This window comes from uncultured Paracoccus sp., from assembly GCF_945915435.1.
GTDB lineage: Bacteria > Pseudomonadota > Alphaproteobacteria > Rhodobacterales > Rhodobacteraceae > Paracoccus.
Map to the genome: position 1 here is coordinate 1 of NZ_CAMEFG010000010.1, position 56,154 is coordinate 56,154.

At 66.7% G+C, this 56,154-nt stretch carries 53 protein-coding genes and 1 pseudogene (1 of these 54 only partly in view); 31 read left to right on the forward strand and 23 right to left on the reverse strand.

Going from position 1 to position 56,154, the window contains the following annotated elements; all coding sequences use genetic code 11:
* Window positions 1–264: 264 nt before the first annotated feature.
* The 6 genes from Q0O97_RS05115 to tssI all read right to left on the reverse strand — a co-directional run bounded on the left by Q0O97_RS05115 (window position 265) and on the right by tssI (window position 9,306).
* A complete protein-coding gene (locus tag Q0O97_RS05115) occupies window positions 265–807 on the reverse strand; it encodes a hypothetical protein (RefSeq protein WP_294925883.1) in 543 nt (180 codons plus the stop codon).
* The gene (locus Q0O97_RS05120) at window positions 807–1,484 is read right to left on the reverse strand and encodes an RHS repeat-associated core domain-containing protein (protein ID WP_294925885.1); all 678 of its coding nucleotides are present in this window, start codon (window positions 1,482–1,484) and stop codon (window positions 807–809) included. Before Q0O97_RS05120 ends, Q0O97_RS05115 begins: the two co-directional genes overlap by 1 nt.
* Before the next feature lie 61 nt (window positions 1,485–1,545).
* A complete protein-coding gene (locus Q0O97_RS05125; RefSeq protein WP_294925887.1) occupies window positions 1,546–1,884 on the reverse strand; it encodes a hypothetical protein in 339 nt (112 codons plus the stop codon).
* The gene (locus Q0O97_RS05130; protein ID WP_294925889.1) at window positions 1,885–6,855 is read right to left on the reverse strand and encodes an RHS repeat-associated core domain-containing protein; all 4,971 of its coding nucleotides are present in this window, start codon (window positions 6,853–6,855) and stop codon (window positions 1,885–1,887) included. It lies immediately after the preceding gene.
* A gap of 4 nt (window positions 6,856–6,859) precedes the next feature.
* Window positions 6,860–7,291, reverse strand: coding sequence for a DUF1795 domain-containing protein (locus Q0O97_RS05135; protein ID WP_294925891.1), 432 nt, complete (start codon window positions 7,289–7,291; stop codon window positions 6,860–6,862).
* Complete coding sequence (tssI, locus tag Q0O97_RS05140) at window positions 7,291–9,306, reverse strand: type VI secretion system tip protein TssI/VgrG (RefSeq protein ID WP_294925893.1); 2,016 nt, start codon at window positions 9,304–9,306, stop codon at window positions 7,291–7,293. Before tssI ends, Q0O97_RS05135 begins: the two co-directional genes overlap by 1 nt.
* A 546-nt stretch (window positions 9,307–9,852) precedes the next feature.
* Between tssI and Q0O97_RS05145 the strand changes: the two genes are divergently transcribed.
* Window positions 9,853–10,845, forward strand: a complete 993-nt coding sequence (locus tag Q0O97_RS05145) for a TerC family protein (protein ID WP_294925896.1) — start codon at window positions 9,853–9,855, stop codon at window positions 10,843–10,845.
* Window positions 10,846–11,006: 161 nt separating this feature from the next.
* On the opposite strand, the gene Q0O97_RS05150 is transcribed toward Q0O97_RS05145, so the two are convergent.
* The 3 genes from Q0O97_RS05150 to Q0O97_RS05160 form a co-directional block, all read right to left on the reverse strand.
* Window positions 11,007–11,597 (reverse strand): biliverdin-producing heme oxygenase, encoded by a 591-nt coding sequence (locus Q0O97_RS05150; protein WP_294925898.1) that lies wholly within the window; start codon window positions 11,595–11,597, stop codon window positions 11,007–11,009.
* A 71-nt stretch (window positions 11,598–11,668) separates the two neighbouring features.
* Entirely contained in the window at window positions 11,669–12,757 is a 1,089-nt protein-coding gene (dinB, locus tag Q0O97_RS05155; protein WP_294925900.1) for a DNA polymerase IV, read from the reverse strand.
* A 54-nt stretch (window positions 12,758–12,811) separates the two neighbouring features.
* Window positions 12,812–13,735, reverse strand: coding sequence for a LysR family transcriptional regulator (locus Q0O97_RS05160; protein WP_294925902.1), 924 nt, complete (start codon window positions 13,733–13,735; stop codon window positions 12,812–12,814).
* Between the two features lie 70 nt (window positions 13,736–13,805).
* Between Q0O97_RS05160 and Q0O97_RS05165 the strand changes: the two genes are divergently transcribed.
* Window positions 13,806–16,631, forward strand: a complete 2,826-nt coding sequence (locus Q0O97_RS05165; protein WP_294925904.1) for an FAD-binding and (Fe-S)-binding domain-containing protein — start codon at window positions 13,806–13,808, stop codon at window positions 16,629–16,631.
* A gap of 84 nt (window positions 16,632–16,715) precedes the next feature.
* On the forward strand, window positions 16,716–17,594 hold the full coding sequence (locus Q0O97_RS05170) for a hypothetical protein (protein ID WP_294925906.1): 879 nt from the start codon (window positions 16,716–16,718) through the stop codon (window positions 17,592–17,594).
* 401 nt (window positions 17,595–17,995) lie between these two features.
* On the opposite strand, the gene leuB is transcribed toward Q0O97_RS05170, so the two are convergent.
* Both leuB and Q0O97_RS05180 read right to left on the reverse strand, forming a co-directional pair.
* The gene (leuB, locus tag Q0O97_RS05175) at window positions 17,996–19,120 is read right to left on the reverse strand and encodes a 3-isopropylmalate dehydrogenase (protein WP_294925908.1); all 1,125 of its coding nucleotides are present in this window, start codon (window positions 19,118–19,120) and stop codon (window positions 17,996–17,998) included.
* A gap of 98 nt (window positions 19,121–19,218) precedes the next feature.
* On the reverse strand, window positions 19,219–19,479 hold the full coding sequence (locus Q0O97_RS05180; RefSeq protein ID WP_294925910.1) for a hypothetical protein: 261 nt from the start codon (window positions 19,477–19,479) through the stop codon (window positions 19,219–19,221).
* Between the two features lie 167 nt (window positions 19,480–19,646).
* Here Q0O97_RS05180 and Q0O97_RS05185 point away from each other — a divergent pair, with 167 nt between their 5' ends.
* Both Q0O97_RS05185 and Q0O97_RS05190 read left to right on the forward strand, forming a co-directional pair.
* Window positions 19,647–20,048 (forward strand): hypothetical protein, encoded by a 402-nt coding sequence (locus tag Q0O97_RS05185; protein ID WP_294925912.1) that lies wholly within the window; start codon window positions 19,647–19,649, stop codon window positions 20,046–20,048.
* A gap of 36 nt (window positions 20,049–20,084) precedes the next feature.
* On the forward strand, window positions 20,085–20,876 hold the full coding sequence (locus tag Q0O97_RS05190) for a uracil-DNA glycosylase (protein WP_294925915.1): 792 nt from the start codon (window positions 20,085–20,087) through the stop codon (window positions 20,874–20,876).
* Between the two features lie 8 nt (window positions 20,877–20,884).
* Here the strand turns inward: Q0O97_RS05190 and Q0O97_RS05195 are convergent, their stop codons facing one another.
* Window positions 20,885–21,658, reverse strand: a complete 774-nt coding sequence (locus tag Q0O97_RS05195) for a protein-disulfide reductase DsbD domain-containing protein (RefSeq protein ID WP_294925917.1) — start codon at window positions 21,656–21,658, stop codon at window positions 20,885–20,887.
* Between the two features lie 110 nt (window positions 21,659–21,768).
* On the opposite strand from Q0O97_RS05195, the gene Q0O97_RS05200 reads away from it, so the two are divergent.
* Window positions 21,769–22,341 carry a YqgE/AlgH family protein gene (locus Q0O97_RS05200; protein WP_294925919.1) on the forward strand — a complete coding sequence of 191 codons (573 nt, stop codon included), beginning with the start codon at window positions 21,769–21,771 and terminating at the stop codon, window positions 22,339–22,341.
* Window positions 22,342–22,357: 16 nt separating this feature from the next.
* Here the strand turns inward: Q0O97_RS05200 and Q0O97_RS05205 are convergent, their stop codons facing one another.
* Window positions 22,358–23,323, reverse strand: a complete 966-nt coding sequence (locus tag Q0O97_RS05205) for an L-threonylcarbamoyladenylate synthase (RefSeq protein WP_294925921.1) — start codon at window positions 23,321–23,323, stop codon at window positions 22,358–22,360.
* Window positions 23,324–23,440: 117 nt separating this feature from the next.
* On the opposite strand from Q0O97_RS05205, the gene Q0O97_RS05210 reads away from it, so the two are divergent.
* The 4 genes and pseudogenes from Q0O97_RS05210 (at window position 23,441) to Q0O97_RS05225 (ending at window position 27,050) form a co-directional block, all read left to right on the forward strand.
* Entirely contained in the window at window positions 23,441–25,135 is a 1,695-nt protein-coding gene (locus Q0O97_RS05210) for an acyl-CoA dehydrogenase (RefSeq protein ID WP_294925923.1), read from the forward strand.
* Between the two features lie 5 nt (window positions 25,136–25,140).
* Window positions 25,141–26,112: pseudogene (locus Q0O97_RS05215) on the forward strand (MBL fold metallo-hydrolase); the annotation flags it as partial.
* A 151-nt stretch (window positions 26,113–26,263) separates the two neighbouring features.
* The gene (locus Q0O97_RS05220; RefSeq protein ID WP_294926001.1) at window positions 26,264–26,374 is read left to right on the forward strand and encodes an aa3-type cytochrome c oxidase subunit IV; all 111 of its coding nucleotides are present in this window, start codon (window positions 26,264–26,266) and stop codon (window positions 26,372–26,374) included.
* Window positions 26,375–26,402: 28 nt separating this feature from the next.
* Window positions 26,403–27,050 carry a hypothetical protein gene (locus Q0O97_RS05225; protein ID WP_294925925.1) on the forward strand — a complete coding sequence of 216 codons (648 nt, stop codon included), beginning with the start codon at window positions 26,403–26,405 and terminating at the stop codon, window positions 27,048–27,050.
* Here the strand turns inward: Q0O97_RS05225 and Q0O97_RS05230 are convergent, their stop codons facing one another.
* Both Q0O97_RS05230 and Q0O97_RS05235 read right to left on the reverse strand, forming a co-directional pair.
* Entirely contained in the window at window positions 27,051–27,377 is a 327-nt protein-coding gene (locus tag Q0O97_RS05230) for an AzlD domain-containing protein (RefSeq protein ID WP_294926003.1), read from the reverse strand.
* The gene (locus Q0O97_RS05235; protein WP_294925927.1) at window positions 27,374–28,093 is read right to left on the reverse strand and encodes an AzlC family ABC transporter permease; all 720 of its coding nucleotides are present in this window, start codon (window positions 28,091–28,093) and stop codon (window positions 27,374–27,376) included. Before Q0O97_RS05235 ends, Q0O97_RS05230 begins: the two co-directional genes overlap by 4 nt.
* Window positions 28,094–28,211: 118 nt before the next feature.
* Here Q0O97_RS05235 and Q0O97_RS05240 point away from each other — a divergent pair, with 118 nt between their 5' ends.
* A complete protein-coding gene (locus Q0O97_RS05240) occupies window positions 28,212–28,826 on the forward strand; it encodes a GNAT family N-acetyltransferase (protein WP_294925929.1) in 615 nt (204 codons plus the stop codon).
* 18 nt (window positions 28,827–28,844) lie between these two features.
* On the opposite strand, the gene Q0O97_RS05245 is transcribed toward Q0O97_RS05240, so the two are convergent.
* Both Q0O97_RS05245 and greA read right to left on the reverse strand, forming a co-directional pair.
* Window positions 28,845–29,828, reverse strand: a complete 984-nt coding sequence (locus Q0O97_RS05245; protein ID WP_294925931.1) for a hypothetical protein — start codon at window positions 29,826–29,828, stop codon at window positions 28,845–28,847.
* A 15-nt stretch (window positions 29,829–29,843) separates the two neighbouring features.
* Window positions 29,844–30,314, reverse strand: a complete 471-nt coding sequence (greA, locus tag Q0O97_RS05250; protein ID WP_294925933.1) for a transcription elongation factor GreA — start codon at window positions 30,312–30,314, stop codon at window positions 29,844–29,846.
* Between the two features lie 242 nt (window positions 30,315–30,556).
* Here greA and Q0O97_RS05255 point away from each other — a divergent pair, with 242 nt between their 5' ends.
* The 8 genes from Q0O97_RS05255 to Q0O97_RS05290 all read left to right on the forward strand — a co-directional run bounded on the left by Q0O97_RS05255 (window position 30,557) and on the right by Q0O97_RS05290 (window position 39,780).
* The gene (locus Q0O97_RS05255) at window positions 30,557–32,218 is read left to right on the forward strand and encodes an electron transfer flavoprotein-ubiquinone oxidoreductase (RefSeq protein WP_294925935.1); all 1,662 of its coding nucleotides are present in this window, start codon (window positions 30,557–30,559) and stop codon (window positions 32,216–32,218) included.
* A gap of 98 nt (window positions 32,219–32,316) precedes the next feature.
* Window positions 32,317–34,110, forward strand: a complete 1,794-nt coding sequence (locus Q0O97_RS05260) for a tetratricopeptide repeat protein (RefSeq protein ID WP_294925937.1) — start codon at window positions 32,317–32,319, stop codon at window positions 34,108–34,110.
* Window positions 34,107–34,946, forward strand: a complete 840-nt coding sequence (locus Q0O97_RS05265; protein ID WP_294925939.1) for a 4-(cytidine 5'-diphospho)-2-C-methyl-D-erythritol kinase — start codon at window positions 34,107–34,109, stop codon at window positions 34,944–34,946. Before Q0O97_RS05260 ends, Q0O97_RS05265 begins: the two co-directional genes overlap by 4 nt.
* 25 nt (window positions 34,947–34,971) lie before the next feature.
* Window positions 34,972–35,706 carry a pyridoxine 5'-phosphate synthase gene (locus tag Q0O97_RS05270; RefSeq protein ID WP_294925941.1) on the forward strand — a complete coding sequence of 245 codons (735 nt, stop codon included), beginning with the start codon at window positions 34,972–34,974 and terminating at the stop codon, window positions 35,704–35,706.
* A gap of 150 nt (window positions 35,707–35,856) precedes the next feature.
* The gene (locus tag Q0O97_RS05275; protein WP_294925943.1) at window positions 35,857–37,173 is read left to right on the forward strand and encodes a hypothetical protein; all 1,317 of its coding nucleotides are present in this window, start codon (window positions 35,857–35,859) and stop codon (window positions 37,171–37,173) included.
* Entirely contained in the window at window positions 37,170–38,345 is a 1,176-nt protein-coding gene (locus Q0O97_RS05280) for a glycosyltransferase (RefSeq protein ID WP_294925944.1), read from the forward strand. Before Q0O97_RS05275 ends, Q0O97_RS05280 begins: the two co-directional genes overlap by 4 nt.
* A gap of 12 nt (window positions 38,346–38,357) precedes the next feature.
* A complete protein-coding gene (locus Q0O97_RS05285) occupies window positions 38,358–39,209 on the forward strand; it encodes a sulfotransferase (RefSeq protein ID WP_294925945.1) in 852 nt (283 codons plus the stop codon).
* A gap of 67 nt (window positions 39,210–39,276) precedes the next feature.
* Window positions 39,277–39,780, forward strand: coding sequence for a hypothetical protein (locus tag Q0O97_RS05290; RefSeq protein ID WP_294925946.1), 504 nt, complete (start codon window positions 39,277–39,279; stop codon window positions 39,778–39,780).
* 60 nt (window positions 39,781–39,840) lie between these two features.
* Here the strand turns inward: Q0O97_RS05290 and metK are convergent, their stop codons facing one another.
* Window positions 39,841–41,019, reverse strand: coding sequence for a methionine adenosyltransferase (metK, locus tag Q0O97_RS05295; RefSeq protein WP_294925947.1), 1,179 nt, complete (start codon window positions 41,017–41,019; stop codon window positions 39,841–39,843).
* 184 nt (window positions 41,020–41,203) lie between these two features.
* Here metK and acpS point away from each other — a divergent pair, with 184 nt between their 5' ends.
* The 8 genes from acpS (at window position 41,204) to mscL (ending at window position 48,474) form a co-directional block, all read left to right on the forward strand.
* Window positions 41,204–41,605: a holo-ACP synthase gene (acpS, locus tag Q0O97_RS05300; RefSeq protein WP_294925948.1), complete on the forward strand. Its 402-nt coding sequence runs from the start codon at window positions 41,204–41,206 to the stop codon at window positions 41,603–41,605.
* A 76-nt stretch (window positions 41,606–41,681) separates the two neighbouring features.
* Window positions 41,682–42,461, forward strand: a complete 780-nt coding sequence (gene lepB, locus Q0O97_RS05305; protein WP_294925950.1) for a signal peptidase I — start codon at window positions 41,682–41,684, stop codon at window positions 42,459–42,461.
* Window positions 42,458–43,147, forward strand: coding sequence for a ribonuclease III (gene rnc, locus Q0O97_RS05310; protein ID WP_294925952.1), 690 nt, complete (start codon window positions 42,458–42,460; stop codon window positions 43,145–43,147). The genes lepB and rnc overlap by 4 nt, the downstream gene beginning before the upstream one ends.
* Window positions 43,144–44,070, forward strand: coding sequence for a GTPase Era (gene era, locus Q0O97_RS05315; protein ID WP_294925953.1), 927 nt, complete (start codon window positions 43,144–43,146; stop codon window positions 44,068–44,070). Before rnc ends, era begins: the two co-directional genes overlap by 4 nt.
* An 8-nt stretch (window positions 44,071–44,078) precedes the next feature.
* Window positions 44,079–44,414 (forward strand): DUF1491 family protein, encoded by a 336-nt coding sequence (locus tag Q0O97_RS05320; protein ID WP_294925954.1) that lies wholly within the window; start codon window positions 44,079–44,081, stop codon window positions 44,412–44,414.
* Between the two features lie 115 nt (window positions 44,415–44,529).
* Complete coding sequence (gyrB, locus tag Q0O97_RS05325; RefSeq protein ID WP_294925955.1) at window positions 44,530–46,968, forward strand: DNA topoisomerase (ATP-hydrolyzing) subunit B; 2,439 nt, start codon at window positions 44,530–44,532, stop codon at window positions 46,966–46,968.
* 155 nt (window positions 46,969–47,123) lie between these two features.
* Complete coding sequence (locus Q0O97_RS05330; protein ID WP_294925956.1) at window positions 47,124–47,852, forward strand: outer membrane beta-barrel protein; 729 nt, start codon at window positions 47,124–47,126, stop codon at window positions 47,850–47,852.
* Between the two features lie 223 nt (window positions 47,853–48,075).
* Window positions 48,076–48,474, forward strand: coding sequence for a large-conductance mechanosensitive channel protein MscL (gene mscL / locus Q0O97_RS05335; RefSeq protein ID WP_294925957.1), 399 nt, complete (start codon window positions 48,076–48,078; stop codon window positions 48,472–48,474).
* Between the two features lie 40 nt (window positions 48,475–48,514).
* Here the strand turns inward: mscL and ald are convergent, their stop codons facing one another.
* Entirely contained in the window at window positions 48,515–49,633 is a 1,119-nt protein-coding gene (gene ald, locus Q0O97_RS05340; protein ID WP_294925958.1) for an alanine dehydrogenase, read from the reverse strand.
* Window positions 49,634–49,772: 139 nt separating this feature from the next.
* On the opposite strand from ald, the gene Q0O97_RS05345 reads away from it, so the two are divergent.
* The gene (locus Q0O97_RS05345; RefSeq protein ID WP_294925959.1) at window positions 49,773–50,243 is read left to right on the forward strand and encodes an Lrp/AsnC family transcriptional regulator; all 471 of its coding nucleotides are present in this window, start codon (window positions 49,773–49,775) and stop codon (window positions 50,241–50,243) included.
* Between the two features lie 73 nt (window positions 50,244–50,316).
* On the opposite strand, the gene rpsU is transcribed toward Q0O97_RS05345, so the two are convergent.
* Window positions 50,317–50,523 (reverse strand): 30S ribosomal protein S21, encoded by a 207-nt coding sequence (gene rpsU, locus Q0O97_RS05350; RefSeq protein ID WP_255330390.1) that lies wholly within the window; start codon window positions 50,521–50,523, stop codon window positions 50,317–50,319.
* 108 nt (window positions 50,524–50,631) lie between these two features.
* Between rpsU and Q0O97_RS05355 the strand changes: the two genes are divergently transcribed.
* Window positions 50,632–51,378 (forward strand): COQ9 family protein, encoded by a 747-nt coding sequence (locus Q0O97_RS05355; RefSeq protein WP_294925961.1) that lies wholly within the window; start codon window positions 50,632–50,634, stop codon window positions 51,376–51,378.
* Window positions 51,375–52,370: an NAD(P)H-quinone oxidoreductase gene (locus tag Q0O97_RS05360; protein WP_294925963.1), complete on the forward strand. Its 996-nt coding sequence runs from the start codon at window positions 51,375–51,377 to the stop codon at window positions 52,368–52,370. The genes Q0O97_RS05355 and Q0O97_RS05360 overlap by 4 nt, the downstream gene beginning before the upstream one ends.
* Window positions 52,371–52,373: 3 nt before the next feature.
* Here Q0O97_RS05360 and Q0O97_RS05365 read toward each other — a convergent pair whose 3' ends face one another.
* Window positions 52,374–53,006, reverse strand: a complete 633-nt coding sequence (locus Q0O97_RS05365; RefSeq protein WP_294925964.1) for a ribonuclease T2 — start codon at window positions 53,004–53,006, stop codon at window positions 52,374–52,376.
* 159 nt (window positions 53,007–53,165) lie between these two features.
* Between Q0O97_RS05365 and Q0O97_RS05370 the strand changes: the two genes are divergently transcribed.
* Complete coding sequence (locus Q0O97_RS05370; protein ID WP_294925966.1) at window positions 53,166–53,906, forward strand: DUF1013 domain-containing protein; 741 nt, start codon at window positions 53,166–53,168, stop codon at window positions 53,904–53,906.
* Window positions 53,907–53,981: 75 nt separating this feature from the next.
* Here Q0O97_RS05370 and Q0O97_RS05375 read toward each other — a convergent pair whose 3' ends face one another.
* Window positions 53,982–55,451, reverse strand: coding sequence for an NAD-dependent succinate-semialdehyde dehydrogenase (locus tag Q0O97_RS05375; protein WP_294925968.1), 1,470 nt, complete (start codon window positions 55,449–55,451; stop codon window positions 53,982–53,984).
* Window positions 55,452–55,535: 84 nt separating this feature from the next.
* A protein-coding gene (locus Q0O97_RS05380; RefSeq protein WP_294926005.1) for a P1 family peptidase crosses the window boundary here: on the reverse strand, window positions 55,536–56,154 show its 3' portion. The gene runs 359 nt beyond the window's last position; only the last 619 of its 978 coding nucleotides appear in the window; its start codon lies off the right edge, out of view; the stop codon is at window positions 55,536–55,538.

The following is a 56,154-nucleotide window of genomic DNA, read 5'->3' on the forward strand; positions in this document are numbered from 1 at the left end:
TCTTCGATACCGAAGCGGGCACGGCATGAAAGCCGTCGAAGGGGCCGACATAGGGAACCAGGCTCGCACGCTCTTCCTCGAACACTTCCCGGATCGTGCGCTTGCGCAGCTCGGGGTGCGTCTTTGCAGGAGAGTTGATATGCTTATTAAGCTGGATCATTAAAACAATTTAGAAAACTTTAGACTTGCCTGAGAGGAAGAAGGTAGTATGGCGCCAAGAAATGAAGAGCTTATGCAGACTCAGAAGATTGATTGCGCACATTTCTAACTTTGCAAAAGTGCGATGGCATGGTCTATGTAGTCTTCGGTGATGTAGGGCGCAAAGCCTGCATTTCCACCCGCTGCAAAGGATTTCTTATAATCCTTCAATTTATCGCGCTTGTCTGGAATTGCTAATGCTGCAATGTGCCGTAACGGAAGAGCGCCTGCGGAAGTGGGTGGAAGTTTGGCATACTTTTCTAGACCTGAATTCAGGTCCTGCTCTTCTGCCCAGTTGATTATGGATTTTGATATGTTCAAGATATCTTCTCCAGAAAATTCCTGAGAATATATGACTTGATTGATCTTAAAATCAACGATCAAGGGTGTGGTTTTGTTATTTGCACCCGAGATGATATCTACATAACTTGAAAATTTCTCGGTTGGGACAGAAAGAGCAAGATCAAGTTTCTGCTGATCGGGCAAAATTTTCAACCGAGGCTGTATTTGTACAAAACGATCAGAAAGGTCCATCCGACAGGATGTGCCGCCTCGCTTGGTTTTCCAGCCAAGTTGCTTGAAAATATCGACTATCTCTTTTTGGTTCATTAACCCGCAAGTCTCGGAAAGCTAATAATGGTCACGGGTATTCCATCAGGATGACCCTGTTCTGACAAGGGCCTTCCAGGGTCTAGCCCCAAGTTGGCTGCTCTCTGCCCCACAGGTATCGCATCGCCAGTTCCTAACAAGGGGTAGATTTCAGTCTGTCTTTGCGTAAGATCGGCATTTCCTGTCTTGATCTCAATCAGATGAGCCATGCCATCGTCCCCGCGGTAGCCGATGTCAGGTACTGTGCGCCCTCGGTTGACAGGGCCATTGAATGACGGACCTTCGACAACTTCATAACCCTCGGCTTCAAGATGTCTCCTGACATCGTCAACGCGTGCGTTGTGATGGGCGCGCTTTTCCTGAATGGTGGGTGGTTTCTTATCAGAATTGCGTGGTCTCTTTCCTCCACACCCGCTCAACCCCATCGGATCGACCCAGTTGTTCGGGTCGGCGACGTAGGCCTGGGGCCGCAGGCCGCCCATCAATCCGATGGGGTCGGGCGAAAGATATTGCGTCGCGTCGGGGTCGTAGTAGCGTTGGTTGTTGTAGTAAAGGCCGCTTTCCTCGTCCTCCCACTGCCCCTGGAAGCGGATGGGGCAGGTGGGGGCGTGGTCGAGGTTGGCGGCGTATTTGCGGGACGGCAGGTCCAGGGCCTCGGGCTGGCCCCACAGCGACAAGTCTTGCGCCAGGCGACGGCGGTGCCGTCTTAGGTAAACATCTCGCGTGATGAGGATACTATTAATAACTCTGCTGTCGTCGTTCCCATTCCAATAGAATGTTTTCGAGGGTTTCGCTATCGATCTCGGTTTCGTCGTGCGGAGCAAAGGAAAAGTTTTCGTCTTCCTCCAGTTCAAATATCCGAAAAGGAATCTCGACTTGCTCAAGCAAGGTTACGAGTGATCTCAGGCGGGTGGAAACCTCCTGATGGTTATTCATAAAAAGAAGGCCTTCATATAATGGTTTGCCTTCTGCAATGCGTGATCTTGCCTCCCCCAAGGAAAGTGAAAGGATCTTAGCCAGGTTTGCCACAGCAGGAAGATTTTTCTCTTGTTGAACCAGTATTGCAACTTTGCTCATCTAAAAATCCTCTGGGTAATTCGGGTTATTCGGTACGCCATAAGTGTCGTTCTGCCAGTTCCCGCCGTGCCAACGATGCTGATGCTCGTTGCGAGTGGCCGGATAGATGTTAGAGGGGTCATCAGCGAGCTGCGGATGATCCAAAGCGTTGTATTTATGGTGTCCTTCGATAGGTTGACCATCGAATGTCGGGGTTCGTCCGGCAATAATATCGTTACGCTGTTGTGGTGACCAGTCTCGGGTGCCTGGGCCACCGGCACGCAGTGCGCGCCGCTCCTGCGCCCAAAAACGGCTTACACCACGGTTACGGCGATTACTGAAACGTCGGTCCCAATTCAGATGTTGATATTCTGCACGAGTCGCCGTGCGTGCGTCAATCCTCGCTTGGATCGCACTGCGTTGCGATGGTGTGAGGGGTTGGAAAGGTGTAGAATACTGTGGCACTGTCGAGCCACACCCCTCCAACCCCATCGGATCGACCCAACTGTTCGGGTCGGCGACATAGGCCTGGGGCCGCAGGCCGCCCATCAGGCCGATGGGGTCGGGCGAAAGATATTGCGTCGCGTCGGGATCGTAGTAGCGCTGGTTGTTGTAGTAAAGGCCGCTTTCCTCGTCCTCCCACTGCCCCTGGAAGCGGATGGGGCAGGTGGGGGCGTGGTCGAGGTTGGCGGCGTATTTGCGGGACGGCAGGTCCAGGGCCTCGGGCTGGCCCCACAGCGACAGGTCTTGCCGCCAGGCGACGGCGGTGCCGTCCTGGGTGAACATCTCGCGCGGGGTGCCGATGTGGTCGGTGACGAGATAGTGCAATTCGTCGCCCGCCGCCCGCGCGAGGGGGCGATAGGATCCCGGATCGTAGATCCAATGCGCGGCCTGTTCCCAGTCCGGGGCGCCGTCGGGACCCAGCGGGGCCTCGGCAACGATGCGGGTGCCTTCCCACTGGTAGGCGCGGCCCTGGCCTGCCGGGATGAAGCCGGGGGAATCGGCGTCCTCGCGCCCGCCCGAGACCACCTTGAGCCGCTGGATACGCCGCCCGAGCGCGTCGTAGACATAGCGCCAGACCGCGCCCTGCGGGGTTTCCAGCCGGACCAGATGGCCCTGCGCGTTCCAGCCCATGCGCCAGATGCGGGGGCGAAAGCCGGGTTCCTCGATGCGTTTTTCGATGACGCGGCCGGCGTCGTCGTGGGTGTAGTGGACGTGGCCGCGCTGGCGGACCCGGCCCGCGTCCTGGCTGACCTTTTCGCGTGCCATGCCGGTCGCGATCTCGGTCAGGTTCTGGCTGGGATCGTAGCCGAAGCGGCTGACCAGGGTCGTGTCGCCGTGGCGGCTGGTCTTGGTGACGCCGACCACCTGGCCGCGCGGGTCGTAGTCGAAACGCTTCTCGCCCGTGATCCGGTCGTTGACCGAGACGGGCCGATGGGCGCGGTCCCACTGGTAGGTGCGGTGGGCCAGCGCGCCGGCGCGGGTGATGTGGTCGTTGCGGTGATCGCCGGTCAGCGCGCCGTAGCGGACCTCTTCGGGCAGGGCAGAGAGGGGGCCTGCGATCTGTTCGACCAGCAGGCCGAGGTTGCTGTAGCCCTGCGTCAGCGCGAATCCGGCCTGGCTGCTGCGCATGGTTTCCAGCCCGCGCGGATCGTAGGCAAAGCGCAGCGCGTCATGGTTGCCGATGCGCAACTCCTCGACCTGGCCCGCCGCGTTGTAGCTGGAGGCCAGCGGCAGCACGTCGCCCGTGCGCGCGATGCGCCCAGAGCCGTCGGGCGCGTATTCCGAGCGGATCTCGCGCCCGTTCAGCCTTTCGCTGGTGATGCGGCCCATGATGTCATAGCCGTATTCGACCACGCTTTCGGCGGTCTCGGCACGGATCAGGCGGCCCGCGACGTCATAGGCAAAGCGCGAACGCGACAGTTCCGCGCCGCGGATGAATTGCAGTTCGGTCAGCTGGCCCGCCTTGTTGCGCAGATAGGCCCGGCGCGAGCCGTCTGGCATCAGCGCGCCGGTCAGGCGGCCCGCCGCGTCGTAGTCGTAGCGCGTGACCAGCCCGGCATAATCGCGTTCCGCCCGGATGCGGCCAGCGGTGTCGTAAGAGATCTCATACCGCTCGCCCTTCTGGTTGACGATGGCGGTCAGCCGGGTCATCGCGTCATGTTCAAAGCGCAGGCGGTGGCCCTGTTCGTCGGTCATGCCCAGAAGCAGGTCGAACGCGCCGTATTCCATGCGCCGGGTCGCGCCCTCGCCGTTGGTGACGGTGGTCAGCAGCCCCTCGCCGTCATAGGCGGCATGGGTGGTGGAGCCGTCGGGCAGGGTGACGCTGCGCATGTTGCCGCGCGGGTTTTCCGGGCCGCGGCTGTGGTCCCAGGTGGTCTCAGTCCCGATCTCGTCCGAAAAGCGGACCAGCCGCCCCTCGGCGTCATGCTTCATCTGCTGCTCGAATCCGGCGATGGTGCGCAGCATGCGCGGGCGTTGCAGCATGTCGTAATAGAAACGTTCCTGCTTGCCGCCGGGATAGTCGATGCGCAGCACCTGCCCGTTGGGCGCGCGGCGATAGCGCAGGATGTTGCCGTCCGGCTGCTGGACCGAGGCCAGGTTGCCCCGGTCGTCATAGCGGAACAGATGCGTCGCGCCGCTGCTGTCGGTATGGGACCGGACGCGGCCGGACAGGTAATAGCTCCAGCTTTCGCTGGTGCCGTCGGGATAGGCCAACCCGACCAGATCGCCTTGCGAATCATAGCTGTAGCGGGTGACGTTGCCCAAGGGATCGGTGCGCGACAGCACGTTGAAGCTGCGGCCCCATTCGGTCAGCCACTCGGCCCCCAGCGGGTCGATCTCGCGCCAGACAAGGCCGCGCTCGTTCCAGTCGAAGATCGTCACCGCGCCGACGGCGTCGGTCGAGATGGTGCGCCGGGCGTCGAGGTCGTATTCCAGCGTGCAGCCCATATGCCCCGAATCCGACCAGTTGCGGATGACGCGGCCGTGGGGTCCGTATTCGTAATGCGCGCGGGTCAGGCGGGTGTCGGCCCAGCCGGTCAGGCGTTCCTGTTCGTCATAGGTATAGCGCAGGGTGCCGGTCTGGGACGAGATCGACTCGGACAGGATATTGGCGCTGGTATAGTTCCAGACGAATCCGCAATCGGTGCTGCCGGGCGCATTCAGCACCGCGCGGCGGATCACCATGTCGCGGCTTTCGACCGACAGGCTGAAGCCGTCCGAATGGAGGACTTCCTTCAGCCCGCTGTCGTCATAGACGAAGCGGATACGGTTGCCGTTGCGGTCTTGCAGGCGGCTCAGCAGGACGCGGTTGCGGATGCGATGCTCGAAGATGGTGAAGGTCTGGCTGCGCCTGTCAAAGACATAGAGCATCCCCGACCGCTCGCCCGCAAGGGTCAGGTGGGGAAAGCGGATGTTGGTGGCGTTGACCTGTTCGTTGGGTGCGTGGAAGGTGATCAGGACGCCTTCATCGTCCTGATAGATGATTTCGGGGCCGTTGACGACCAGATGTTGTGCCCATGTGCCGGCCCAGTGGCGGCCCTGGATGCCTTCGCATCCCGGCGCATAGCTGCGCGTCAGCACCAGCGGAATGGTGCCGGGAATGGCGATGTCGGTGCGCGTCTCGCTGACCTGCCCCGAGGCGACATCGACCGGGTCGCCGGCCTTGGTTTCGGTGGCCTTGGGCTTGCTCTTTACCGGCTCGGATTGCGTATTCTCGGGCTGCCGGTCCCTGGGCTTTGGCTGGGCAGGGGCGCCGTCGTCAGGGCGGGGCTTCGGCGTGGTCGAGCCGGCATTGTCCGCATCGGGCTTGTTGTTCGGCTTGTTGTTCGGGCCACCGTCCCCGTCGGGCCTGCTGGCCGGCGGCTTGTTGCTGGGTCCCGGATCCGGCTTGGGGGCCGGATTGTTCGGGCCGCCGTCACCATCGGGCCTGGTGTTCGACACCGGGTCCGGCTTGGGGGCGGTCGGCGCATCGCCATCGGGTGCCCTGACCGGCATGGAAGCGTCGGGCTTGGGCGTGGGCGTGCCGCCGGGGGTATCGCCCTTGTTGCCCTTGGGTCCGGGCAGGAAGTCCAGCAGCACGATCCCGGTGCGCACGATCCGCTGCAACATGCCGGGGTCGATGTCCAGCGCATAGGGGCTGGTGTCCATGTCGATCGCGATCGAGGGAACCCCGTCGTTGATCGTGCCGTCGCAATTCGTCTTGTGGCCGATCCGGGCGATGGGCTTGTTGTTGGCGAAGACCGTCTCGGCCCCTTCCGCGACCTGCTTGGTCGGGCCGTGGTTTTCGCAATTCACCAGGTCCTCGACGCGGGCGACGGGCTTGCCCTGGAAATGGACGTTGGGCGAGCCGGTCGCGATCTCGCCCTTGTTCTTGCCGTATTGCCCGGCGGCCGAGGCGAAGCCCGCGCCAAGCCCGCCGACCAGACCGCCCGCCGCAGCCGCCAGCAGGACGACGCCCAATCCCATGCCGCCCGTGCCGATGATGAAGGCGCCCACTGCCACCGCCGCCAATGCGCCAAGCGCCATCGCCCCGATCGTCGCCCATGTGCTGACATGCGCGATGGGGTGGCCGACGGTCGCGGGCATTTCGCCCTGTTCGGGCAGCGGTTCATAGCCCAGCCAACTGCCGACCGTGCTCATGGCGGCATGGCCGAGGAACTCACCGCCGAAGGAACCCAGCTTGGCGGCCCCCAGCCCGACCAGCCCCGCCAGCGCCGCAGGCCCTGCCGCCGCCAGCGCTGCCGAGCCTGCCGCGCCGATGCCTGCCCCGCCGATCAGGGTGGCTCCGCCCGCGATGGCCGTGGGCACGGCGACCCCCACCCCGGCCATGACATACCCACCCGCCTCCGAGTCGATGAAGTCCAGCGTGTTGTCCCAGCCCCGCACGAAATCGGACCTTGCGGAGTTGTCGATGATCTCGGGGCTTGCGCCCAGGTTCTGATTGGCCAGATCGGCCCCGGTCGTCGCGCCAGCAGCCATCCCGCCCATGTCGTCAGCTCCGCTTGGGTTGTTGCAGGTTCAGCGTCGAGACGATGCGCCGCACTTCGTTGGCCTGGCCGGGCGTCATCATCCCCGGCATCGAGCCGGTGACGACCATCGCGCGCCCCTCGGGCAGTTGGACCGTGGTGATGATCTGATGCATCGGGCCTTGCTTGGACATCCAGGTGATTTCGACCTCGAAGGCGGCGGCGCGGGCGATGGTGACGGGCTTGCGGGCCAGCAGCTTGAAATCCGTCAGCGCGTCCGAGACCTGGTTCAACTGATCCTCGACATATTCGTTGAAGGCCATGCCCCAGGGAATGTCGTCGCGGGTGATCGAAAGGGTCAGCCCCGGCTCAAGCGGGCCGCTGCTGGATACGACATTGATCGTCTGGTCGCGCCAGCCGTGGGGAACGTCCATCGTTCCCTCGTTGAAGACAAACATCACGAATCCTTGTTGAGGTGGATCATGGCACCGATCTGGTTCAGGCCCTCGGCGGTGAAGGCGATCGAGGCGCCGTTCGAATGGATCACGATATGATCGGCGGTGATCTCGATCCCGGAATTTTCGCCGACGCCCAGGAAGATGCGCTGGTCGGCGGTGATGTGGGTTTCCTCTACCGCGTGGGTGGTGACGTTGATGTCGGCCTCGACGGTGAAATTGTTCTCGGTCTTGTTCGAGATGTCCTGCATGGCTTCCAGCGCGATCTTGCCGTCCTTGGCCTTCATCGCGATGTCGTCGTCGGCGTGATAGGTGATGTTGCCCGGACCCGCCTCGCCCGCAAGGGCGGTTTCGTTGATCGTGTTGGCGGTGCTCGAACGGTTCAGCGCCACGGTCTCGGTCAGGTTGCCCGATTCGATGGCCTTGGTCTCGTCGCCCGTCGCCACGGTGATCGAGCGGTCGCCCCGGTTCACGCGCGTCGTCTCGTTGTCCTCGATGACGCGGTTCATGTCCTTTTCGGCGTGCAGGAAGATTTCCTCCATGCCCAGCTCGTCCTCAAACATCAATTCGTTGTTGCCGCCGCCGTTGTGGGACTTGGTCTTGAAACCGGAACGGGTCTTGCTGGCCGGCAGGTCGTAGATATTGGCGTTCGAGGCGTTGACGACGCAGCCCGTCACCAGCGGCTTGTCGGGGTCGCCGTCGATGAAATCGACGATCACCTCCATCCCGATGCGGGGGATGACGACCTGTCCCAGGCCCGCGCCCGCCCATTGCTGGCTGACCCGGCAACGCATGGAAATCGCGCCTTCCAGGTCCCAGTGGAACCGCACGAGGACGCGGCCGTATTCGTCGCAGTCGATCTCGCCCTCGCCCACGACCATCGCGGTCTGCGGGCCTTGCACGATGGGGGCGGGGGTCTTGCGCGGCGGCGCCAGCGGGGCCGAGGCGGGCATCAGCACGAAGCTGCCGCTGTAGGAATAGCCGTCGCTGATCGTCGCCCCCGAACCATAGCTTTCGGACACGAAGGTATGATGCGCGGCAAGGCAAAGCTGGCGCGGATCGCCGATGTTCTCGACCCCGTTCGCATCCAGTTCGACCACCATGCCCGCGCCAAGCGACACGCAATCGCCCACCGCCCGGTTGCGCCGGTCGCCGCCCTGGAACTGGTCGTTTCGGATGCGCGCGATGCGGCGGCCTTCCTCGCGGTCCAGGTAGGTGCCGGGGTATTCGTAGCTTTCAAGCTGGCCAAAGGCATATTTCGCATCCGCCACCTGTTCAGCCATCATGTCGGCGCGCGGGGTCTTGAAGTTGTAGTCGATCAGCCGGACCGCGCCCGTCTTGATCTTGCGCTCGGGTTCGAGGTCCCAGAAATGTTCGTCCTCGGGCTGGTGGTGGCCATCGACGGGCTTGAAGGCGCGCCGGGTGCCGGGGACGGTCTTGTGGTTGGTGTCGCTGTCGGTCAGAACCATCGTGTGGTTCCCCTCGGTATGCTCGAAATGATACGAGATCCCGAAGCGTTCCATCAGGCGGCTGGCGAATGCAAAGTCGCTTTCGCGGTATTGCACCGTATATTCCAGCACCGGATAGTCGCTGGCCAGCCGCAATTCCAGCGCGGGCGAACCGGCGCCGGAATAGGGGGCCAGCACCTCGCGGATGATCTGGTCCACGGTCTTGCCGTGAAAGATCTTCTGGTTGAAGCGCTGGTCGGCCAGCCAGAACCACGGACGCAGCGCAAGGTTGAAGCGATAGCCGTTCTCGCCCGCCCCCGCGTAGCGCACCCGCGTCACGATCCCGTCGAAATGCCGCGCGCCGTGGCGGGTCTGGACGATCACGGTCGCATGGGTGCCCAGAAGCTGGTCGAAATCGACCGAAGGGACGGGTGAGAGCGCCTCGACATCGTATTCAAAGGGCGCGTTCATGTAGTCGCTGCCGTAAAACCGCAGCAAGGCCAGGTTCTGGGGGCCAAGGACGGTGCTGAGCCGGCCAAGGCGCGCATCCTGCTTGAAAGGCATGTTCATGGTGGGGCGACCTTCCTGCGCGTGATCGGAGACCTGGAACGATTATCGCATTTTTACGGACTATTGGCACAAAATGGCAAGCCATGCGGAAAGGGTGGGCGATCCGCGAAAAGGCGGGCGACACCGCCCGCAGGTTGTCCGGGCGCGGCGGCTGTCGTGAAAAAGGCAGGACTGCGCAACCGGGAATTGAATGCGCGGACGTGGGTGATGCCGAGGCGCGACGGGGCAGGGGCGGTGATCACGAAAATTTTTGCGCAGCGTTGCCCGCCTGCCACAGATTTGGCAGGATGCCGGAAATCCAGGGTCCGGCGCGCGTCCTGCGGGTCGCGGGGTGCGGTTTTTTCAGGCCGGGTGCTTGAAACCGGATCGCCCTTCGCTAAGTTCTGATCTCGCGGGCCGGGCCCCTCTGGCGACAGGCGATCCACGCTTTTCGTGATGTCGGACCGCATCGGGTAACAGCGCCCGATGGCATGCCCGGTGTTTTTCGTTTCCGCGAAGCCTGCCCGGCCATGCCCTCTGGCGCCCATCGAAAGGACGACAGGGGAAATGGACTTTCTCTTCTTGCTGTTTCTGGGCAAGCCGCTCTGGCTGTGGCTGACTTTCCTTGCGATCGTGCTGGTGCTGCTGGTGCTGGACCTTGGCGTGCTGAACAAGGGCGACCAGGAAATCGGGGTCGCGAAAAGCCTCAAGCTTTCGGCGTTCTACATCACCCTGGGCGTGCTGTTCGGCGGCTTCGTCTGGTGGCAGTTGGGCCTTGAGGCGGCGGGGCTATACCTGACCGCCTTCGTGGTCGAGAAATCGCTGGCGATGGACAATGTCTTCGTCATCGCGATGATCTTCGGCTTCTTCGCCATTCCGCGCAAATACCAGCACCGCGCACTGTTCTGGGGCATCCTTGGCGTGATCGTGCTGCGCGGGCTGATGATCGGCTTTGGCGCGGCGCTGGTGAACAACTATCACTGGGTGCTGTATGTCTTTGCGGCCTTCCTGGTCTTTACCGGCGCGAAGATGCTGCTGGCCAAGGACGATGAAGAGGTGGACATCGCGAACAACCCGCTGCTGAAGTTCCTGCGCCGCCGCCTGCGCGTCACCGACGATCTGCGCGGGCATTCCTTCCTGGTGCGCGAACCGGACCCTGCGACCGGCAAGCTGCGCCTGTTCGCCACGCCGCTGCTGCTGGCGCTGGTGATGATCGAGATCGCGGATGTCATCTTTGCCGTCGATTCGGTGCCCGCGGTCTTTGCGATCACCTCGGACCCCTATATCGTCTATACCTCGAACATCTTCGCGATCCTGGGGTTGCGGGCGCTGTATTTCGCGCTGGCGGCGATCATCCACCGCTTCCACTACCTGAAATATGCGCTTGGCGTGCTGCTGATCTTCATCGGGTCCAAGGTCTTCGTCGCCGACCTGCTGGGGTGGGAGAAGTTTCCGGCCAGCATCTCGCTTGGCGTGACCTTCGCGATCCTGTCGGTCGGCGTGGCCTGGTCGCTGTGGAAGACGCGGGGCGACAAGGCGCCGGGCCGGATCGGGGGCTAGCGCCGATTTCTGCGGCGCGGCGCGGATTGCGCGGTCGTGCCGTGGGTATTTGGGTGATGAAGAAAGGGGGCGGGTCGCCCGGCATGCCGTCGTCGGGTTTTTCCGGCGGCGGTTTTTATCGGGGGAGTGCGTGCTGGCGGATGGCTGGCGTGGGGGCAGGATCAGGCGCGGCAGCCGTCCACCAGCCCCTGCACGCGGGCGAAGGCGGCATTGGCGCCGGCGATCACGCGATCCTGCTGGGCGGGGGTCAGTTCGGCGGCGTTCAGCCCGTCCTTGAAACGGCGCCAATGGGCGGCGCGGCCTTCGGGCGCTTCGGCGAGGTGGCGGGCGCCGTGGGTTTCGGACAGGCCCATCTTGTGCGCGGCCTTGATCAGGAATGCCGCGCCGAGGTTCGAGCCTTCGACGACATAGAGCCAACCCAATGCCTCGGGCAGGTCGGTGCCCTGGGGCAGCGCCGATTGCGGCTGTGCGGGCAGGTTCGCGCCGAGGTCGGCGCCGTCCTGCGTCACCGCGGGCAGGCGGCAGAATTCGGCCAGGCCCGGGATCAGGGCTTGCAGGTCGGCGCGTTCGTAAAGCGGCGCGACATCGGCGTGCAGCGCATGCTGGATGCGCAGGAAGGTGGTGTAGTTCGCGACGTCCCGGAAGGGTTCGAGCTGCATGATCGAGCTGTCCAGCACCTCATGCGTGCTGCGCGTCGCGTGTTTGAGCCGGTCCGACAGCGCGGGGGCGGTCGTGGTTTCGGTTTGCGTCATGGGCGGCCTTTTGGGGTTGGGGCAGGGTGTCCACCTTGCCCGCCGTGCCTGGCCTGCGCAAGCCGGTCCGGCTAGAGGCGCAGTTGCAATTGTTCGGGATGGCTTGTGTCGTTTTCGGGCGCCTCTTGCAGCGAGGACAGGGTGACTCCCAGCAGCCGCACCCCCTTGGCCGTGGGAAACAGCGGCAGCAGCAGCGCCAGTGTCAGCGCGGCCATCTCGTCCCGGCTGCGCAGGGGGTCGGGGGTGGTGCGGCGGCGGGTGACCTGCTGGAAGTCGGCGTATTTCACTTTGATGGTGACGGTGCGCGCCGACAGCCCCCTGCCCCGGCATTGCTGCCAGACCCGGTCCACAAGCGGCAGGATCTCGTCCCGCGCCTGCCCGGGCTGGTGGATGTCGGTGGCGAAGGTGTCCTCGGTCCCGATGGATTTGCGGGGGCGGTGCGGCTCGACCGGGCGGTTGTCGATGCCCTGCGCGATCTGGTGATACCAGTTGCCCGCCTTGCCGAAATGCTGGCGCAGGAACTCGGGCGTTCTGGCGCGCAGGTCGGCGCCGGTCAGGATGCCCAGCCGTTCCATCCGCGCGGCGGTGGCCGGGCCGATGCCGTGGAACCTGCCGATCGCCAGCCGGGCGACGAAGCCGGGGCCTTGCGCGGGGGTGATGACGGCCTGCCCGTCGGGCTTGTTCAGGTCGCTTGCCATCTTGGCCAGGAACTTGTTGTAGGAGACCCCCGCGCTGGCCGTCAGCCCGGTTTCCGCCCTGATCCGGTCGCGGATCGCCCGCGCGACCAGCGTGGCCGAGGGGATGGCCTGCCTGTTCACCGTCACGTCCAGATAGGCCTCGTCCAGCGAAAGCGGCTCGATCAGGTCGGTATGTTCGGCGAAGATCCGGCGGATCTGGGCGGAAACGGCGCGGTAGACCTCGAACCGGGGGCGGACGAAGATCAGTTGCGGGCAGCGCCGCTTCGCCGTGACCGAGGGCATGGCCGAGCGGACGCCGAAGACCCGCGCCTCGTAGCTGGCGGCGGCGACCACGCCGCGCGCCGCCGCGCCGCCCACCGCCAGCGGCTTGCCGCGCAGTTCGGGATTGTCGCGCTGCTCGACCGAGGCATAGAAGGCGTCCATGTCCACATGGATGATCTTGCGCATGTCGCCTTGCGTCATCTCGTGTCCGTCCAGCCGCATATGGGGCCAAGCGTGCAGATATGGCGCGGCTTTTCAAGATGGCGCGGCGGGGGCGAAGACGGTCGCCTCGCAGATCCGCAGGAAGCGCGTCGCGGCATGGGACAGCGCCCGCCGCGCGGGCCGGATCAGCGAGATGCGGCGTTCCAGCGACAGGTCCGCCAGCGGCAGGAAGGCGATGCGGGGGTCGTCGAACAGCAGCACCGCCTTGCGCGGCAGCAGGCCGATCCCGATGCCCGAGCGGATCAGGCAAAGCTGGCCAAAGGTGGATTGCACCCGCAGGGGGCCGGATTTCAGCGCCTCGGGCAGGCCGGGATGGGCGGCCAGCAGCCGCGCGGTGCCGGTGCCCTTGTCCAGATGCACCAGTTGGGCGGGGTCGATCTGGTCCAGCCGGGGCGGGTGGCCCAGGCGGGTCAGGGGGTGATCCGCGGGGGTGGCAAGGCCGAAGGGGTCGCGTTCGATCTCGTGCAGGTCCAGCAGGGCAGAGGCGCCGGAATAGCCCGCGATGGCCAGGTCCAGCGTGCCGTCGGCGACCTTTGCGGCCAGTTCGTCCGCCGGGCCGTCGTGCAGCACCAGCCCGACCCCCGGATGGCTGGCCCGGAAGCGCCGCAGCGCGGGCGCCAGCACCCCCGCGACCGCCGAGGGCGAGGCGCCCAGCATCAGCCGCCCTTGCCGCAGGCCCGCGCTGTCGTGCAGCCGGGCAAGGGCATGGTCCAGCGCCTGGATGGCGGGGCGGGTTTCGTCGATCAGCGCCAGCCCCTCGGGGGTCGGCTGCGGCGGGCGCATCCGGCGGTCGAACAGGGCAAGGCCCGCGCTTTCCTCGAGCTGGCGCACGGTTTCCGTCAGGGCCGAGGGCACGACGCCAAGCCGGTCCGCCGCGCGCACGAAGGAGCCTTCGTCGCGGATCGCATGCAGCGCGCGCAGGTGGCGCAGGTTGATATTCGTATTTTGCGAATTCATCTTCATTTCATTCTATTTTTACGAATCCGAAATTCGTGGTTCAAGGGGAAAAACCTGTCCGGGAAACGCCATGTCTGACAGCCAGCCCCTTGCCCTGCTGAAGGACGCCCTGCGCGCGCAGGGGTTTCGCGGGGAAATCCAGGCCGACAGCGCCCTGCGCGCGGCCATGTCCACCGACAACTCGGTCTATCAGATCTGGCCCGACGTGATCGCGGCGCCCCGGCACGCCTTGGACGTGGTGCGGGTGCTGCGCGCGCTGAAAGACCCTGCCTTCGCCGATGTCGCGCTGACCCCGCGCGGCGGCGGCACCGGCACCAATGGGCAGAGCCTGAACCGGGGCCTGATCCTGGACATGCGCCGCCATATGAACCGCGTGCTGCATATAGATCCGGTCGAGGGCTGGGCCGATGTCGAGCCTGGCGTCGTGCTGGATGCGCTCAACGACGAATTGCGCCCGCACGGGTGGTTCTTCGCGCCCGAGACCTCGACCGCGACCCGCTGCACGATCGGGGGGATGGTTTCGACGGATGCCTCGGGCAAGGGGTCGCGGATCTACGGCAAGACCTCGGACAACATCCTGGGGCTGGAGATCGCCCGGCCCGAGGGGCTGCTGTCCAGCATGGATCCCGTGCCCGGTTGGGGGCGCGCCATGCTTGCGCGGGCCGAGGCGGGCGCGCGGCAGGGCAGGGCGGCGCTGGTCGCCGCCACGCCGCGCCTGAACCGGCGCTTTACCGGCTACGATCTGGAACGCGCCTGTCCCGAAGGCGGCGGCTTTGAGTGGTGGCGGCTGTTTCCGGGGGCCGAGGGCACGCTTGGCCCGATCACCCGCATCCGCGTCGCGCTGCGCCGCATCCCGCCGGAAAAGCGCCTGATCGTCGCGGGATTCGCCGGTTTCCGCGATGCGCTGGCCGCCGGCGCCCCGCTGCTGGACGACGATCCTACCGCCATCGAGGTGATGGACGAATGGGTCCAGCGCATCGCGCAAGAGGCGGGCATCCTGACCCGCCTGCCCGAGGTGCTGCGCCCCCAAGGCCCGGTCGCCTATGTCTTTATCGAGTTCAACGGCCATGACGGCGCCGAAATGGAAAGCCGCATCGCTGCCTGCATGGCCCGCCTGCGCCGCCTGCCGGGGCTGATTGCCCTTCACCACACCCGCGAGGCCGCCGAGATCCGCGAGCTGTGGGCGATCCGTTCCGCCGGGGTCGGGCTGCTGGGCAAGGTGGACGGCCCAAGCCGCCCCGTCGCCTTTGTCGAGGACTGCGTGGTTCCCCCCGAAAACCTGCCCGCCTTCGTGGACGATTTCCTGGACGTGCTGCGCGCAAACGGCCTGGGGTTCGGCATCCACGGCCATGTCGATGTCGGCTGCCTGCATATCCGCCCGGCGCTGAACATCGACGAGGGCGCGGACCGCGACAAGCTGGTGGCGGTTTCGGACGCGGTCTTTGCGCTGACCCGCAAGCATGGCGGCATCTTCTGGGGCGAACATGGCAAGGGGGTGCGCGGTGCCTATCTGCCCGAATGGCTGGGACCGCGGGCCTATGGCGGGTTGCAGGCGGTCAAGCGGGCCTTCGACCCCGACGAACGCTTCAACCCCGGCAAGCTGGTCGCGCTGGCGCGCCCGCTGATGGGGATCGCGACGACGCCCTTTCGCCCCTTCAACCCGGCCCCCGGCGATGCGCTGGAAAAGGCGTTTCGCTGCAACGGCAACGCGCAATGCCTTGGCTATCAGGCGACGGTGCCGATGTGCCCGTCCTTCAAGGCGACGGGGGACCTGCGCCACTCGCCCAAGGGCCGCGCCGATGCGCTAAGGGCGTGGAAGCTGGCCCGCGAAGGCGGCCCGCCCGTCGATGAGGCCGACCTGATGGCGGCGCTGGACACCTGCCTGGGCTGCAAGGCCTGTGCGACAAGCTGCCCGGTGCAGGTCGATATCCCGACGATGCGCGCGGCCTTCTACGCCGACCACTACAGCCGCAAGCGGCGCCCCCTGCCGGATCGGCTGGTGCTGCTGGCCGAGCGTTTCAGCCCCCTGGCCCTGCGCCTGTCGCCACTGTTGCGCCCGCTGTGGCCCATTGCCCGACGCGTGGCCGAGCATGCGCTGCGCAGCGTCGATCTGCCCGAAAGGCTGGCCGTGCCCGTCCCGGCGCGGCACCGCCTGACGGAAAGGGGGCTGCGCAAGCCCTTGCCGCCCGATGCGGTCCTGCTGTTTCAGGACTGGTTCACCGCGCTTTTCGACGGGCAGGTCGCGCGCGACGCCATCGACGGGCTGACCGCCCTTGGCTATCGCCCGATGCTGGTCGGGATGCGCCCGGCGGGCAAGGCTGCCCATGACATGGGCGCTGCCGGTTTCCGCCCGCTGGCCGCGCGGCTGTCCCGGCTGCTGTGCCTGGCCGAAGGCACGGGGGCGCCCCTGATCGGGCTGGACCCCGCCTTCGTGATGATGCTGCGGCAGGATTATCCCAAGGCGGGGCCCAAGGCCGGGCTGGCCCCGCCCCGTCTGCTGTTGCCGCAAGAGTTCCTGGCAGAGCAGATCGCGCAGGGCCGCGCGCTGCCCCGTGCCGCGGCGGGGACCGGGTTGCGGATCATGTCCCATTGCACCGAAGCCGCCGCCCTGCCCCAGGCCGGGGCGATGTGGCGGCAGGTCTTTGCCGCGATCGGGATCAACGCCATGCCGCAACCCGCGGGTTGCTGCGGCATGGCGGGGCTGTTCGGCCATCGGCAGCGCCACCAGCACATGTCCTTGCGGCTTTACGATGCAAGCTGGCGTCAGCCGGTCGAGGACGCGATTCCCCTTGCCGCCACCGGCTTTTCCTGCCGCTGCCAGGCTGGGCGGCTCAGCGGCAAGGCGCTGCGCCATCCCCTTGGGCTGATCGCGGATGCGCTGCGCGGAGCGGGCTGAGGGCCGGGTTCGCGCTATCCTTGCGGCCCGGCATGTAGTAGACTGGACAGGCGCGCGAATGCCAGCCTGGGCAGGTGTCTGGTCATGGAATATCCGAAAGCCCTCGGCCTTCGGGAAATCCTGGCGCATCCCGGCTTTCCCGACTGCCTTGCCAGCAATGCCGATACCTTGCTGGCGCTGAACCGCGGCCATCCCAACGTCGTGCGCTATCTGGCCGACGGCCGGCGCTGGATGCTGACGCAGGCCATGCTGGCCCTGCATTTTGAACATGCGCGGGATGCCCGGCGCGCGCCGGTTTCGCCCGGCGAAATGCTGCGCGTGCTGCAAGGCACCCGGATCGCCAGCCGCAACACGGTGCTGTCCTTCCTGCAAGAGGCGCGGAAATACGACCTGATCCAGCCGCTTGGCTGCGAGGACCGCCGCCGCCACGACTTCCACGCGACGCCCAGGGCGCTGGCCCTGTTCCGCCTGTGGTTCGACCCGCATCTGAAGGCGCTGGACCTGCTGGACGGGGGCGGGCGGCTGGCCCTGTCGCAGCAGCGTCCCGAGGCGTTGGGTCTGGCCCAGCCCCTGCTGGCGGCCGAGATGCTGCGCCGTCCGGCGTGGCGCACGCCCTCGCCCGCCATCGCGCTGTTCACGCGGGCGGTGACGGGCAGCAACATCCTGCATGAGATCGCGGCCCGCGCCCGCCCCGGCCAGGGGCGGGACCGGATCTGGATCGGGCCGGTGACCTCGACCGGGATCGCGGCGCGGCAGATGATCTCGCAAAGCCATGTGTCGCGGCTCTTGTCGCGCGCGCGGGCGGCGGGGCTGATCGGCTGGGAAAGGCGGGGCAACCGGGGGGATTGCTGGGTCTCGGCCGGGTTGCTGCGCGAATACCGGGACTGGCAGGCGATCAAGTTCCGCGCGATCTCGGTCGGTTTCGCATGGGCGATCCGGGGAATCGTCCGGGCGCGGGCCTGATGCGAAACGGCGCAGGGCCAGACCTGACCCCGCGCCGCCACCTTCTTGCATCACCCAATCCCCCCAAGGGGACCCCGTCATGGCCGCTGCCATTTCACCGGCAGGACGGCAGGCGCGGGCACATCTACCGGGGCAAGCCCCGCCGCGCCCCTGCGGACAGGCGACGTCCGCCCAAAGCGGCAGGGACTGCCGGTTACTCGTCAATATCGCGCCTTGCCGTTCCATGATCGGGTAAACAAAGGATAGGCCGGGACCACCCCGTCACGGCAAGCGAAATCCTGCCGACCGGACAACCCATTTCTGGTCCCATCCGGCAGCGCATTGAAAAGAATAAGAAAGGGGACCGCGCCGTGATGGCGGCGGTCCCGGTATTGCTGCTGCGGTCTTGCGCCGGAAAGCTGTCAGGCCAGCGCGCCAAGAGCCGCGACGATGCGGTCGCCCATCTCGGCGGTGGAAACGGGGGTGCCGCCTTCGGGACCAAGCAGGTCGGCGGTGCGGGTGCCGTCGGCCAGCACCTTCTCGACCGCCTTTTCCAGCAGGTCGGCATCGGCGCCCTGATCGTAGGAATAGCGCAGCGCCATCGCGAAGGACAGGATGCAGGCGATCGGGTTGGCCTTGCCTTGCCCCGCGATATCGGGGGCGCTGCCGTGGACGGGTTCATACATCGCCTTGGGCCGCCCGTTCGCCATCGGCGCGCCGAGGCTGGCCGAGGGCAGCATGCCAAGGCTGCCCGTCAGCATCGCCGCCGCGTCCGACAGGATGTCGCCAAAGAGGTTGTCGGTCACGATCACGTCGAACTGGCGCGGGTGGCGGACAAGCTGCATCGCGCCGTTGTCGGCATACATGTGCGACAGTTCCACGTCGGGATATTCGTTGTCGTGGACCCATTGGACTTCCTCGCGCCACAGGATGCCCGATTCCATCACATTGGCCTTTTCCATCGAACAGACCTTGTTGCCGCGCTTGCGGGCCAGCTCGAACGCGGCGCGGGCGACGCGGCGGATCTCGCCGCTGGTGTAACGCTGGGTGTTGATGCCGACGCGGCCCCCTTCGTTTTCGGGGTTGTTGCCGTCGTCATGGATGCCGCGCGGTTCGCCGAAATAGACGCCGCTGGTCAGTTCGCGCACGATCAGGATGTCCAGCCCCGCGACCACCTCGCGCTTGAGCGACGAGAAATCGGCCAGCGCGTCGAAGCATTGCGCCGGGCGCAGGTTGGCGAACAGGTCCATTTCCTTGCGCAGGCGCAGCAGGCCGCGTTCGGGTTTCACGCTGAAATCCAGGTTGTCGTATTTCGGGCCGCCGACCGCCCCCAGCAGAACCGCATCGACCGATTGCGCCTTTTCCATCGTCGCATCCGCCAGCGGCACGCCATGCGCGTCATAGGCGGCGCCGCCGACCAGATCCTCGCTCACGTCGAAACTCAGGCCGCGGTTCGCTTCGAACCAGCCGATGACCTTGCGCACCTCGGCCATGACCTCGGGTCCGATGCCATCGCCGGGCAGAATGAGCAGGGAATAGGTCGTCATCTTGATAGTCCTCTGCATGAAAAAAGCTGGCTTTCGCCTATCGTCCGGGCCGCATAGCGTCAAGCGCGACAAGATGCGGCCCGAACCCTCCGCAAGGGTCAGCGGCGGGCAAGCTGCTCGGTCGCCTCGGCGGTGCGGCGGGTGTTTTCGTAGATGCCAAGCGCCAGGTAGATGCCGCCGAAGATCAGCACGACATAAAGCGCACCCACCACCAGGACGGCCAGCCCGGCCAGGAAACCGCCGCCCTGCGGCGTTCCGAAGAACATGACGCCCAATGCCGCGAGAACGACCCCGATGATGGACAGGACGGCCATGACATCGACGATTTTTTCCAGGGATTGAACAAAGAACCCGCGCATGGTTTTCTCCTTTGCCGGTTTGCCGCGATGGAATGGGACGGACCGTGGCAGGATGCGGGGGCGGGATCAATCCCCGGCACGGGGCGGTGGATCACGCTGAATTGGGTTGCGGCCCGGCCCCGGATCGGGCGGGATGGCGGCAGAACTCGAATACGGAAGGGAACCAGATGCGATTTTGCAAGGCCGCCATCGCCGGGATCCTCGTCGCCGCCGCCCCGGCATTCGCCGACGGGGGGATCACCGTGCAGCTTCCCGACGTCTCGCAACTGCCCGAATCCGAAGCGCGCGCGCTGATTGCCGAGCTGGCGAACGTGAACGTCATCACCTCGAACTGCCGGGGATACGAGATTTCCAGCGGCGAGTGGACGCTGATCACCGGGACCGGCGACAAGCTGGCCGCCCGGCTGGGGCTGGACCCCTCGTCCTACGACCGCGAATATTACGGCGCGGCCTTCAAGCTGCTGGACGATCCCACCGCCTGCGACCGGATCGGGCCGACCGCGCAGCCGCTGATCCAGCGCCTGATCGGCATGGGCGGCGGGACCGAGCCGCTGAGCCAGCCGCAATAGCTTGTGGCGCCGCGCGGCAGGCCCTAGCTTCGGGGCATGATTGATCTGAGCTACCGGGGATTCGCGCTGGACGCGGAAACGGCGCTGGCCCTGCTGCAATGGCAGGCCGAAATGGGCGCGGATGAGCCATGCCTGGACGCCCCCATCGACCGGCTGGCCGAGGCCGCGGCCGCCCGGCCCGCAGCCCCCGCGCAGGAACCACCCGCCCCGGTCGCGGCGGGCGAGGGCGATCATGTCCAGACCGCGCGCCGCATGGCCGCCGCCGCGGATTCGTTACAGGCGCTGGCCGAGGCGATGCGGTCCTTCGACGGGTTGGAGATCCGCAAGGGCGCGCGCAACTTCTGCCTTGCCGACGGCAATCCCAAGGCGCGCGTGATGATCATCGGCGAGGCGCCGGGCGAGGAAGAGGACAATCGCGGCCTGCCCTTCGTCGGACGCGCGGGGCAGCTTCTGGACCGCATGTTCGCCGCCATCGGCCTGGCGCGCGATTGCGTCGATGCGCAAAGGGCGCTCTATATCACCAACGTCCTGACATGGCGCCCGCCGGGCAACCGCCGCCCCGAGCCGCATGAGATCGCGATGATGCAGCCTTTCCTTCAGCGCCATGTCGAACTGATCGACCCGCAACTGATCGTGCTGATGGGCAATACGCCCTGCCAGGCGGCGCTTGGGCGGCAGGGTATCCTGCGGCTGCGGGGGAACTGGACGACCGCCTACGACCGCCCCGCGCTGCCGATGACGCATCCGTCCTATCTGCTGCGCACGCCGCTGGCCAAGCGCGAGGCATGGGCCGACCTTCTGTCGCTGGCGGCGCGGCTGGACGGGTAGCCGCCGAATCAGTCCCCTGCGCGGCAACCCTGGTATTCGGTCGCCTCGCCGTCCGCGATCAGGGTCAGGCGCACCTCGGCGGGGGTGATGGGAAAGGGCTTGCCGCTGTCGTCCACGAATTCCGCCGATGCCGTCGCGCCGCCGCCCCCCGCCTCAAGCGATACGGGCGAGGACCAGATGGCGCTGTCGCCAAGCTCGATCGCGGCGGCCTCGGGCGTCGGGCCGTCGGGCAGGGTCAGGGTGATGCGCATCCCGTCCTCGATTTCCTCGACCCGGCAGGGGGGCTGGACCTGCGCGCGGGCGGGCTGGTCGTCCAGCGCGCGCAGGATCGCGGGATCTGCCTCGGCACCCGCGGGCGCGGGGTCCAGCGCGACATGGGCGGGCACGCAGATGTCGCGGCACAGCCCGAATTCGACCGAACCCGCCAGCCGGATCGGGTGCCCCTCGGCCTGCGGCGCGATGCGGATCGGCAGCACCAGCCGGTCGTGATAGCCCAGGCTGGCCTCGCCCGCCGATTCGATCACCTGCGGGCGGGGCCAGTGGATCGTCACCTTTCCCATGTTTTCCGAACCCGACCAGTCGAAGCTGGGCGGGATGCCGGTTTCGCCGGGGCTGCGCCAATAGGTTTTCCAGCCCGGTTCCAGCACCAGCTCCAGCGCGGTCATGCGGTGGCCGTCGCCGGTCACCCATCCGGGCAGCAGGCGGGCCGATTCCAGCCCCGGCGGCAGGTCCTGCGCCGCCAGCGGCAGCGCCGATGCAAGAAGGAATGCGATCACTTTCATGCCCGCGACAATGCCGCGCGCGTGGGGCAGGGTGAAGTCACAACTTCGCCAATCCCTTGCCTAATCCGCCCCAAGCCCCGATCTTGATGAAAAGCGACAGGAGAATGCGCATGGACCAGTCGAGCAACCTGACCGGCAAATTGCTGATCGCCATGCCGGGCATGCTGGATCCGCGATTCGAAAGATCGGTGATCCTGGTCTGTGCCCATTCGGATGACGGCGCGATGGGGCTGGTGGTGAACCGCCCGCTGCCCGAACTGGGTTTCGCCCAGCTTTTGCAACAGCTTGGGATCGAGGGCGGCGCGTCAGCCGACCCCGTCCCCGTGGGCTTCGGCGGCCCGGTCGAGCCGGGTCGCGGCTTTGTCCTGCACCGCGCCCGCCCCCGCGACGACCAGACCGAGGGCACCATGTGCATCGGCGAGGACCTTGCCATGACCACCACCCGCGACATCCTGGAAGACCTTGCGCAGGGCAGGGGGCCGCAGCCCGCGCTGCTGGCGCTTGGCTATGCCGGATGGGGTCCGGGGCAGTTGGACAATGAAATTCTGGAAAACGGCTGGCTGACGGCCGAGCGGGGCGACGACATCATCTTTGGCGCCGAGAACGACACGAAATGGCTCAAGGCCATGCGCGGCCTGGGGATCGACCCGCTGGCGCTGTCATCCGCCGCCGGGCGCGCGTGATCAAGGGCGCGGTTGATCAAGGGCGGGGGGCCGCCGCCCGGCGCAGCCGGTCGTTGATCGCTGCCCCCAGCCCCTGTTCCGGGATCGGCGCGACCGAGATCGGCCTGCCTGTCATGTCCGCCCGGATCAGCAGGTCGAACAGGTGCGAGGCGGCTTCGGTCAGGTCGCCCGCTGGCGACAGGTTCAGCGCACCGCCGCTGTCGGGGCCGAAACCGATATGCACCTCGTCCGGGGCGGGATCGGTCACGTTCAGCCGCAGGGGTGCGTCGGGCGCGTAATGGCTGGCAAGCTGGCCGGGCGAGGTCGGCGCGTCCGGGTTTGCGCCCGCGCGCAGCAGGGGGCGGTCCAGCAGGGCCTCGATCGCCTCGACCGGAATGCCGCCGGGGCGCAGCAGGACCGGATCGCCTTGCGCCGTCCAGCCGATGATGGTCGATTCGACCCCGACCGCGCAGGGGCCCGCGTCCAGCACCGCCGGGATGCGCCCGCCAAGCCCGCGCGCCGGATCGGCGACATGGCCCGCCGCCGTCGCGCTGACCCGCCCCGAGGGGTTGGCCGAAGGCGCCGCCAGCGGCTTGCCGAAGGCGCGCAGCAGGGCGCGGGCGGTCGGATGGGCGGGCACGCGCAGCCCGATGGTGGGCAGCCCCGCCGTGGTGATCGAGGCGATCCCGGCATCCGCACGCAACGGCAGCACCATCGTCAGCGGGCCGGGCCAGAAGGCGTGCGCCAGCGCCTCGGCCTGCGGACCAAGGCGGGCGATGCGCCGCGCGGCCTTAATATCCGCGACATGGGCGATCAGGGGGTTGAAGGCCGGGCGCCCCTTGGCGGCATAGATGCGCGCCACCGCCCGCCCGTCGGTCGCGTCGGCGGCAAGGCCATAGACCGTCTCTGTCGGGATCGCCACGGGATGGCCCTGCGCCAGCAGCGCGCAGGCGGCGGCGATGCCGGCATCGTCCGCCGTCAGGATCGCGGTCGCCTGCTTCATTGGCCCTGCCGAATTGACGTCGGGTCGAGGTTGCCGGGTTGCATATTCACGATAAGCTGAGGTCCATTAACATTTGCCTGATCCGACGCCAGGCTGCCAACCGAAGGTTTTGAACATATGGCATACCGCGCTCCAGTCGAACAGATCCGTTTCATCCTGGACCATGTCGTGGGCTTTTCCGAGGTCGCGGCCACCGACCGCTTTGCCGAGGCCTCGGCGGACACCGTTCAGGCCATTCTGACCGAGGCGGGCCGGATCGCGTCCGAGGTCTTTGCCCCGCTCAACCGCGCGGGCGACCTGAACCCGGCGCGGCTGGAAAACGGGGTGGTGCGGTCGTCGCCGGGCTATGCGGGGGGCTTTGCCGCGCTGGCCGAAGGCGGCTGGATCGGGCTGTCGGCGGATGCGGCGCATGGTGGGATGGGAATGCCGCTGTCGCTGAACGTCGGCGTGAACGAGATGCTGTCGGGCGCCTGCCTTGCACTGCAACTGAACCCGCTGCTGACCCAGGGCCAGATCGACGCGCTGGAACATCACGCCGACGATGCGATCAAGGCGCTATACCTGCCCAGGCTGATTTCGGGCGAATGGTCGGGGACGATGAACCTGACCGAGCCGGGGGCCGGCTCCGATGTCGGTGCGCTGACCTCCAGGGCCGAACCGGCGGGCGACGGGACCTATCGCATCACCGGGCAGAAGATCTTCATCACCTGGGGCGATGGCGACCTGACCGAAAACATCTGCCACGCGGTTCTGGCGCGCCTGCCGGACGCGCCTGCCGGAACGCGGGGGATCAGCCTGTTCATGGTGCCCAAGTTCATCCCCGACGAGAACGGCCGTCCCGGCACCGCCAACAGCCTGCGGGTCGTCAGCCTGGAACACAAGCTGGGCATCCACGGCAGCCCCACCTGCGTGATGAGCTTCGAGGGCGCGACGGGCTGGCTGATCGGCCAGGAAAACAAGGGCATGGCCGCGATGTTCACGATGATGAACAGTGCCCGTCTGGGCGTCGGCATCCAGGGCGTCGGCGTGGCCGAGGCGGCGCTGCAACAGGCCGTCGAATACGCCACCGAGCGCAACCAGATGGGCCCGATCATCCGCCACCCCGACGTGCGCCGGATGCTGGCCGTCGGCCGGGCCGAGGTCTTTGCCGCGCGCGCGATCTGCCTTGCCTGCGGCGTGGCGCTGGACATGGCGCGCGCGACCGGCGGCGCGGAATGGGCGGCGCGCGCGGCGTTCCTGACGCCGATCGCCAAGGCGCATGGCACCGATGTCGGCTGCCGCGTGGCCGACATGGGCGTGCAGGTCCACGGCGGCATGGGCTATATCGAGGAAACCGGCGCCGCCCAGTTCCTGCGCGATGCCCGGATCACCCCGATCTACGAAGGCACGAACGGCATTCAGGCGATGGACCTGGTCGGGCGCAAGCTGTCCGACGACGGGGCCGCCGCGATGAACCTGCTGGACGAGGTTCTGGACGGCGCCCAATCCGCCCAGGCCGGCCTGCCCGATCTGGCCAATCACGTCTGGCAGGCCGCCGAGACATTGCGGGAAGCGACCCAGGACCTGCTGGAACGCCAGCCGGACGACCGTTTCGCGGGCGCGGTGCCCTATCTTGCCGCCTTCGCGCGGGTTCTTGGTGCGCATTTCCACCTGCGCGCCGCCGCTGCGGGGGGTGGGGATCAGGTCACGCTGGCGCGGATCTACATCACCCGCGTCCTGCCCCATTTCGCCGCCGATCTGACCGAGGCCCGTGCGGGCCTTGCCGATCTGGAAGCGATCAGCGACGGCGCGCTGGCCGGGGTGCCGGGCTAGGGGGCATGGTTCGGACGGTCGCGACGCCGCCTCCGCCGCCGGGCGAGGCGGTGCTGCTGGCGCCGGGCGTGCTGTGGCTGCGCATGCCGCTGCCGATGCGGCCCGACCACGTCAACCTTTACGCGCTGGAGGACGGCGACGCCTGGACGGTGATCGACACTGGCATCGATTCGGGCCGCACCCGCGCGATCTGGCGCGCGCTGCTGGACGGTCCCCTGCGGGGCCGCCCGGTCCGGCGCGTGCTGGTGACCCATCACCATATCGACCACATGGGGCTGGCGGGCTGGTTCGTCGGACGCGGGGCTGAACTGCTGACCAGCCGCACCGCATGGCTGATGGCGCGGATGCAGGTACTGGACGTGCAGGAACGTCCGACCGAACAGGCGCTGGCCTTCTGGCGCGCCGCCGGGATGCCCGCCGCGATGCTGGCCGCGCGCGGGGCCGAGCGTCCCTTCAACATGGCCGACACCTGCCACCCGCTGCCGCCCGGCTTTACCCGGCTGGCGCAGGGCGGGACCGTAACCATCGGCACCCGTGAATGGGCGGTGCATATGGGCAACGGCCATGCGCCCGAACATGTCACGCTGTGGTCGCAGGACGGGGCGCTGGTGATCGGGGGCGACCAGCTTCTGCCCTCGATCTCGCCCAATCTCGGGGTCTATCCGACCGAGCCGCTGGCCGATACCGTCGGCGACTGGCTGGAAAGCTGCGACCGGCTTGGCGGGCTGGCGCGCCCCGGCCAGCTTGTCCTGCCGGGGCACGGACTGCCCTATGCCGGCCTGCCCGAGCGGCTGGCCCAGATGGCCGAAAACCACCGGATCGTGCTGGACCGGATGGTCGAGGCGCTGCGCCACGGGCCGCGAACGGCGGCGGGGTGTTTCGACATCCTCTTTCGCCGCAAGGTCGGCCCGGCGGCCTATGGCCTGGCGCTGGCCGAGGCGGTCGGCCACATCAACCATCTTGCCGCCACGGGCCGGGTGTGGCCCTGCGGCAAGACCGCGGACGGCGCTGTGCTATGGGGGGGCGTGACAGCGCCGCATTCATCGGTTATCCGTCTGTCAAACGCTGCAAACCCAGGGATCACTCATGGCCGATCATCACGAAGTCACCCACCATACCGTCGGGGAAATGGACACCCGCGAACAGCAAAGGACCTTTCAGGGCTTTCTGAAACTGGCAAGCTGGGTCGTCGTGCTGTCGATTCTGGTCGTGATCTTCCTGGCGCTGGCCAATTCCTGACCTCAAAGAACAAGCGGAGCTGACCCCATTGCATCGGCGGACCTTCCTTGCGCTGAGCGTGCCCGCGATTCTCGCGGCATGCGGCGCCGACAGAAAATGGGCCAGCGACGAGGCGGTGCGCAACGCGCGCTATGTCTCGGACGAGCCGCCCTCGATCACGCTGTTCACGGTGATCGGCATTCCGCGCGGCGAGGGCGGGCATTCCGCGCTGCTGATCAACGGCAGCCAGCGGGTGATCTTCGACCCCGCCGGGTCGTGGGAACATCCCGCCATTCCCGAACGCCATGACGTGCTTTACGGCATCACGCCGAATTTCAAGAACTTCTACATCGACTATCACGCCCGCGAAACCTATTGGGTGGCCGAGGATACGATCCTTGTCAGCCGCGAGCTTGCCGATGCCGCCATCCGCTCGGCCGAGCAGCAGGGCGCAACGAACAAGAGCTTCTGCGCCGTGGCCACGGGCCAGACGCTGCGCCGCCTGCCGGGGTTCGAGGGCGCGCCCACGGGCTTCAACCCCAACAAGCTGCGCGAATGGTTCCTGACCCTGCCGAACGTGACCTCCAAACGTCACATGGACGGCGATCCGGCGAACAACCACGACGTGCTGCTGCGCCAGAAATCCGGTGCCATCGTGGGTTACGGGCCCGAGGGCCGCTTGCAGCAGGTCCGCTGATCAGCCCAGCAGATACAGCATCGCAAACAGCGTCCCGCCACCCGCAAGGATGGCGGCCAGCGTGTTGCGGGTGACGACACCCACCGCCAGCGCCGCGACGGCGGCCAGCAGGCGGGCGGGATCGGTCTGGCCCTGGGTCGCGGGGGGCCACAGGACCAGCGGCGCGACCAGCGCGGGCAGCACGGCCACCGCCGTATAGCGCAGCATCCTTGTCGCCCACAGCGGCAGGGGCCGGTTGCCCAGCGCGCCCAGAAAGGACCAGCGCAGCAGGAATGTGCCCACGCCCAGGACCAGGATGACGATCCAGATGGTCAGGTCCGACATCAGGCCAGCCCCGCCTTGCGCCGCTCGGTCCATGTTTCGACCAGCGCGCCGGTGGCCATCGCCAGCGGCGCCGCGATCAGCATTCCCAGCCCCGAGGGCAGGAAGGCGAAGGCCAGCGCCGCCACCATCGCCACGAAGGCCGCCGCCAGATGCGCCAGCGTCCGCAGCATCGGCGCGATCATGGCCAGGAAGGTGATCGGGATCGCGAAATCCAGCGCCCAGCTTTCGGGGATCGCGTTGCCCAGCTTCGCGCCGATCAGGCTGACCACCACCCAGGGCAGGCAGGCTCCAAGCGCGGTTCCGAAGAAATAGGCAAGCCGCTGGTCCAGCCTCAGCCGGGGATGCTTTTCGTAATGCTGCATCGCCAGCGCATAGGTCTGGTCGATCATCAGATAGGCGACCGCCGCCCTGGCCCCCGGCCTCGCCTGCCCGATCCACGGCACGATAGAGGCCGAATACATCGCCATCCGCAAGTTCACCGCAAGGGCCGAGACGACGACCACGAACACCGGCGCCTGATCGGCCAGCAACTGGACGGCGGTGAACTGCGACGCGCCCGCCAGCACCAGCAGCGAAAAGCCCAGGACCTGCCACAGGTCCAGCCCCGCCTCGGCCGCGAAGACCCCGAACAGCAGGCCGAAGGGCAGGATCACCAGCAGGAAGGGCAGGCTGTGCAGCAGCCCGTGGTGGAAGCATTGGGCGGGGCTGCGCGCCAGCACGCGCGCCTCATGCCCCTGGGCGTGAGACTGGTTGCCCGCAGGCAAGGGTTGCGGAATCGGTGCCATATCGGAAAATCGGGGAAAGCCTGTCCTGTTGGCGGCAGATTGGCGAAAGCGCATGGGGAATACAAGGACCACGGCGGGCGATTTTTCCGCCTTTCGGATCGAAGCCGGAATCGCGCCGCGGTTGCAGGACGCGGCGGCGGGGCTTTACCTGCGCCATTTCGGTGCGCAAGTCCTGCCCTTTCCCGTGCCTGCCGCGCGGGCTGAGCGCTTTATCCGCGCCGCCATGCAGCCCCGGATGGCGCTGGCCGCGCTGGATGGCGGCGGCGGGCTGATCGGCCTTCTGGGCCTGCGCGACGCCGGCGGCGGGTTTCTTGGGATGACCGCCGACGCCCGCGCGGCCCTGGGCGCATTCGCCGGGGTCACAGGGGCGCTGATGCCGCTTTTCCGTCCGGGACCGGCGACGGCGGATATGGTGATCGACGGGCTGGCCATCGCGGACCGCTGGCAGCGGCGGGGCGTCGGGCGGGCGCTGCTGGCGCACGCCCTGGCTGATGCCGCGCGGCGCGGCTATCCCGGCCTGCGCGCCGAGGTCGCCCTGCGCAACCGCGCGGCCCTGCGTTTCTACGAAGCGGCGGGTTTTTCGCCGCAAGGCCGCCACCGGATCGGCTGGCCGTGGTCGGCGTCGTGGCTTGGCCGCGCGGCGGTCATGCGCCGCGACGTGCCATAGCGTCCGGCAGGAACGGCGTCAGGGCTGCGATTCGGCCTCGACCCCCTGGCCGATGGTGCCCTTCACCTGCGCCAGCATGGTGAACGCGCGGCCCGAGCGGGTGTCGGACAGGGCCGCCAGCAACTCGTCGTCGAATTCCTGCGCCGCACGCAGGATCAGGCGGTCGAAATGGCGCTGGAAATGATGCGCGGCGTCGCGAAAGACCTCGTCCCCGTGCAGCATCTCGGCGGCAAGGGTAAGCGCATTGGCGTCGGCGTCCAGCGACAGGGCCTGGACCGCCGTGCCGCGCGCACCATCCGCGAAGCGGCGCCACAGCGCGGCATCGGGATAGCGGGGCGGGGCGTCGTCCATGTAGATGCCCCTTGCCGCCATCAGCGTGATCACATCCTGCGCGGCGCGGATCAGCCGGGCGATCTCGGGATCGGCCAGCGCCTTGCGCAAGGCGGCGATGGTATAGCGGTCGTCCGGCCCGTCGGGAAAGTTCAGCGCGGCGACCAGTTCATGGGCGGAAACCTCGGGCGGGGGTGGGTCCAGCGCAAGGTCGCCCTGCCGGGTGTCGCCTTGCGGGGCGGGACGCGGCTCGGCCGCACGGGCCGGGCGCGGCTGCGCGGGCGGGCGCAACTGTTCGGCGCGCGGCTGCGGTTCGGCGGGCGTGTGGGCGGGCGCGACCGGGCGGGTCGCGCTGTCGCCCGGCGCCAGCGAACCCGGCCCCCGTCCGCGCGGATCGTGCCGGGGCTGGCCCATCGCGTCCAGCGTGTCGCGCAGCGACTGCGCCTCGTGCCGCAGGGCGTCCAGCGCGCCCGCGGTCCAGACCGCCAGCCAGATCAGCGCGACCGGCGTGACGATTCCGGCCCAGTGCAGCAGGCGCTCGGCAAGGTCCTGCCGCGTGTCCCCGGCCCCCAGGAACCACGACAAGGCCACCAGCGCCACCCAGACAAGCGTTGCGATGGCGCCAAGCCGGACGGCCCCGGCCCCGGTCAGTCTTTCGCGCAGGTCATTCATCGCGCGCAAACACCCCTATTGATAGCGAATTGTCAGGATTTCATAGGACTTGCCGCCGCCGGGGGTGACGACTTCGACGCTGTCGCCCTCTTCCTTGCCGATCAGCGCCCGTGCCAGCGGCGAGCGGATGTTGAGCAGCCCGCGCTCCAGGTCGGCCTCGTGTTCGCCGACGATCTGATAGGTCTTTTCCTCGTCCGTGTCCTCATCGACAAGCCGGACGGTGGCGCCGAACTTGATGCTGCCCGACAGCTTGGCGGGGTCGATCACCTCGGCGCGCCCGATGATGGCCTCAAGCTCCTTGATGCGGCCCTCGATGAAGCTCTGCTTTTCGCGCGCGGCGTGGTATTCGGCATTTTCCGACAGGTCGCCATGTTCGCGCGCCTCGGCGATGGCGCGGATGACCGAGGGGCGCTCGACCCCGCGCAGTTGGCGCAGTTCTTCGTCCAACTGATCGAAACCGGCACGGGTCAACAAGATCTTTTCCATTCGACGTCCTTTCGGCGGCAGTAGCATACCGATGCTGTTCGAACGCCCCCGCCATGACGGCAGGGGCGTTCGGGTAAAAACACCAGGGCATCGTGAACCCATCGCGGGCGTCATGCAAGCCCGCATGACGATGCGTCCGAAAGATGCGGCGGCAATCTGCGCGGGCTTGCAAGCGTTGCCCATGGCGGAAAACCGCGTTACTGCTGTCGGGCGAAACGTATTGCCAGGCGGGGGACCGAGCTATGGGGGAAATCGAGCGCGAGTCGATGGATTACGACGTTGTGATCGTCGGCGGCGGTCCGGCGGGCCTGTCGGCGGCGATTCGGCTCAAGCAGATCGACCCCGAACTGTCGGTCGTCGTGCTTGAGAAGGGGTCCGAGATCGGGGCGCATATCCTGTCGGGCGCGGTGCTGGACACGTCCGGACTGGACCGGCTGATTCCCGACTGGCGCGAAAAGGGCGCGCCCGTCACGACCGAGGTGACGCAGGACAATTTCTATATCCTCGGCCCCGCCGGTCAGGTTCGCGTGCCGAACTGGCCGATGCCGCCGCTGATGTCGAACCACGGCAAATATATCGTCAGCATGGGCAATGTCTGCCGATGGCTGGCCGAACAGGCCGAGGCGCTGGAGGTCGAGGTCTTTCCCGGCATGGCCTGTTCGCAACTGGTCTACGAGGGCAGCCGCGTGGCGGGCGTCGTCGCGGGCGAGATGGGGCTGAACGCCGACGGCACCCCCGGCCCGCATTACGAGCCGGGCATGATCCTGCGCGGCAAATACGTCCTGATCGCCGAGGGTGTGCGCGGCAGCCTCGCCAAGGAACTGATCGCGAAATACGAACTTTCCAAGGGCCATCAGCCGCAGAAATTCGGCCTCGGCATGAAAGAGATCTGGGAGATCGACCCCGCCAAGGCCCGCCCCGGCACGGTGACGCATACGATGGGCTGGCCCCTGGGCAAGAACGCGGGGGGCGGCAGCTTCATCTATCATCTTGAGGGAAACCAGGTGCTTGTGGGCTTCGTCGTCCACCTGAACTATGCCAACCCCTACCTGTCGCCCTATAGTGAATTCCAGCGTTTCAAGCATCACCCGATGGTCGCCGAACTGCTGGAGGGGGGCAAGCGCGTCGCTTACGGCGCCCGGGCGATTTCCGAAGGCGGCTGGCAGTCGATCCCGAAAATGGTTGCGCCGGGGGTGGCGCTCCTGGGTTGCTCGGCGGGGCTGGTGAACGTGCCGCGCATCAAGGGCAACCACAACGCCATGCTGTCCGGCATCGCCGCGGCCGAGGCGGCGGCGGTGGCCATCGCGGCAGGCCGCGAGGGCGACGAATTGACCGATTACGAGGCCGAGGTCCGCAGCGGCGCCATCGCCAGGGACCTGAAGCCCGTGCGCAACGTCAAGCCGATCTGGTCGAAGCTGGGGCTGACGGCCAGCCTCGCGCTTGGCGGTTTCGACATGTGGGTGGCGAACCTGACCGGCTGGAACCCGCTGGGGACGTGGAAACACGGCAAGACGGACGCGCAGGCGACCGGCAAGGCGGCGGATTTCCAGCCGATCGACTATCCGCGCCCGGACGGGAAACTCAGCTTCGACCGGCTGACCAATGTGGCGTTTTCCTTTACCAACCACGAGGAAAGCCAGCCCTGCCACCTGAAGCTGCGCGACCCGGCGATCCCCATCGCGGTGAACCTGCCCGAATATGCCGAACCCGCGCAGCGTTACTGCCCGGCGGCGGTCTACGAGGTGGTCGAGGATGCGGCCAATCAGAACGGGGGCGGCCCGCGCTTCCAGATCAATTTCCAGAACTGCGTCCATTGCAAGACCTGCGACATCAAGGACCCGTCGCAGAACATCGACTGGACAACCCCGCAGGGCGGCGACGGGCCGAATTACCCGAATATGTGATCGGCAAGCGCGGGCCGGTGGCGGGGGATGGCGTTGCCCAACCCCCGTGCCGCGTTTAGGGTCGCTTGCAGCAGTCTTGTCTGATTGGGCCTGAGAACGTGAAAACCGCAATGATCCCGCTGGCGCTGATCGCGCTGCTTGCCGTGCCCCTGCATGCGCCGAACCTGCATGCCCAGGAAGCGGCGGCGGATGCGCCTGCGCCCGAGGGCGAGGACCCCTCGCAGGACAACCTGCCGCAGGTGCCGCTGACGCGCGGGCTGGCCGGGCCTTACCTGGCCGGGCGCACGGCGGCGATGGAAAACGACTATCGCGCGGCCTCGCGCTATTACCAGCGGGCGCTGGCCCACGACGAGGGCGATCCCTATCTGCAGGACAGCGCGCTGGTGTCCATGATCTCGGCGGGGCAGATGAACCAGGCCGCCGAACTGGCCGACCGCGTCATGGCCGAGGGCGAAGGCACCGACCTGGCGCGGCTGACGCATTGGGTCTCGCTTGCCGGTTCGGGGCAATGGGACGACCTGGTGGCCGAGCTGGAAACCAGCATCGAGGCCGCACGGGCCGACGACCAGCCCGACGACGCCAGCCTGCTGGAGGGCCTCTTGCGGGCATGGGCGCTGCTTGGCGCGGGCCGGGCCAACGATTCGCTGGCGGCCTTCGAGGAACTGGGCTCGATCCGGGGCGCGCGTCCCATCGTGGCCTATAACCTGGGCCTGTCCAAGGCGCTGGTGGGCGATTACGAAGCTGCCGATCAACTGCTGACCGAAAGCGCGGCCTCGGACCATTACCTGGGCATCCTTGCCCGTGCGCAAGTGTTGTCGCAACTGGAACAGAACGCCGCCGCGATGGTCTTGCTGGAAGGCCAGCCGGGCTTTGCCGACGAGCCGGGCCTTGTCGCGCTGCGCGACCGGCTGGCGGCGGGCGAGACGGTGCCCTTCGATTCCATCGCCTCGCCTGCCGACGGGATGGCGCAGGTGTTTCTGACCTTTGCTGTCGCGCTGGTGTCGCCGCAGGGTCCCGATCCGCTGTCGCTGGTGCAGGCGCGGCTGGCCCAGTTCCTTGCCCCTGACCTGGACGAGGCGCGGCTGATCTCGGCCCAGCTTCTGCAAGGCTTCGGCCAGTTCGAACTGGCCGAGCGCGAATTCGACGGGCTGCGCGAACAGGGCGCCATGCGCCCCATCGCCGAACTGTCGCGTATCGATGCCCTTGCGCAGGCCGAGCGGCTGGACGATGCCGAAAAGGCCGCGCTGGCCTTGACCGCCGCCCATCCCGAACTGGCGCAGGGCTGGATCGCGCTTGGCGACCTGTTCCGCCAGCAGCAGAAATTCTCGCAGGCCGTCACCGCCTATGACAAGGCGCTGGCGCTGCTGCCCGAGACCGGCGACATGCGCTGGTTTCCGCTTTATGCGCGGGGGATCGCGCTGGAACGCTCGGGCCGCTTCGACCGGGCCGAGGGCGATTTTCGCGCCGCGCTGGAAATCCAGCCCGAATCCGCGCAGGTGCTGAACTACCTGGGCTATAGCCTGGTCGACCGCAACGAACGCCTGGACGAGGCGCTGGACCTGATCGAGCGCGCCGTCGAACTGCGCCCCGATGACGGCTATATCCTGGATTCGCTGGCATGGGTCTATTTCCGCCTTGGCCGCTATCAGGAAGCCGTCGATCCGATGGAGCGTTCCGCCGCCGTAATGCCCGGCGATCCGCTGGTCAACGACCACATGGGCGACATCTACTGGATGGTGGGCCGCAAGCGCGAGGCGCAAATCCAGTGGAAGCGCGCGCTGAGCCTGGACCCCGAGACCGAGGAAGACGCCGCCCGCATCCGCGACAAGCTGGACCGGGGCCTGGACGCCGTGATGGCCGACGAGGCGGACGCAGGGGACGGGCAGGAATGACGCTGGCGGGGACGGTGCAGGCGGGGGCGGTCAGCCTGCTTGCGCCCGCCAAGATCAACCTTGCGCTGCATGTCACCGGCCAGCGGCCCGACGGCTATCACCTGCTGGATTCGCTGGTCGTCTTTGCCGGTCGGGGCGATCGGGTCACGCTTGTGCCGGGGCCGCTGTCGCTGAGTGTCTCGGGTCCCTTCGCGGCGGGGCTGGACGCGGGCGAGGGCAACCTTTGCCTGCGCGCCGCGCGGCTGGCGGGGCGCGAGGCCGCGATTCACCTGGAAAAGAACCTGCCGCTGGCTTCGGGCATCGGGGGCGGTTCCGCCGATGCGGCGGCGGTGCTGCGCGGGCTTGGCGTCCGCCCCGCGCAGCCCGAGCGGCTTGGCGCGGACCTGCCGGTCTGCCTTGCCTCGCGCCCCGCGCGGATGCGGGGGCTGGGCGAGGTTCTGGACCCCCTGCCGCCCCTGCCGCCCTTTCACATGGTGCTGGTCAATCCCGGCAAGGGGCTGTCCACGCCGCAGGTTTTTGCCGCGCTGGCCGACAAGGCGAACCCGCCCCTGCCGACGCCCGCCGGATGGGCCGGTCTGGACGATCTGCTGGCCTGGCTGCGCCGGACCCGCAACGACCTGCAAGCCCCGGCCATCGCCCTTCTGCCCGAAATCGCCGACTGTCTTGCGGCGCTGCGGGACGGGGGGGCGCTGCTTGCGCGGATGTCGGGGTCCGGCGCGACCTGTTTCGGCATCTTTCCCGATGCCGATGCCGCGGCGCGGGCGGCGCGGAACCTCTCGCGTCCGGGGTGGTGGGTGGCCGAGACGGGACTCGCCCCCGCTGCGGGACTGGGCTAACCTGCGCGCAGATCAGGAGGAATTCATGCTGCGCCTTGGTGTCAACATCGATCACGTCGCGACCATTCGCAATGCGCGGGGCACGCCCTGGCCCGACCCGCTGCGCGCCGCGCGCATCGCCGAAGAGGCCGGGGCCGACGGCATCACCGCCCATCTGCGCGAGGATCGCCGCCATATCACCGACGACGACATTTCGCGCCTGATGGACGAATTGCGGCTGCCGCTGAACCTGGAAATGGCCGCGACGGCGGAAATGCAGCGGATCGCCCTGCGCCATCGCCCCCATGCCGTCTGCATCGTCCCCGAAAAGCGGCAGGAGCGCACGACCGAGGGCGGCCTGGACGTCGCGCGGGACGAGGCGGGGCTGGCCGAATTCATCGCCCCCCTGCGCGATGCCGGTTGCCGCGTGTCGCTGTTCATTGGCCACCAGCCCGACCAGATCCGCGCCGCCGCCCGCATCGGCGCCGCCGTGGTCGAGTTGCACACCGGCCATTATTGCGACCTGGACACCGAAGGCGCGACCGCCGCGCGCGACGCCGAATTGCAGGCGCTGCGCGAGGGTGCCGCCCTTGCCCATTCGCTGGGGCTCGAGGTTCACGCGGGCCACGGCCTGACTTTCGACACGGTCGGCCCCGTCGCCGCGATTCCCGAACTGGCCGAGCTGAACATCGGCCATTTCCTGATCGCGGAATCGGTTTTTCTGGGGCTGGCGGGCGCAATCGGGGAAATGCGCCGGAAAATGCAGCAGGCGCGGGAATAGGGCGGTTTTCTTAACCCCTTCTTTACCCGCCGGATGGTAAGCCAAGGCCGCCGGTCGCCTGATCGTGTCGGGGCATCTCATTGCACGACAGACCAATGCGGGTTATCTGGCTGAACCGAACCGATCACCCGCGGGAAAAGCCTGTCAGCCATGATGCGGAAATTGCAGCACTACCACCGCGCCTTCAAAGAGGTGGCGCAGCTACAGGGCACGGGTGTCGCGGTCAGAAGGACGGTGCATTTCCTGCGCTCGCGCATCATGGCGCGGCTGCGGATGCGGACGGACAAGGGGCCGCCCCGTCCCGCCCGGCTGGAAGACCAGTTCACCAGCGATATCGCCGCGCGTATCGCGGGCGCGGTTCAGTCGCTGCCCCCCGCGCCGGTCACGCGCGATTTCGTGCTGATCCTGTCGGATATCCAGATCCGCCAATGCGTCCATTACCGCATTCTGCAAAAGATCCGCTACCTGTCGAAGATCGGCATCCGCGCCCAACATGCCCACCCTGAGGAACTGGGGCGCATCCGCTCGCTCTTGCCCTTCGCCCATGCGGTGATCGTCTATCGCACGGCGCTGGCCCAGCCCTTGCTGGATGAATTGCGCGCCACGGGTGCGCGCCTCGTGTTTGAGTTCGACGACCTGATCGTCGGCTCGGATGCGGTCCGCCAATCGGGCATCCTGCGCGAAATTCCGCAGCGCATGGGCGAAAACCTGATGGCGCTGGCCGACCGATTGTTGCAGACGGCGCGGCTTTGCGACGGGCTGATCGTCTCGACCGATTACCTGGGCCGGATCTATGGCAAGCCCGGTTCGGCGCTGGCCGACAAGCCGATCCATGTCCTGCCCAATTTCCTGGAAGAGGACTGCACCGCCCGCCCGCCGGGGCTGGCGGAATATACCTTTGCCTATACGACGCCCTCGGGGTCGATCACGACCGAATTGCAGATGCTGTCCGCCTTCCTGCGCGCCTACGATCAGATCGCGGAACGGCCCTGGTCGCTGGTCACGATGGGCAACCACCTTGCCGCGACCGAATTGGGCAAGATCGACTTTCGCCAAGGCAATATCGTCGCCATCCCGTTCGAGGAATATGATATCTATCTGGGCCATATCTCGCGTGCGCAGGCGGTGCTGATCCCGCTGGCCCGCACCGGCTTCAACAGCGCCAAGACGCCGATCCGGGTGATGGATGCCGCGCTGGCGGGAACCCAGGCGATCTTTTCGCCGGTCGGGGCTTACGCGCCCATCGGCGAGGGCATGGGCGCGAACCTGCTGGCGGTCGAGGATGAGGATTGGGCCGGCGCCGGCCGCTACGGCGCCACCACGCTGGAGATGCGCAGCCACAACATCGCCCATCTGCGCGCGGCGGTGAATGCCCTCTACGGTCCCGAAAGCGCGGCGGCCACCTATCGCCGCGTCTTTGTCCAGGGGTTGGGGATCTTGGCAACCCAGGCGGAAGCACGCGCATGAGGGTCTTGAACATCAACCTCTATTTCTTCCCCTCCTCCATCGGGGGTGCGACGGTGGTGGCCGAAAAGCTGGCATGGGGGCTGGTGCAGCAGGGGCACGAGGTCACGAACGTCTGCCTGTCCCACCGCGCCGCCGGTCAGGACATGACGGTCTTCGATACGCCCTTTGGCCGCACCGTCGCGATCAACAATGTCTTTCCCGGCCCCGACAACCGCTTTTCCAGCCCCGTCGCGACCTCGCTCCTGGCCGAGGTGGCCGAGATCGTGCAGCCCGACGTCATCGTCGTTCACGCGGTGCAGAACATGGGCATCATGGACTTCCTGCGCGACCCCAAATGGCTGGCCCGTGCCCGGATCGTGGCGCATGATTTCTTCTGGGGTTGCCTGCAAGGGTTCCGCACCCTGCCCGACGGCACCCGCTGCCACCGCGATATCGGGGCGCTGTCGTGCCGCCAATGCGCCTGGTTTCCGGGGCTGATCGAGGAAACCTATCGCAGCGCCCGGCAGATATTGAACGGCTGCCACGCGGTCGTCTTTCCCTCGGACTTCCTGCGCCGCGGTTATGGCGAGATCTTCGGGGACGCGCCCGGCAATGCGCATGTGCTGTCCAACCCCGACCGGGCCGAGATGATCCTGCCCCCCGGCACCGGCCTGCCGCCCGCGCCGGGGCTTGCCGAAAGGCAGGCGGGCAAGGCGGTTTACGGATTCGTCGGCGGTCCGGGCGAAACCAAGGGCTGGACGCTGATCCGCCAGTTCATCGACCAGGCCAATGGCGGGGCAGATTCGCATGTCGTGCTGTTCGACATCGGCCGCGGCACGGCGCGGCCCTGGTATATCGGCCAGCAGGGACCGGGCGTCACCGTCGCCGATCCGTTTCACTGGACCTATGCCGCCCAGGCCCTTGGCGCCATCGATGTCATGCTGATGCCAAGCCGGGTGCAGGAAAGCTTTGGCCTTGCCGCGCGCGAGGCGCTGTCGCTGGGTGTGCAGACCGTCATCCGCCCCTCGGGTGCGCTGGCCGAGCTGGCGGGCCATGCCCATGTCGTCATGGCCGAAGAGGGTGACACCGCCGCAAGCTTGTCGCATAAGCTGCGCAACGATGACACGGACGGCAAGCCGGTCTGGTCCGCGACCTCGATCGGGGATTACGTGGACCGGCTGCTGGCGATCTGAGGGCAGGGCAAGATGACCAAACGGCTGCGGCGGCTTTACCTGAACGCGGGGCAGATGAAGGCGGGGACGACCTATCTGTTCGGCATTCTCAAGAAACACCGGCAGATCTTCTTTTCCCCCGAAAAGGAACTGAACTATTTGTCGCAACGCTATGGATCGGTTCGGATTCTCAGCGACTTCGTGCGCAAGCGCAAGGCGCAGAAATTCGCGCTGAACGAACTGTCCTCGGACAGGGCGATCTATCGCTATCAATACCTGCTGCAATGGGCGGCGGATTACCTGCGCCCCGTCAACACCCCCGGCTGGTATGAGGACATGTTCAAGGGCATCCGGGACGATCAATGGGCGGCGGATTTTTCCAACCTGACCTGCACCATCCCGCCCCAGGGGCTGGAAGAGGTGGGGCGGCTCGCCGGTGACCTGCGCGTCACCTATTGCTTTCGCGATCCCGTCGCGCGGGCCTTCAGCCACGCCAAGTTCCACCTGAAATTCGGCGGCCAGGACAGCGACCTTTCCGCGCTGCCCACCGATGCCCTGCGCGCGCTGCTGCTGTCGCCCAACATCCTGCCCCAGTCGCAGACCGAGGAACATGTGGACAGGCTGGTCGCCGCCTTCGGTCCCGGCCGCGTGCGCCTGATCCAGTGTGAAGACATGTGGGCCGATCCGCAAAAGACCGTCGATGCGATCTGCGCGTTTCTGGACATCCCGCCCCTTGAAAGCGAAATCCCGCTGGACCCGGTGAACGTCGGTCCCAGGGCAGAGATGACCCCCGAACTGGCCGCCGTGTTCGAAGAAATCTTTGCCCCCTACCGTCAGGCGATGGTGCGGGTGCGCGAGAAATATGGCGATCTGGTGATCTCATAGCCGGCGCAGGGAACGAAAGCGCGCCCCTGGGCATTTGTCAGGTGCCAATCGCGATGAAGGATTGATAATGAAACGGATCTTGCTCGTCTCGGCCATTGCCGCTTTCACCGTGCCCGCTTTTGCGCAGGACACCACCCCCGATGCACCGCCGACCGCCGCCAGTCAGCAGCAGGGCGTCGGCGGCGACCTGTCCGGCCTGCCCAAGCCGCAGGTGATCGAGGATTTCGGGCTGAGCGATCTGCGGATCCGGCAGGTCGATCGCGGCAGCACGCTGGCCAGGGTGACGGGCAGCCTGCCCGACGGCGCGCGGATCGAGATCGATCTGAACCGCGAAGGCAACATCAAGGAAATCGAGGCGCGCGGAAACGACCGATTCGAGGAATCCGCCATCCGCCACCTCATCCCGCAGCCGGTGCTGGACCACGCCCAATGGCCTGCGGGCAGCACGCTGGAATCCATCGAATTCGACCGCGACGGCACCATCGAGCTGGAAGGCTGGCTTGAGGATGGCCGCGAATTCGAGGCCGAATTCGGCATCGACGGCACGCTTCTGGATTACGACCTGGACTAGGCGGCCCAAAGGAAAACGGCAGGGAAAGCCCCTGCCGTTTCCTCGTTTCCCGGCGGGAGTTCAGGTCAGCGCGGCCTTCAGCGCCTCGGCCCGGTTGGTTTCTTCCCAGCTGAAGGCGGTGCCGCCGGCCAGCGGATAGGGTGCGCGCCCGAAATGGCCATAGGTCGCGGTCGGGCGATAGATCGGGTGCAGCAGGTCCAGGTCGCGGATGATGGCGAAGGGGCGCAGGTCGAAGACCTCGCGCACCGCGCCCACGATCCGGCCAAGCGCCACCGTTTCCGTCCCGAAGGTGTTGAGGCTGATCGAGGTCGGCTGCGCCTCGCCGATGGCATAGCTGACCTGGATCTCGCACCGGCTGGCAAGGCCCGCCGCGACGATGTTCTTGGCGACCCAACGCCCGGCATAGGCGGCCGAGCGGTCCACCTTGCTGGGGTCCTTGCCCGAAAACGCCCCGCCGCCGTGACGCGCCATCCCGCCGTAGCTGTCCACGATGATCTTGCGCCCCGTCAGCCCGCAATCGCCCACCGGCCCGCCGATGACGAACTTGCCCGTGGGGTTGATGAAATACTTGGTCGCATCCGACAAGAGGCCCGCGGGCAGGACGGGGCGGATGATTTCCTCGATCACCGCCTCGCGCAGGTCGGACAGCGAGATTTCGGGGTTGTGCTGCGTGGACAGCACGACCGCGTCGATGGCCTGCGGCCTGCCGTCGTCGCCGTAACGCAGCGTCACCTGCGACTTGGCGTCGGGGCGCAGCCAGGGCAGCGTGCCGTCGCGGCGGACCCTGGATTGGCGTTCCACCAGCCGGTGGGCGTAGGTGATGGGGGCGGGCATCAGCACGTCGGTTTCATCGCTGGCATAGCCGAACATCAGCCCCTGGTCGCCCGCGCCTTGTTCCTCCAGGCTTTCGCGGTCCACGCCCTGGTTGATCTCGGGCGATTGCTTGCCGATGATGTTGATGACCGAGCAGGTCGCGCCGTCGAATCCCACCTCGGACGAGGTATAGCCGATGTCGTTGATGACGCCGCGCACGATGGATTCCAGATCGACCCATGCGCTGGTCGTGATCTCGCCCGAGATGATGGCGACGCCGGTCTTGACCATCGTTTCGCAGGCGACGCGGGCGCGCGGATCCTCGGCCAGGATGGCGTCCAGGATGGCGTCGCTGATCTGGTCGGCGATCTTGTCGGGATGGCCCTCGGACACGGATTCCGAGGTGAACAGCGAATATTCGGTCATGGGTCGATTACCACCGGGGATATCAGGAAAAAAGGGGGCTGGGCCGCGTTACGCGCCTACTATTGCCCGTTTCGCAAGGGTAATGTCCAGACGCCGCTTTGCCAAGGCGCGGGGGTTTCGGGTTTCGCCCGCGCGGGCGACGGGCTAAGGGGGCAGGGACGAACAGGCAGGCAGGGACCCCGGCATGATCCTTGGCATCGGCACCGATCTGGCCAATATCGACCGCATCGCGGGCACGCTGGCGCGTTTCGGCGACCGCTTCCGCAACCGCGTCTTTACGCCGACCGAACTGGCCCGCGCCGCCCGGCGCCGGGACGAGGCAGGGACGCTGGCCAAGCGTTGGGCCGCGAAAGAGGCCTGCTCCAAGGCATTGGGCACCGGGCTGGCGATGGGGATCGCGTGGAAGGACATGGCGGTGACGAACCTGCCCACCGGCCAGCCGGTGATGGCGCTGACCGGCTGGGCCGCGCGGCGGCTGGACGAGATGACGCCCCCCGGCCATCGCGCCATCGTCCACGTCACCCTGACCGACGACCACCCGTGGGCGCAGGCCTTCGTCTTGATCGAGGCGCTGCCCGCCGCCTGACGGGTCGCGCCGCGCTTGACTTTTACCCGTCAAGGGGACCATGAACGCCGGGCATCATACGACGGGAATGGCAGGCATGGCCGACAAGACAGCGCGCAAGGAAAACGGTCTGTGGGAAACCATCAAGACGATCTTCTGGGCGCTTTTGATCGCGGGACTTTTTCGGACGCTGCTGTTCCAGCCCTTCTGGATTCCCTCCGGGTCGATGAAGGACACGCTGCTGATCGGCGACTTCCTGTTCGTCAACAAGATGGCCTATGGCTATTCCTCGGTGTCCTGTCCCTTCGCGCTTTGCCCGATCTCGGGGCGCATCCTCGAACGCACGCCCGAGCGCGGCGATGTCGTGGTCTTTCGCCATCCGCAGCGCAATGTCGATTTCATCAAGCGCTTGATCGGCCTGCCGGGCGACCGGGTGCAGATGCGGGGCGGCATCCTGTGGATCAATGGCGAGGAAGTGCCCCAGACCCCGAACGGCAGCTATGTCGAGCGGATGGACCCTCGCGCGGCGCGGTCCGAGTTCTTCGGCTGCAACAACGCGCCGGGCACGGCCGAGGGCGAATGCCACGTCGACCGCTATACCGAGACGCTGCCGAACGGCGTCAGCCACGACGTGCTGAACATGATGGACGGCGGACCCGCCGACAACACCGCCGAGTTCACCGTGCCCCAGGGACATTATTTCTTCATGGGCGACAACCGCGACAACTCCGAGGATTCGCGCTTTTCCAATGTCGGCATGATCCCGGCGGAAAACCTGATCGGGCGGGCGGAATTCGTGCTGTTTTCCTCGGCCGGAAACTCGCTTCTGTATTTCTGGACCTGGCGGGCCGACCGATTCTTCAAGGGCGTGAATTGAAGCTGTCCGAGGATATCCGCGCCTTCGCGGCCCGGCTGGGCCATGATTTCGCACGGCCCGAACTGCTGATCCGGGCGCTGACGCATGGCTCGGTCGCCAGCACGACGCGGCCCGACAATCAGCGGCTGGAGTTCCTGGGCGACCGGGTTCTGGGCCTGACGGTGGCCGAGGCGCTGGTGATGGCCGATCCCGATGCGTCCGAGGGCCAGCTAGCGCCCCGCTACAACGCGCTGGTGCGCGGTGAGACCTGCGCCGCCATCGCGCGCGAGATCGGCCTGGGCCAGGTGCTGAAGCTGGGCCGCTCCGAGATGATTTCCGGCGGGCGGCGCAAGGACGCGCTGTTGGCCGACGCGATGGAGGCGGTTCTGGCCGCCGTCTATCTGGATGCGGGCTTCCAGGCGGCCCGCGATACGATCCTGCGGCTGTGGGCCAGCCGCCTTGCCAATGTCGAGGACGACGCCCGCGACGCCAAGACCGCGCTTCAGGAATGGGCACAGGCGCAGGGGATGAAGCCGCCGCGCTATGTGCAGGCCGGGCGTTCCGGCCCCGACCACGCGCCCGAATTCGCGATCCGGGTCGAACTGGACGACGGGCGCCACGCCAGCGCGCAGGGCAAGGGCACCAAGCGCAGCATCGAGCAGCTTGCCGCGCAGGCGCTGCTGAAACAGCTTGAGGGCAAGTCATGACCGACACCGAAAACACCCCCGCCCGCGCCGGTTTCGTCGCGCTGATCGGCGAACCGAACGCAGGGAAATCGACCCTGCTGAACCGGATGGTGGGCGCGAAGGTCAGCATCGTGACGCATAAGGTGCAGACCACCCGCGCCCGCATCCGCGGCATCGCCATGCACGAACAAAGCCAGATCGTCTTTGTCGACACCCCCGGTATCTTCCGCCCGCGCCGCCGCCTGGACCGCAGCATGGTCGCCGCAGCATGGGGCGGGGCCTCGGACGCCGATGTGATCGTCCTGCTGATCGAGGCCCATCGCGGCCTGACCGACGGCGCCCGCGCCATCCTGGATGCGCTGCGCGAACGGGTGGGGGGGCGTCCCGTGGCACTTGCGATCAACAAGATCGACCGGGTCAAGGCCGAGGCCCTGCTGGCGCTGTCGCAGCAGATGAACGACGCATTCCCCTTTGCCCGGACCTTCATGATCTCCGCCGAAAAGGGCTATGGCTGCGATGATCTGCTGGAATGGCTGGCGGGGGAAATGCCGGAACACGACTGGCTCTATCCGCCCGACCAGGTCGCCGACCTGCCCATGCGCATGATCGCGGCTGAGATCACCCGCGAAAAGCTGACCCTGCGCCTGCACGAGGAAATCCCCTATCAGCTGACCGTCGAGACCGAGAAATGGGAGGAGCGCAAGGACGGTTCCGCTCGCGTCGACCAGATCGTCTATGTCAGCCGCCCCGGCCACAAGGGCATCGTCCTTGGCAAGGGCGGCGAGACGATCAAGGCCGTCAGCCAGGCCGCGCGGCAGGAACTGGCCGAGTTCATGGGCCGTCCGGTCCACCTGTTCCTGCAAGTCAAGCTGCGCGAGAACTGGCTGGACGAGGCCGAGCGTTACCGCGAAATGGGCCTGGATTTCCGCGACGGCGATGGCTGAGGCCGGAAATGCCTGAAGCACGCCTTGCCGCGGGGGTCTGGATCGCGGCCTATCTGCGCAGGCTGGCGCTGGCCGGCATCCCCGCCTATGTCACCCGGCACGGCGACGACACGGCGGGGGCGGTCATGGTCAAATGCGCCACGCTGGACGGGCGGGCCAGCCTGTGGACGCGCGAATGGGACCTGGAAACCGACCGGCGGCTGTGGGTCCGCCTGAACGACGCGCCCGAGCCTGAAATCGACGCCGAAATCGCCCGCAACGCCGCCCGCGACCCCGACCTGTGGGTGGTCGAGATCGAAAGCCGCGACGGGCGCACGCTGCTGGATCAGGACGGGCTGGCCTGACCGTCCGCGGGAACATTGATCTTTCAGGCGGAAACCCCTAAATATGGTGTCTCTCCCGTGACATTCCCGGATCACGACACTATAAATGCCGCATGCAAGGCAGGATGATTTACGCATGAGCGCAGACAACCCGACCCCCGCCGAATACGGCGCGGATTCCATCAAGGTTCTCAAGGGCCTGGAGGCCGTGCGCAAACGCCCCGGCATGTATATCGGCGACACCGACGACGGTTCGGGCCTGCACCACATGGTCTATGAGGTCGTGGACAACGGCATCGACGAGACGCTGGCGGGCCATGCCGATTACGTGCGCGTCAAGATCCACGCCGACAGCAGCGTATCCGTGCGCGACAACGGGCGCGGGATTCCCGTGGACATGCACCCCAGCGAGGGCATTTCGGCCGCCGAGGTCATCATGACCCAGCTTCATGCGGGCGGCAAGTTCGACCAGAACAGTTACAAGGTCTCGGGCGGGTTGCACGGGGTGGGCGTGTCGGTCGTGAACGCGCTGTCGGATTGGCTGGAACTGCGCATCTGGCGTAACGGCAAGGAACATTTCGTCCGTTTCGAACATGGCGACACGGTCGAGCCGCTGCGCATCGTGGGCGATGCCGAACCGGGCCAGACCGGGACCGAGGTGCGCTTTCTGGCGTCCAGCAAGGAAAACGACGCCGAGGGGACGTTCTCGAACCTCGATTATAAATATACCACGCTGGAAAACCGCCTGCGGGAACTGGCCTTCCTGAACTCGGGCGTCCGCATCATTCTGGAAGACGAACGCCACGCCGAGGAACTGCGCACCGAACTGCATTATGAGGGCGGCGTGCGCGAATTCGTGAAGTTCATCGACCGCTCGAAAACGCCGGTCATGGCCGAGCCGATCTTCATCACCGGCGAAAAGAACAGCATCGGGGTCGAGGTCGCGATGTGGTGGAACGACAGCTATCACGAATCCGTCCTGCCCTTCACCAACAACATCCCGCAGCGCGACGGCGGCACCCATCTGGCCGGTTTCCGTGGCGCGCTGACCCGTGTGATCACGAAATACGCGCAAGACAGCGGCATCGCGAAAAAGGAAAAGGTCGATTTCACCGGCGACGACGCGCGCGAGGGGCTGACCTGCGTGCTGTCGGTCAAGGTGCCCGATCCGAAGTTCTCCAGCCAGACCAAGGACAAGCTGGTCAGTTCCGAGGTGCGCCCGGCGGTCGAGGGTCTGGTGGGCGAAAAGCTGGCCGAATGGTTCGAGGAAAACCCCGCCGAGGCCCGCCAGATCACAGGCAAGATTATCGAGGCCGCCCTGGCCCGCGAAGCCGCCCGCAAGGCGCGCGAGCTGACGCGGCGCAAGACCGCGATGGACGTGGCCAGCCTGCCCGGCAAGCTGGCCGATTGCCAGGAAAAGGACCCCGCGCTGAGCGAGCTGTTCATCGTCGAGGGTGACAGCGCGGGCGGTTCCGCCAAGCAGGGCCGTTCGCGCCAGAACCAGGCGGTGCTGCCCCTGCGCGGCAAGATCCTGAACGTGGAACGCGCGCGTTTCGACCGGATGCTGTCCTCGGACATGATCGGCACGCTGATCACCGCGCTTGGCACCGGGATCGGGCGGGACGAATTCGACCTGTCGAAGCTGCGCTATCACAAGATCATCATCATGACCGACGCCGATGTGGACGGCGCCCATATCCGCACGCTGTTGCTGACCTTCTTCTTCCGCCAGATGCCGCAACTGATCGAGGCGGGGCATCTCTATATCGCCGAGCCGCCGCTTTACAAGGTGATGCGGGGCCGGTCCGAGGTCTATCTGAAGGATGAGGCCGCGCTTGAGGATTACCTGATCGAACAGGGCGCCGACGGCGCCAGCCTGCGCCTTGGCTCGGGCGAGGAAATCACCGGCCAGGACCTGCTGCGCGTGATCGAGGATGCCCGCGTCGCGCGCCGCATCCTGCGCGCCTATCCCACGCATTACCCGATCAACATCACCGAACAGGCCGCCATCGCGGGCGCGCTGCTGCCGGGCCGGGTCGATCAGGATGCGCAGGGCGTCGCCGACCAGGTGGCGCAGCGGCTGGACATGATCGCCGAGGAATTCGAACGCGGCTGGACCGGCCGCCCGACCCAGGACGGCGGCATCCGCCTGTCGCGCGTCCTGCGCGGGGTCGAGGAAAGCCGCCTGCTGGACGGCCCGATGCTGCGTTCCGCCGAAAGCCGCCGCCTTGGCGCGATGACCGAGGGCTTGCAGGAAACCTATGGCCAGACCGCCCATCTGGTGCGCAAGGACCGCGACCAGCCCATCCACGGCCCGCTGGACCTGCTGGCCGCGATCTTCCTGGAAGGGGAAAAGGGCCTGTCGCTGCAACGCTACAAGGGTTTGGGCGAAATGAACCCCGAACAGCTTTGGGAAACCACGCTGGATCCCGATGCCCGCACCATGTTGCAGGTGCGCATCGACGATCTCAGCGATGCCGACGACATCTTTACCAAGCTGATGGGCGATGTGGTCGAGCCGCGCCGCGAATTCATCCAGCAAAACGCGCTGAGCGTCGAGAACCTGGATATCTGACTTGTTGCCTCAAAGCCGCGGTTTCCGCCGGGGCTTGGCGGCAGCGGGCGGTTTTGATTGCAGCGAATGGTTAACAGACTTATCAAATCGGCGAGGCGCATCCTGCGCCGTCATTGTGGTTTGAATATTGTTCTTCCTGTTGCTGGAGTAAGCGCATGACCCTTTCGAAATTCGTCAAGTCCCTGGCCATTGCGGCACCCCTTGCGGCGGTTGCGGGCGCGGCACATGCGGGCGGCTTTGTCGCCCCGGTGGTGCAGCCGGCGGTCGCGCCGGTCGTTGAAACGGTCAGCAGCGATTGGGCCGGCGCCTATGTCGGCGGCACGCTGGGCTATGCCTTCAACGGCAAGGACCGCGTCGGCGTGTCGCAAACGCCCGACGGTGCCGTCTACGACAGCGAAACGCTGAAGCTGAGCGGCGCGAACCATGGCCTGCGCCTTGGCTATCGCTGGCAGCGCGACAACTGGGTTTACGGTCCCGAACTGGGTTTCGAGGGCGGCAAGATCGAGGATTCCTTCGAGGCCGCCGACGGCTACAACGCCAAGTCCGAAATCAAGAACGTGCTGGCCCTGCGGTTCAAGACCGGCTATCTTGTCCAGCCCGAAACGCTGGTCTACGGCATCGTCGGCGCGGCGCGCGCCAAGGTCGATTACCAGACCCAGGGCACCGGCGCGGGCGGCCCGATCGGCTATGACGACAGCTTCAACCGCACCGGCTATATCCTTGGCCTGGGGGTCGAGCGTCAACTGTCCGACCGCTGGTCGGTGACCGGCGAATACGAATTCGCCAATTTCGGCAAAGAGCGGCTGCATGACGGCGCCACCGGCTATACCCGCGCCACGCCGAAATACCACAACGTCAAGCTGGGCGTGAATTTCCGCTTCTGACGGACCCCATGCAAGCGATGCGAAAGCCGGGACGCATGATCCCGGCTTTTTCATGTCGGGCTTGACGATATCCGGGCGGTGCAGGCGGGCATGGGGGGGCGAGAGGGTCGAAACCGCGCCCATCCCGGCCCCTGCTTTCCGTTTTCGTTTGCGGTTTCGTCAGGCTGTGCTACTGGCAGGAAAGTGGCGCCATCGCGCCAATATTGAAGAAAAAGGTAAGCGGATGCTTAAAGAGTTCAAGGAATTCATCGCTCGCGGCAATGTCATGGACCTTGCCGTGGGTATCATCATCGGCGCGGCATTCACCGCGATCGTCAATTCGCTGGTCGAGGACCTGATCAACCCGGTCATCGGCTTCATCATCGGCGGCATGGATTTTTCCGATCTGGTGCTGCGCTTCGGCGATGGCGATCATGCCGCGACGCTGCGTTACGGCGCGTTCATCACCTCCGTCATCAACTTCCTGATCATCGCATGGGCGGTGTTCTTGCTGGTCAAGGCCGTAAACCGCCTGCAACGCGCCGCGCGCCGCCAGGAAGTGGTCGAGGAAGCCCCGGCAGGGCCGACGCAGGAAGAAATCCTGTTGCAGATCCGCGACGAGTTGCGCGCGAACCGCAGCTAGGGACCGGAAACCGCGGCGCCCCGGTGGGCGCCGCATGCGCCTAGATTTCCAGCAGATCCTCGGGCCGCAGGGTGGGGATCCCTTGCGCCTCGCCCACGGGGGCCGAGGTCAGTTTCCCTTCATGCATCGCCAGCCCCGCCCGCAGGTGGGGGTCGGCGGCGGTTGCGGCCCGCCAGCCCTTGCCGGCCAGCGCCAGCAGATAGGGCAGCGTCGCATTGCCAAGCGCGCGGGTCGAGGTCCGGGCCACGGCGCCGGGCATGTTGGCGACGCAATAGTGAACGATTCCATCCACTTCATAGATCGAATCCTGGTGGGTCGTGGGGCGCGAAGTCTCGAAGCAGCCGCCTTGGTCGACTGCCACATCGACCAGGACCGAGCCGCGCTTCATCAGCCCAAGCTGGTCCCTGCCGACCAGCCGGGGCGTCGTCGCGCCGGGAACCAGCACCGCCCCGATGACCAGATCGGCATCCGCCAGCAGTTCGTTCAGCGCATTGGCGGTGGCATATTGGGTGTTCAGCGTGCCCATGAAAACGTCGTCCAGATAGTTCAGCCGGTCCAGCGAGCGGTCCAGGACGGTGACATTCGCGCCCATGCCCACCGCGACGCGGGCCGCCGCCGCCCCGACGACGCCGCCCCCGATGATGACGGTGCGGCCCGGACGGACGCCGGGCACGCCGCCCAGCAGGACGCCGGACCCGCCATTGGCCTTTTGCAGCGCCCATGACCCGACCTGGGGGGCAAGACGCCCCGCGACCTCGGACATCGGCGCCAGCAGGGGCAGGCCGCCACGCGCGCCGGTGACGGTTTCATAGGCGATGGCCGTGACGCCGCTGTCCAGCAACTCGCGCGTTTGCTGCGGGTCGGGGGCAAGGTGCAGATAGGCGAACAGGATCTGGCCCTTGCGCAGCATCGCGCGCTCGGCCGTCTGGGGTTCCTTGACCTTGATGATCAGTTCGGCCTCGGCATAGACCGCCGGGGCGTCGGGCAGAAGGGTCGCGCCGACGGCCCGATATTCGTCATCCGCAAAGCCCGACCCTTCGCCCGCGCCCGACTGGACCAGGACCTGATGGCCGCGCAGGACCGCCTCTTGCGCGGCTTCGGGGGTCAGGCCGACGCGGAATTCCTGCTCTTTGACCTCACTGGGGCAACCGATTTTCATGGGTGGTCCTTTCAACTGTTGCGCGCAAGATGGCCAAGATCGGCGGAAATTGGAAGATTCGGGTTAATCCTGGGCGCAATAACCGATAATGTCGAAGAAACCGCCGGATGACTGGCCCCTAACGCAGGAACATCCCGATATGACCGAACTGGACGCAACCGACCGGCGCATCCTTTCCGCGCTGCAAAGGGATGGGCGCATGACCAATGCCGATCTGGCGCAGAAGGTCGGCCTGTCGGCCAGCGCCTGCCACCGCCGTGTCCAGCGGCTCGAGGAATCGGGCGTGATCCGGGGCTATGTCGCGCTGCTCGACCCCCGCAAGGTCGAGCGGCCCACCATCGTCTTCGTGGAAATCACCCTGTCGGGGCAGGCGGATGAGCTGCTGGATGCGTTCGAGCGCGCCGTGCGCACCATCCCCGACGTGCTGGAATGCCACCTGATGGCGGGTTCGGCGGATTACCTGCTGAAGGTCATCGCCCGCGACACCGACGACTTTGCCCGCATCCACCGCCAGCGGCTGGCCAAGCTGCCGGGCGTGGCACAGATGCATTCGTCCTTTTCGCTGCGCACCGTGGCCTTCACCACGGCGCTGCCGCTTCAGGCGACCTGAGGGGGGAAAACGAATAAACCCCCGGCGCGGGCCGGGGGCTTGTCCAAAGGCTGCCATCCGGCAGACGGACGGCTTAAAGCGCGCCTTCGCGTTGCGCTTTCTTGCGCGCCAGCTTGCGGGCGCGGCGCACGGCCTCGGCCTTTTCACGGGCCTTCTTGACCGACGGTTTCTCGAAATGCTGCCGCAGCTTCATTTCACGGAAAACCCCCTCGCGCTGAAGTTTCTTCTTCAGGGCGCGAAGTGCCTGTTCGACGTTGTTGTCGCGAACACTTACCTGCATGTGGTTGTCACCACCTTCCTAGGTTAGAGTTAAGCTGAATTGCAGGACGGGGCCTTCTAGCAGGGCGAATCGGCTTTGTCCAGAATTTCCGCCAGTTGAGGTAAAGACATGACCGACCAACCGACCCCAGACGATACCGCAGACGACACTGGCCGCGAGCGGCTGATCGAGGCCGCGCTGTCCCACGCCCTTTTCGACGGCATGAACGAAACCGCGATCGAGGCGGGCGCGCGCGATATCGGCATGGACATGCGGCTGGCCCGCGTCCACCTGCCCGGCGGTGGCGCCGATCTTGCGGCGGCCTGCCACCGGCGGGGCGATGCGGCGCTGGCGCGCTGGCTGGCGCAGAACCCGCCGCAGGGCGGCATCCGCGACAAGGTGGCGGCGGCGGTGATCTACCGGCTGGGGCGGACCGACCGGGAACTGGCGCGGGCGGGCGCGGCCATCCTGTCGCTGCCGCAGAACGCGGGGCTTGGCGCAAGGCTGATCTGGGAAAGCGCGGATACGATCTGGGACGGGATCGGCGACACGTCGCAGGACGTGAACTGGTATTCCAAGCGCGCCTCGCTCAGCGCGATTTACGGCGCGACGGCGCTTTACTGGCTAGGTGACGATTCGCCGGATTTGCAGGACACCCGCCGCTTTCTGGATCGCCGGATTGAGGGGCTGATGCGTTTCGAAAAGATGAAATCCTTCGCTCGCAAGCTGCCCGGTGTGGGTGCCGCGTCCGATCTGGCGACGGGCTGGATCCGCAAGCCCGGTGCGCGCGACCTGCCGGGGCACTGGTGGTCGCGCGGGCGTGCCCATGCGGCCCCCGATTCCGCCCAGGCCGGGCAGGAGGGGGCATCGGAATGACGCAAGGCGCCACCATGCAAGCCATCGAGATCGCACAGCCCGGCGGCGCCGAGGTCCTGCGCCCCTGCACCCGCCCCATGCCGATCCCCGGCCACGGCCAGATCCTGATCCGCATCGAATGGGCGGGCGTGAACCGCCCCGACGTGCTGCAACGCGCGGGGTCCTATGCGCCGCCCGCGGGGGCCTCGGACCTGCCCGGGCTGGAATGTGCGGGCATCGTTGCGGGCGTGGGTCCGGGCGTCACCCGCTGGCGCGAGGGCGACCGCGTTTGCGCGCTGCTGCCGGGCGGCGGTTATGCCGAATATGCGACCTGTCCCGCCGATCACGCCCTTGCCATCCCGCGCGGGTTGACCCTGCGCGAGGCCGCGGCCCTGCCCGAGACCGCCTATACCGTCTGGTCGAACGTGGTCATGCGCGGCGGATTGCGGGCGGGCGAGCGGTTCCTGGTCCACGGCGGAAGCTCGGGCATCGGGACGATGGCGATCCAGATCGCGACCGCCCTTGGCGCGCGGGTCTGGGCCACAGCCGGATCGGATGAAAAATGCGCGGCCTGCGAAAGCCTTGGCGCGCGGGCGATCAACTATCGCACCCAGGATTTCGTCGCGGTCCTGCGCGAGGCGGGCGGGGCCGATCTGATCCTGGACATGGTGGGCGGCGACTATATCCCGCGCAACATCCGCGCGCTGGCCGACGATGGGCGGCTGGTGATGATCGCCTTCCTGGCCGGGCCGAAGGCAGAGTTGAACTTCGCCCAGATCATGGCGCGGCGGCTGGTGGTCACCGGCTCGACCCTGAGGCCGCAATCGGACCTGGCCAAGGCGCGGATTGCCGGGCAGTTGCGTGAATGCCTGTGGCCGATGATCGAAAGCGGCGAGGTGCGGGTGCTGATCGACAGCGAATTCGCGCTGGGTGAGGCCGCCCTTGCGCATCGGCGCATGGAAAGCAGCCAGCATGTCGGCAAGATCGTCCTGCGCCTCGGCGGGGCTGCGTGACGGTCAGCGCGGCGGCGGCATGACCATGTTGCGCGAACAGTCGCGCCTTGCGTCGGGGGCGCAGTCGCGCGGTTGCAGGTCGCGGGTCAGGCAGATGCGGACCTCTTGCAGGCGGCGGTCCTGGCAGGTCACGGTGACGGCGTTGCGGGTCAGGGCGGGGTTCGCCTCGATGAAGGCATCCTCGACCACGCGGGCGGGCAGCGAGACGTCGCGGTCGATCTGCGCGAAGATGGGCGGGATGGCGATGCTTTCCGCAGCCTCGCGCGTGGCGTCGAAATAGCCCTGCGCCGACAGGCCCGAACAGGTGCCGTGCTTGCGCCATTGATACCAGGCCAGCCCGCTGGACCCCATCAGGTCGATCATCGCGCGGGTCTGCGCCCGGCTTGGGCCGTGCTGCGTGGTCGGGCAATTGTCGGGCCAGCCGCGTTCGTATTGCGGCCATAGCCCGTGGACGGTGAACCCCGCCCCGCGCCCCTTGTCGCAGGACAGCGAATCGCGGTGATCGGCGGTCGTTTCGCACCAGCTTGGCGCCCAGCTCAGCGCGAGGACGTAATAGTCGAAGCGGCCCGAAACATGCTGCGCGGTCAGGGGGGCGGCCGTCAGCAGGGCCAGAAGTGCGGCGAACAGGATCCTCATGCCCGCAGATTATGCGCGGGCTTTGCAAAGGACCATGCGATTCGCTCTTTAATCCGGGGACGGGGTCGAATATATTTGCCGCCAATTCCCCCCGAAAATGGAATGGCATCCGCCTCGGCCGTTTTCCCGGCCCAGGAAACTATTGCGAAGGAGACACAGATGAGCAAGCCGCTGATGGCCAAGGCCACCGCTGTCTGGCTGGTCGATAACACGACGCTGAGCTTCAAGCAGATCGCCGATTTCTGCGGCATGCATGAACTGGAAGTGCAGGGCATCGCGGATGGCGACGTGGCTGCGGGCGTCAAGGGATTCGATCCCGTCGGCTCGAACCAGCTGGCGCAGGAAGAGATCGACAAGGGCCAGGCCGATCCGCGCTACAAGCTGCGCCTGAAGCACAACCCTGCCGCCGAGGGCGAGGAAAAGCGCCGTGGCCCGCGCTATACCCCGCTGTCCAAGCGCCAGGACCGGCCCGCCGCGATCCTGTGGCTGGTCAAGTTCCACCCCGAACTGGCCGATTCCCAGATCGCGCGGCTGGTGGGGACGACGAAGCCGACCATCGCCTCGATCCGCGAGCGGACGCATTGGAACATCCAGAACATCAGCCCCATCGACCCGGTCGCGCTTGGGCTGTGCCGCCAGTCGGAACTGGACGCCGCGGTGCAGAAGGCGGCGAAGAAATCCTCGACCGACGTGATGTCGGACGACGAGCGGCGCAAGCTGGTCAGCACCGAAACCTCGCTGAGCATGGGCGAAGAGCCGCGCCTGCCGTCCTCGATGCAGGGGCTGGAGAATTTCAGCCTGAGCCGGGACGAGGATCGCAAGCCCGAGCCGGACCTGGATGCCGACAGCTTCTTCAACCTGCCCGAAGCGGATGACGAGGATGAGGAAGGCGACCGCTGATCCGCCGCCAACCAAATTGCGGGCGATCACCCTGTGATCGCCCAAGCCTTTTTTGCGTGATCGGGTTTTACCCGATCAGACCGACAGGCAGATATATTTCATCTCAAGGAAGTCCTCGATGCCGTGGCGCGATCCCTCGCGGCCAAGGCCCGATTGCTTGATGCCGCCGAAGGGCGCCATCTCGGTCGAGATGATGCCGGTATTGACGCCGACGATGCCGTATTCCAGCGATTCCTGCACGCGGGTGATGCGCCCGATGTCGCGCGCGTAGAAATAGGCGGCAAGGCCGAAGATCGTGTCGTTGGCGCGGGCGATCACCTCGTCTTCGGTCTTGAAGCGGAAGAGGGGGGCCAGCGGGCCGAAGGTTTCCTCGGTCGAGACCTGCATGTCGTCGGTGACGCCGGTGATGACAGTGGGCTGGAAGAACAGCCCCTCGATCGGCTGGCCGCCGGTGACGACCCTGGCGCCCTTGGCCAGTGCGTCGGCGATATGTTCCTGCACCTTTTCGACGGCGGGCCGGTTGATCAGCGGGCCGGTGGTGGTGCCCTCCTTCATGCCGTCGCCCACGGTCAGCTTGTCCACGGCCTCGGCCAGTTTCTGCGCGAAGGCGTCATAGACGCCGTCCTGGACATAGATGCGGTTGGCGCAGACACAGGTCTGGCCGTTGTTGCGGTATTTGGACGCCATCGCGCCTTCCACCGCCGCATCCAGATCGGCGTCGTCGAAGACGATGAAGGGCGCGTTGCCGCCCAGTTCCATGCTGCATTTCAGCACCTGGTCGGCGGCCTGGCGCAACAGGATGCGCCCCACCTCGGTCGAGCCGGTGAAGGTCAGCTTGCGCACCAGCGGGTTTTCGCAGAATTCCTTGCCGACCTCGGAGGAACTGGACGAGGGCGCGATGCTGAAGATCCCCCTGGGCAGGCCCGCGCGTTCGCCAAGCACGGCCAGCGCCAGCGCCGACAGCGGGGTTTCCGACGCCGGGCGCCCGACGAAGCCGCAGCCCACCGCCAGCGCGGGGGCGCATTTGCGGGTGATCATGGCATTGGGGAAGTTCCACGGCGTGATCGAGCCGACCACGCCGATGGGCTGGCGGATCACCGACAGGCGCTTGTCGGGCTGATGGCCGGGGATGGTTTCGCCGTAGACGCGCTTGGCTTCTTCCCCGAACCATTCGATGAAGCTGGCGCCATAGGCGATCTCGCCCCTGGCCTCGGCCAGCGGCTTGCCCTGTTCGGCGGTCAGGATGCGGCCAAGGTCGTCCTGGTTCTGCATCATCAGGTCGAACCATCTGCGCAGGATATTGGCGCGTTCCTTGGCGGTGCGGGCGGCCCATTCGCCCATCGCCTCATGCGCGGCGCGGATGGCCTGGGCGACCTGCGCGCGGCTGGCATCGGCGACCCTGGCGATCACCTTGCCGGTGGCGGGGTTGGTGACGTCGAAGGTCTTGCCGCCTTCGCCCTCGACCCATTCGCCAGCGATACAGGCGCGGGTTTCCAGCAGCGAGGGGTCGCCAAGCAGCGATTTCAGGTCGTCGGTATCGGTCATGGGCTTGCTCCTGTCGCGGGGTCGGTTCGGCTTGGGGCGAAGGCAAGCACGCATGCGGCGGTTTGTCCAGTTTTGCGGTCGGCGTCAGCCGTTCACGCAGGGTTGCAGGTCGCCGGGGCGGGGGCTGGCCGCGTAGACGCCGCGGGCGATGGCGCGGGCCAGCACGCAGGCGCTTGCATGGCCCAGCAGGAAGGCATCCGCGGGCGGGTCGGACAGTGCCCGCGCGCCGGTCGAGACGGCAAAGACAAGGTCCCCGTCGAAAGGCGTATGGCTGGGGTGGATCGCGCGGGCCATGCCGTCATGCGCCGCCGTCGCCATGCGTTGCAGCCCGGCCTTGTCCAGCGCGGCATCGGTGGCGACGATGGCGATGGTCGTGGCCTCGCCCAACCGCTTGGCCAGCACCGGCTCGGCCTGCGCGTCGAAGGGGCCGCCAAGCCCGCGCCCGCCGAACTCGGTCCCCATTTCCCACGGGGCCGCCCAGAACTGGCCCGAGGGCGCAGTGACCGAACCAAGCGCGTTCACCACCACCAGCGCCCCCACGGTCGCGCCGCATTCCAGCACGGCCGAGGCGGAACCGAGGCCGCCTTTCCACTGATGCGTCATCGCGCCGGTTCCCGCGCCCTCGCTGCCAAGGGCGAAGTCCCGCGCGGCGGCGTCATAGGCGGCGCGGCCCAGCGCGGGATAGGGGTTTTCGCTCCAGCCC

Coding starts and splice junctions, on each gene's coding strand:
- Q0O97_RS05130 (WP_294925889.1), bottom strand. CDS start 6,855: ATGGGCGGGATGGCTGCTGGCGCGACGACCGGGGCCGATCTGGCCAAT.
- Q0O97_RS05265 (WP_294925939.1), top strand. CDS start 34,107: ATGACGCTGGCGGGGACGGTGCAGGCGGGGGCGGTCAGCCTGCTTGCG.
- Q0O97_RS05115 (WP_294925883.1), bottom strand. CDS start 807: ATGAACCAAAAAGAGATAGTCGATATTTTCAAGCAACTTGGCTGGAAA.
- metK (WP_294925947.1), bottom strand. CDS start 41,019: ATGACCGAATATTCGCTGTTCACCTCGGAATCCGTGTCCGAGGGCCAT.
- Q0O97_RS05205 (WP_294925921.1), bottom strand. CDS start 23,323: ATGAAGCAGGCGACCGCGATCCTGACGGCGGACGATGCCGGCATCGCC.
- Q0O97_RS05270 (WP_294925941.1), top strand. CDS start 34,972: ATGCTGCGCCTTGGTGTCAACATCGATCACGTCGCGACCATTCGCAAT.
- Q0O97_RS05160 (WP_294925902.1), bottom strand. CDS start 13,735: ATGAATTCGCAAAATACGAATATCAACCTGCGCCACCTGCGCGCGCTG.
- Q0O97_RS05280 (WP_294925944.1), top strand. CDS start 37,170: ATGAGGGTCTTGAACATCAACCTCTATTTCTTCCCCTCCTCCATCGGG.
- Q0O97_RS05210 (WP_294925923.1), top strand. CDS start 23,441: ATGGCATACCGCGCTCCAGTCGAACAGATCCGTTTCATCCTGGACCAT.
- acpS (WP_294925948.1), top strand. CDS start 41,204: ATGATCCTTGGCATCGGCACCGATCTGGCCAATATCGACCGCATCGCG.
- Q0O97_RS05180 (WP_294925910.1), bottom strand. CDS start 19,479: ATGCGCGGGTTCTTTGTTCAATCCCTGGAAAAAATCGTCGATGTCATG.
- mscL (WP_294925957.1), top strand. CDS start 48,076: ATGCTTAAAGAGTTCAAGGAATTCATCGCTCGCGGCAATGTCATGGAC.
- Q0O97_RS05375 (WP_294925968.1), bottom strand. CDS start 55,451: ATGACCGATACCGACGACCTGAAATCGCTGCTTGGCGACCCCTCGCTG.
- Q0O97_RS05290 (WP_294925946.1), top strand. CDS start 39,277: ATGAAACGGATCTTGCTCGTCTCGGCCATTGCCGCTTTCACCGTGCCC.
- Q0O97_RS05365 (WP_294925964.1), bottom strand. CDS start 53,006: ATGAGGATCCTGTTCGCCGCACTTCTGGCCCTGCTGACGGCCGCCCCC.
- rpsU (WP_255330390.1), bottom strand. CDS start 50,523: ATGCAGGTAAGTGTTCGCGACAACAACGTCGAACAGGCACTTCGCGCC.
- tssI (WP_294925893.1), bottom strand. CDS start 9,306: ATGAACATGCCTTTCAAGCAGGATGCGCGCCTTGGCCGGCTCAGCACC.
- Q0O97_RS05150 (WP_294925898.1), bottom strand. CDS start 11,597: ATGACGCAAACCGAAACCACGACCGCCCCCGCGCTGTCGGACCGGCTC.
- Q0O97_RS05200 (WP_294925919.1), top strand. CDS start 21,769: ATGGACCAGTCGAGCAACCTGACCGGCAAATTGCTGATCGCCATGCCG.
- Q0O97_RS05320 (WP_294925954.1), top strand. CDS start 44,079: ATGCCTGAAGCACGCCTTGCCGCGGGGGTCTGGATCGCGGCCTATCTG.
- Q0O97_RS05285 (WP_294925945.1), top strand. CDS start 38,358: ATGACCAAACGGCTGCGGCGGCTTTACCTGAACGCGGGGCAGATGAAG.
- era (WP_294925953.1), top strand. CDS start 43,144: ATGACCGACACCGAAAACACCCCCGCCCGCGCCGGTTTCGTCGCGCTG.
- ald (WP_294925958.1), bottom strand. CDS start 49,633: ATGAAAATCGGTTGCCCCAGTGAGGTCAAAGAGCAGGAATTCCGCGTC.
- Q0O97_RS05345 (WP_294925959.1), top strand. CDS start 49,773: ATGACCGAACTGGACGCAACCGACCGGCGCATCCTTTCCGCGCTGCAA.
- Q0O97_RS05220 (WP_294926001.1), top strand. CDS start 26,264: ATGGACACCCGCGAACAGCAAAGGACCTTTCAGGGCTTTCTGAAACTG.
- leuB (WP_294925908.1), bottom strand. CDS start 19,120: ATGACGACCTATTCCCTGCTCATTCTGCCCGGCGATGGCATCGGACCC.
- lepB (WP_294925950.1), top strand. CDS start 41,682: ATGGCCGACAAGACAGCGCGCAAGGAAAACGGTCTGTGGGAAACCATC.
- gyrB (WP_294925955.1), top strand. CDS start 44,530: ATGAGCGCAGACAACCCGACCCCCGCCGAATACGGCGCGGATTCCATC.
- Q0O97_RS05275 (WP_294925943.1), top strand. CDS start 35,857: ATGATGCGGAAATTGCAGCACTACCACCGCGCCTTCAAAGAGGTGGCG.
- Q0O97_RS05190 (WP_294925915.1), top strand. CDS start 20,085: ATGATTGATCTGAGCTACCGGGGATTCGCGCTGGACGCGGAAACGGCG.
- Q0O97_RS05370 (WP_294925966.1), top strand. CDS start 53,166: ATGAGCAAGCCGCTGATGGCCAAGGCCACCGCTGTCTGGCTGGTCGAT.
- Q0O97_RS05165 (WP_294925904.1), top strand. CDS start 13,806: ATGTCTGACAGCCAGCCCCTTGCCCTGCTGAAGGACGCCCTGCGCGCG.
- Q0O97_RS05360 (WP_294925963.1), top strand. CDS start 51,375: ATGACGCAAGGCGCCACCATGCAAGCCATCGAGATCGCACAGCCCGGC.
- Q0O97_RS05355 (WP_294925961.1), top strand. CDS start 50,632: ATGACCGACCAACCGACCCCAGACGATACCGCAGACGACACTGGCCGC.
- Q0O97_RS05125 (WP_294925887.1), bottom strand. CDS start 1,884: ATGAGCAAAGTTGCAATACTGGTTCAACAAGAGAAAAATCTTCCTGCT.
- Q0O97_RS05170 (WP_294925906.1), top strand. CDS start 16,716: ATGGAATATCCGAAAGCCCTCGGCCTTCGGGAAATCCTGGCGCATCCC.
- Q0O97_RS05195 (WP_294925917.1), bottom strand. CDS start 21,658: ATGAAAGTGATCGCATTCCTTCTTGCATCGGCGCTGCCGCTGGCGGCG.
- Q0O97_RS05240 (WP_294925929.1), top strand. CDS start 28,212: ATGGGGAATACAAGGACCACGGCGGGCGATTTTTCCGCCTTTCGGATC.
- Q0O97_RS05135 (WP_294925891.1), bottom strand. CDS start 7,291: ATGTTTGTCTTCAACGAGGGAACGATGGACGTTCCCCACGGCTGGCGC.
- Q0O97_RS05185 (WP_294925912.1), top strand. CDS start 19,647: ATGCGATTTTGCAAGGCCGCCATCGCCGGGATCCTCGTCGCCGCCGCC.
- Q0O97_RS05255 (WP_294925935.1), top strand. CDS start 30,557: ATGGGGGAAATCGAGCGCGAGTCGATGGATTACGACGTTGTGATCGTC.
- greA (WP_294925933.1), bottom strand. CDS start 30,314: ATGGAAAAGATCTTGTTGACCCGTGCCGGTTTCGATCAGTTGGACGAA.
- Q0O97_RS05330 (WP_294925956.1), top strand. CDS start 47,124: ATGACCCTTTCGAAATTCGTCAAGTCCCTGGCCATTGCGGCACCCCTT.
- Q0O97_RS05145 (WP_294925896.1), top strand. CDS start 9,853: ATGGACTTTCTCTTCTTGCTGTTTCTGGGCAAGCCGCTCTGGCTGTGG.
- dinB (WP_294925900.1), bottom strand. CDS start 12,757: ATGACGCAAGGCGACATGCGCAAGATCATCCATGTGGACATGGACGCC.
- Q0O97_RS05245 (WP_294925931.1), bottom strand. CDS start 29,828: ATGAATGACCTGCGCGAAAGACTGACCGGGGCCGGGGCCGTCCGGCTT.